The sequence below is a fragment of the Ignatzschineria sp. PL_is040 genome, assembly GCF_055813795.1.
Map to the genome: position 1 here is coordinate 1 of NZ_JBVPGU010000006.1, position 57,671 is coordinate 57,671.

The 57,671-nt window shown below is 42.5% G+C and carries 45 protein-coding genes, 2 tRNA genes and 2 riboswitches; of the genes, 22 read left to right on the top strand and 25 right to left on the bottom strand.

The features are described from left to right. The first annotated feature begins 83 nt into the window (after positions 1-83). Positions 84-221: a hypothetical protein gene (locus AC0SAP_RS07685; protein ID WP_473383752.1), complete on the top strand. Its 138-nt coding sequence runs from the start codon at positions 84-86 to the stop codon at positions 219-221. A gap of 838 nt (positions 222-1,059) precedes the next feature. Here the strand turns inward: AC0SAP_RS07685 and nfo are convergent. The 5 genes from nfo to hemN all read right to left on the bottom strand — a co-directional run bounded on the left by nfo (position 1,060) and on the right by hemN (position 7,035). Next, positions 1,060-1,905, bottom strand: a complete 846-nt coding sequence (gene nfo / locus AC0SAP_RS07690; protein ID WP_473383753.1) for a deoxyribonuclease IV — start codon at positions 1,903-1,905, stop codon at positions 1,060-1,062. Positions 1,906-1,983: 78 nt separating this feature from the next. Continuing rightward, entirely contained in the window at positions 1,984-2,493 is a 510-nt protein-coding gene (locus AC0SAP_RS07695; RefSeq protein WP_473383754.1) for a GNAT family N-acetyltransferase, read from the bottom strand. A 134-nt stretch (positions 2,494-2,627) separates the two neighbouring features. Beyond that, complete coding sequence (locus tag AC0SAP_RS07700) at positions 2,628-4,316, bottom strand: cation acetate symporter (protein ID WP_473383756.1); 1,689 nt, start codon at positions 4,314-4,316, stop codon at positions 2,628-2,630. Beyond that, positions 4,300-4,656 (bottom strand): DUF485 domain-containing protein, encoded by a 357-nt coding sequence (locus tag AC0SAP_RS07705; protein ID WP_473383757.1) that lies wholly within the window; start codon positions 4,654-4,656, stop codon positions 4,300-4,302. Before AC0SAP_RS07705 ends, AC0SAP_RS07700 begins: the two co-directional genes overlap by 17 nt. Positions 4,657-5,658: 1,002 nt before the next feature. Continuing rightward, on the bottom strand, positions 5,659-7,035 hold the full coding sequence (gene hemN, locus AC0SAP_RS07710) for an oxygen-independent coproporphyrinogen III oxidase (RefSeq protein ID WP_473383758.1): 1,377 nt from the start codon (positions 7,033-7,035) through the stop codon (positions 5,659-5,661). A gap of 276 nt (positions 7,036-7,311) precedes the next feature. Here hemN and pyk point away from each other — a divergent pair, with 276 nt between their 5' ends. The 7 genes from pyk (at position 7,312) to AC0SAP_RS07745 (ending at position 16,294) form a co-directional block, all read left to right on the top strand. Beyond that, positions 7,312-8,751 (top strand): pyruvate kinase, encoded by a 1,440-nt coding sequence (gene pyk, locus AC0SAP_RS07715; protein ID WP_473383760.1) that lies wholly within the window; start codon positions 7,312-7,314, stop codon positions 8,749-8,751. An 80-nt stretch (positions 8,752-8,831) separates the two neighbouring features. Beyond that, positions 8,832-8,921 (top strand) — tRNA-Ser (locus tag AC0SAP_RS07720). Between the two features lie 295 nt (positions 8,922-9,216). After that, positions 9,217-9,306: transfer RNA gene (locus tag AC0SAP_RS07725), tRNA-Ser, on the top strand. A gap of 169 nt (positions 9,307-9,475) precedes the next feature. Continuing rightward, on the top strand, positions 9,476-11,074 hold the full coding sequence (locus tag AC0SAP_RS07730; RefSeq protein WP_473383761.1) for a type I restriction-modification system subunit M: 1,599 nt from the start codon (positions 9,476-9,478) through the stop codon (positions 11,072-11,074). Between the two features lies 1 nt (position 11,075). Then, positions 11,076-12,275, top strand: a complete 1,200-nt coding sequence (locus tag AC0SAP_RS07735; RefSeq protein ID WP_473383762.1) for a restriction endonuclease subunit S — start codon at positions 11,076-11,078, stop codon at positions 12,273-12,275. Between the two features lie 9 nt (positions 12,276-12,284). Next, complete coding sequence (locus AC0SAP_RS07740; protein WP_473383763.1) at positions 12,285-13,205, top strand: hypothetical protein; 921 nt, start codon at positions 12,285-12,287, stop codon at positions 13,203-13,205. Between the two features lie 17 nt (positions 13,206-13,222). Further along, a complete protein-coding gene (locus AC0SAP_RS07745; protein ID WP_473383765.1) occupies positions 13,223-16,294 on the top strand; it encodes a type I restriction endonuclease subunit R in 3,072 nt (1,023 codons plus the stop codon). A 386-nt stretch (positions 16,295-16,680) separates the two neighbouring features. Here AC0SAP_RS07745 and AC0SAP_RS07750 read toward each other — a convergent pair whose 3' ends face one another. The 3 genes from AC0SAP_RS07750 to AC0SAP_RS07760 all read right to left on the bottom strand — a co-directional run bounded on the left by AC0SAP_RS07750 (position 16,681) and on the right by AC0SAP_RS07760 (position 19,285). Further along, positions 16,681-18,156 (bottom strand): SulP family inorganic anion transporter, encoded by a 1,476-nt coding sequence (locus AC0SAP_RS07750; RefSeq protein ID WP_473383766.1) that lies wholly within the window; start codon positions 18,154-18,156, stop codon positions 16,681-16,683. Positions 18,157-18,431: 275 nt separating this feature from the next. After that, the gene (locus AC0SAP_RS07755) at positions 18,432-18,530 is read right to left on the bottom strand and encodes an integrase core domain-containing protein (RefSeq protein ID WP_353623233.1); all 99 of its coding nucleotides are present in this window, start codon (positions 18,528-18,530) and stop codon (positions 18,432-18,434) included. A 98-nt stretch (positions 18,531-18,628) separates the two neighbouring features. Further along, on the bottom strand, positions 18,629-19,285 hold the full coding sequence (locus AC0SAP_RS07760) for an IS1595 family transposase (RefSeq protein WP_473383768.1): 657 nt from the start codon (positions 19,283-19,285) through the stop codon (positions 18,629-18,631). A gap of 146 nt (positions 19,286-19,431) precedes the next feature. On the opposite strand from AC0SAP_RS07760, the gene AC0SAP_RS07765 reads away from it, so the two are divergent. Next, positions 19,432-20,079: a MarC family NAAT transporter gene (locus AC0SAP_RS07765; protein ID WP_473383770.1), complete on the top strand. Its 648-nt coding sequence runs from the start codon at positions 19,432-19,434 to the stop codon at positions 20,077-20,079. 140 nt (positions 20,080-20,219) lie between these two features. Here AC0SAP_RS07765 and cysK read toward each other — a convergent pair whose 3' ends face one another. Continuing rightward, positions 20,220-21,155, bottom strand: coding sequence for a cysteine synthase A (gene cysK, locus AC0SAP_RS07770; RefSeq protein WP_473383771.1), 936 nt, complete (start codon positions 21,153-21,155; stop codon positions 20,220-20,222). Positions 21,156-21,338: 183 nt separating this feature from the next. Here cysK and AC0SAP_RS07775 point away from each other — a divergent pair, with 183 nt between their 5' ends. After that, positions 21,339-21,779: an RrF2 family transcriptional regulator gene (locus AC0SAP_RS07775; protein WP_094568346.1), complete on the top strand. Its 441-nt coding sequence runs from the start codon at positions 21,339-21,341 to the stop codon at positions 21,777-21,779. A 74-nt stretch (positions 21,780-21,853) separates the two neighbouring features. Here the strand turns inward: AC0SAP_RS07775 and AC0SAP_RS07780 are convergent, their stop codons facing one another. Next, positions 21,854-23,017 (bottom strand): glutathionylspermidine synthase family protein, encoded by a 1,164-nt coding sequence (locus tag AC0SAP_RS07780; protein WP_473383772.1) that lies wholly within the window; start codon positions 23,015-23,017, stop codon positions 21,854-21,856. Positions 23,018-23,019: 2 nt separating this feature from the next. Continuing rightward, a complete protein-coding gene (locus AC0SAP_RS07785) occupies positions 23,020-23,673 on the bottom strand; it encodes a DUF1190 domain-containing protein (RefSeq protein WP_473383773.1) in 654 nt (217 codons plus the stop codon). A gap of 497 nt (positions 23,674-24,170) precedes the next feature. On the opposite strand from AC0SAP_RS07785, the gene AC0SAP_RS07790 reads away from it, so the two are divergent. Beyond that, positions 24,171-24,353: a hypothetical protein gene (locus AC0SAP_RS07790; protein ID WP_473383774.1), complete on the top strand. Its 183-nt coding sequence runs from the start codon at positions 24,171-24,173 to the stop codon at positions 24,351-24,353. A gap of 554 nt (positions 24,354-24,907) precedes the next feature. Beyond that, on the top strand, positions 24,908-25,528 hold the full coding sequence (gene trhA, locus AC0SAP_RS07795) for a PAQR family membrane homeostasis protein TrhA (protein WP_473383775.1): 621 nt from the start codon (positions 24,908-24,910) through the stop codon (positions 25,526-25,528). Positions 25,529-25,650: 122 nt separating this feature from the next. On the opposite strand, the gene AC0SAP_RS07800 is transcribed toward trhA, so the two are convergent. Beyond that, entirely contained in the window at positions 25,651-26,553 is a 903-nt protein-coding gene (locus AC0SAP_RS07800) for a MetQ/NlpA family ABC transporter substrate-binding protein (protein ID WP_473383776.1), read from the bottom strand. A 247-nt stretch (positions 26,554-26,800) separates the two neighbouring features. After that, a complete protein-coding gene (locus AC0SAP_RS07805; protein ID WP_473383777.1) occupies positions 26,801-27,814 on the bottom strand; it encodes an isopenicillin N synthase family dioxygenase in 1,014 nt (337 codons plus the stop codon). Positions 27,815-28,282: 468 nt separating this feature from the next. Here AC0SAP_RS07805 and AC0SAP_RS07810 point away from each other — a divergent pair, with 468 nt between their 5' ends. Then, positions 28,283-29,446: an alpha-hydroxy acid oxidase gene (locus tag AC0SAP_RS07810; RefSeq protein WP_473383778.1), complete on the top strand. Its 1,164-nt coding sequence runs from the start codon at positions 28,283-28,285 to the stop codon at positions 29,444-29,446. 56 nt (positions 29,447-29,502) lie between these two features. Here AC0SAP_RS07810 and metF read toward each other — a convergent pair whose 3' ends face one another. Next, on the bottom strand, positions 29,503-30,402 hold the full coding sequence (metF, locus tag AC0SAP_RS07815; protein ID WP_473383779.1) for a methylenetetrahydrofolate reductase: 900 nt from the start codon (positions 30,400-30,402) through the stop codon (positions 29,503-29,505). A gap of 126 nt (positions 30,403-30,528) precedes the next feature. Beyond that, positions 30,529-30,638, bottom strand: a riboswitch (SAM riboswitch). Positions 30,639-30,832: 194 nt separating this feature from the next. Next, a riboswitch (SAM riboswitch) is annotated at positions 30,833-30,930 on the top strand. 86 nt (positions 30,931-31,016) lie between these two features. On the opposite strand from metF, the gene AC0SAP_RS07820 reads away from it, so the two are divergent. The 3 genes from AC0SAP_RS07820 to proP all read left to right on the top strand — a co-directional run bounded on the left by AC0SAP_RS07820 (position 31,017) and on the right by proP (position 37,658). Continuing rightward, positions 31,017-31,526 (top strand): hypothetical protein, encoded by a 510-nt coding sequence (locus AC0SAP_RS07820; RefSeq protein WP_109236769.1) that lies wholly within the window; start codon positions 31,017-31,019, stop codon positions 31,524-31,526. 338 nt (positions 31,527-31,864) lie between these two features. Continuing rightward, on the top strand, positions 31,865-35,533 hold the full coding sequence (gene metH, locus AC0SAP_RS07825) for a methionine synthase (RefSeq protein WP_473383780.1): 3,669 nt from the start codon (positions 31,865-31,867) through the stop codon (positions 35,531-35,533). A gap of 640 nt (positions 35,534-36,173) precedes the next feature. Beyond that, on the top strand, positions 36,174-37,658 hold the full coding sequence (gene proP / locus AC0SAP_RS07830; RefSeq protein WP_473383781.1) for a glycine betaine/L-proline transporter ProP: 1,485 nt from the start codon (positions 36,174-36,176) through the stop codon (positions 37,656-37,658). A 6-nt stretch (positions 37,659-37,664) separates the two neighbouring features. Here proP and AC0SAP_RS07835 read toward each other — a convergent pair whose 3' ends face one another. The 5 genes from AC0SAP_RS07835 to AC0SAP_RS07855 form a co-directional block, all read right to left on the bottom strand. Next, positions 37,665-39,251, bottom strand: coding sequence for a phospholipase D family protein (locus AC0SAP_RS07835; protein ID WP_473383782.1), 1,587 nt, complete (start codon positions 39,249-39,251; stop codon positions 37,665-37,667). 163 nt (positions 39,252-39,414) lie between these two features. Then, on the bottom strand, positions 39,415-40,821 hold the full coding sequence (gene mgtE / locus AC0SAP_RS07840; RefSeq protein WP_473383783.1) for a magnesium transporter: 1,407 nt from the start codon (positions 40,819-40,821) through the stop codon (positions 39,415-39,417). Positions 40,822-41,084: 263 nt separating this feature from the next. Beyond that, positions 41,085-41,309 carry a hypothetical protein gene (locus tag AC0SAP_RS07845; RefSeq protein WP_473383784.1) on the bottom strand — a complete coding sequence of 75 codons (225 nt, stop codon included), beginning with the start codon at positions 41,307-41,309 and terminating at the stop codon, positions 41,085-41,087. Between the two features lie 2 nt (positions 41,310-41,311). Continuing rightward, positions 41,312-41,530, bottom strand: coding sequence for a hypothetical protein (locus AC0SAP_RS07850; protein ID WP_473383785.1), 219 nt, complete (start codon positions 41,528-41,530; stop codon positions 41,312-41,314). 210 nt (positions 41,531-41,740) lie between these two features. Beyond that, positions 41,741-42,337: a nitroreductase family protein gene (locus AC0SAP_RS07855; RefSeq protein ID WP_109236763.1), complete on the bottom strand. Its 597-nt coding sequence runs from the start codon at positions 42,335-42,337 to the stop codon at positions 41,741-41,743. Between the two features lie 282 nt (positions 42,338-42,619). Here AC0SAP_RS07855 and AC0SAP_RS07860 point away from each other — a divergent pair, with 282 nt between their 5' ends. From AC0SAP_RS07860 to AC0SAP_RS07870, 3 genes are all read left to right on the top strand, one after another. Beyond that, positions 42,620-43,519, top strand: a complete 900-nt coding sequence (locus AC0SAP_RS07860) for a LysR family transcriptional regulator (protein WP_473383786.1) — start codon at positions 42,620-42,622, stop codon at positions 43,517-43,519. Positions 43,520-43,628: 109 nt separating this feature from the next. After that, a complete protein-coding gene (locus AC0SAP_RS07865; RefSeq protein ID WP_473383787.1) occupies positions 43,629-44,129 on the top strand; it encodes a CopY/TcrY family copper transport repressor in 501 nt (166 codons plus the stop codon). Positions 44,130-44,236: 107 nt separating this feature from the next. Continuing rightward, on the top strand, positions 44,237-46,513 hold the full coding sequence (locus tag AC0SAP_RS07870) for a heavy metal translocating P-type ATPase (RefSeq protein ID WP_473383823.1): 2,277 nt from the start codon (positions 44,237-44,239) through the stop codon (positions 46,511-46,513). Between the two features lie 36 nt (positions 46,514-46,549). On the opposite strand, the gene AC0SAP_RS07875 is transcribed toward AC0SAP_RS07870, so the two are convergent. From AC0SAP_RS07875 to AC0SAP_RS07885, 3 genes are all read right to left on the bottom strand, one after another. Further along, positions 46,550-46,693 (bottom strand): hypothetical protein, encoded by a 144-nt coding sequence (locus AC0SAP_RS07875; RefSeq protein WP_473383788.1) that lies wholly within the window; start codon positions 46,691-46,693, stop codon positions 46,550-46,552. A gap of 168 nt (positions 46,694-46,861) precedes the next feature. After that, positions 46,862-48,220 (bottom strand): sodium-dependent transporter, encoded by a 1,359-nt coding sequence (locus AC0SAP_RS07880; protein ID WP_286483123.1) that lies wholly within the window; start codon positions 48,218-48,220, stop codon positions 46,862-46,864. A 282-nt stretch (positions 48,221-48,502) separates the two neighbouring features. Beyond that, on the bottom strand, positions 48,503-50,023 hold the full coding sequence (locus AC0SAP_RS07885; protein ID WP_094568328.1) for a succinate CoA transferase: 1,521 nt from the start codon (positions 50,021-50,023) through the stop codon (positions 48,503-48,505). Positions 50,024-51,256: 1,233 nt separating this feature from the next. On the opposite strand from AC0SAP_RS07885, the gene rlmKL reads away from it, so the two are divergent. Both rlmKL and AC0SAP_RS07895 read left to right on the top strand, forming a co-directional pair. After that, positions 51,257-53,446 carry a bifunctional 23S rRNA (guanine(2069)-N(7))-methyltransferase RlmK/23S rRNA (guanine(2445)-N(2))-methyltransferase RlmL gene (rlmKL, locus tag AC0SAP_RS07890; protein ID WP_473383789.1) on the top strand — a complete coding sequence of 730 codons (2,190 nt, stop codon included), beginning with the start codon at positions 51,257-51,259 and terminating at the stop codon, positions 53,444-53,446. 138 nt (positions 53,447-53,584) lie between these two features. Then, positions 53,585-53,920: an H-NS histone family protein gene (locus AC0SAP_RS07895; protein WP_094568326.1), complete on the top strand. Its 336-nt coding sequence runs from the start codon at positions 53,585-53,587 to the stop codon at positions 53,918-53,920. Between the two features lie 115 nt (positions 53,921-54,035). Here AC0SAP_RS07895 and AC0SAP_RS07900 read toward each other — a convergent pair whose 3' ends face one another. The 3 genes from AC0SAP_RS07900 to ubiA form a co-directional block, all read right to left on the bottom strand. Next, positions 54,036-54,893 carry a 4'-phosphopantetheinyl transferase family protein gene (locus AC0SAP_RS07900; protein WP_473383790.1) on the bottom strand — a complete coding sequence of 286 codons (858 nt, stop codon included), beginning with the start codon at positions 54,891-54,893 and terminating at the stop codon, positions 54,036-54,038. 4 nt (positions 54,894-54,897) lie between these two features. Further along, on the bottom strand, positions 54,898-55,482 hold the full coding sequence (locus AC0SAP_RS07905; RefSeq protein ID WP_473383791.1) for a cob(I)yrinic acid a,c-diamide adenosyltransferase: 585 nt from the start codon (positions 55,480-55,482) through the stop codon (positions 54,898-54,900). 98 nt (positions 55,483-55,580) lie between these two features. Further along, positions 55,581-56,453 carry a 4-hydroxybenzoate octaprenyltransferase gene (ubiA, locus tag AC0SAP_RS07910; RefSeq protein WP_473383792.1) on the bottom strand — a complete coding sequence of 291 codons (873 nt, stop codon included), beginning with the start codon at positions 56,451-56,453 and terminating at the stop codon, positions 55,581-55,583. Positions 56,454-56,629: 176 nt separating this feature from the next. Between ubiA and AC0SAP_RS07915 the strand changes: the two genes are divergently transcribed. After that, positions 56,630-57,604, top strand: a complete 975-nt coding sequence (locus AC0SAP_RS07915; RefSeq protein ID WP_473383793.1) for a peptidoglycan-binding domain-containing protein — start codon at positions 56,630-56,632, stop codon at positions 57,602-57,604. Positions 57,605-57,671: the final 67 nt, after the last annotated feature.

Here is a 57,671-nt window from a genome sequence, read left to right on the forward strand (position 1 = left end):
TAGTGTGGGAGATCCCATGTGAGAGTAGGTCAACCCCAGGGCTTCATTAAGAGCTCCTAGCTAATTAGCTAGGAGCTTTTTCTTTGTCTGGATTTTTTATTCTTAAGAAAGTTCGTGGAGCTGCGGGAACCGACTATATCGCTCTTTTTGCCGGTGCATGCCCGCTGGCCGGCATCTTTGATGCCTCTTGCCGGCACGTGATTTCTGGAAGAACGCGATAGTGAGGACCGGCAACGCAACAGCCTCTGTTGTTTCAATGAATCATTTTTATGATTCTTAAGAAGGTTCAGGAGCTGCGGGAACTGACTATTTCGTTCTTTTAACCGGTGCATGCCCGCAGTTTGGTAACTTCGATGTCCATTGCCGGCATGATATTGATGGAAAAATGGGATGGTGAGTTCCGGCACCTCATCAGCCTCTGTTTGTTTCAGGGTTTGAATCTATAAGAGGGCTTGTTGAGCGGCGGGAGCCGACTATATCGCTCTTTTTGCCGGTGCATGCCCGCCAATCGGCATCTATGATGCCGGGGTGATTTCATTCTTATTACTAGTGCATGCCCGCAGTTTGGGCATTTTCAATGCCTTTTGCCGGCACGCAGTATCTGGAAGAACGCGATAGTAAGACCCGGCAACGCAACAGCCTCTATTGTTTCAATGAATCATTTTGATGATTCTTAAGAGGATTCGTGGAGTGGCGGGAACCCACTACTTCATTCTTATTACTAGTGCATGCCCGCAGTTTGGGCATTTTTAATGCCCCTTGCCGGCACGTGATTTCTGGAAGAACGCGATAGTGAGGACCGGCAACGCAACAGCCTCTGTTGTTTCAATGAATCATTTTGATGATTCTTAAGAAGATCTGTGGATCGGCGGGAGCCGACTGTATCGCTCTTTTTACCGGTGCATGCCCGCCGGTCGGTATCTTTGATGCCCTTCGATGAGTGACTTGCTTTGTGTAGGTAGTAAAAAAACCTACATGGAAATGATCCGATGTAGGCTTTGAAGTGAATGCATTATAGTTAACGAATTTTATTGAGAGACTTTTTCGTAGCACTTTGATCTATTTTTCCAATGATCTTAACCATGCAATCTCTTCTTTCCAGATCGCCGGCTCGATGGTTTCTAAAATGAGTGGCATATTACGAAAGCGATCATCTTGCATGATATAGCGGAAAGGGGTTTCTCCTATCTCTCCTTGGCCTAAACTATGATGTCGGTCAACACGGCTTGCAAAGGCTCCTTTTGAATCATTGAGGTGGAGTGCTCTTAGATAATCGAAACCAATAATTTTATCAAACTGAGTAAAGGTCTCATCACATCCTTCTTCAGTACGAAGCTCATAGCCTGCGGCAAAGGCATGGCATGTATCGATACAGACGCCGACTCGACTCTTATCCTCGACATCTTCAATAATTTGAGCAATATGTTCAAAATCAAAACCTAGATTAGTCCCTTGGCCTGCTGTATTTTCAATAACAGCTGTGACCCCTTTTGTCTGATCAAGAACAATATTGATCGATTCAGCAATGGTCGCTAAACATTCTTTTTCACTCATCTTATTAAGGTGACTGCCAGGATGAAAGTTGATGAGCTCAATTCCTAATTGTTCACAACGTTGGAATTCATCTAAGAGAGCATTTCGTGATTTTTCAAGTTGCTCTGGATCATGGTGCCCCGGATTAATCAGGTAACTCGCATGGGGCAATATATGTTTAGGTGAGTAGTGGTAGACTTCTAGAAAACGTTTATAGTTGTCGATATCCCCTTTTTTTAGTGGGGGACCTTCCCAGCGGCGATTATTTTTTGTAAAAAGGGCAAAAGCATTTGCACCAATTTCATGAGCGTTTTTGACGCTATTTTGAACGCCTCCGGCAGCACTGACATGTGCTCCAATATAATATGTCATACTTAATCCTCTTCTAAAAATTCTTCTCTATTGTACGAAAAAATGAGCCGAAAAGGGGTATTTGCCCGATTTAATTCCTCAATCTCTGGGATTATAGGTAATGATCAGTTCCGGTTCTTTAGTTTCAGTATCTATCTCCTCTTTTTGGATTAAAAAACCATGGTGAAGATAGAATTGAACGGCATCACTATTTCTCTTATAGACTCGTGCTTCTAGAGGAGAGAATCGATTTTTGGCATCTTCAAGTAGGGTTGAACCAATGCCTCGATGTTGCATTTTAGGCTCAACAAATAGAGCCGCTAATCGATGTTGATAGTAGGCATAAAACCCGACAATTTCACGTTCAATAATCGCCATATAGGTATCTGCAGCAGGGAGATAAATATTGCAGACATCCTTCGCTTTAGAGCGCCAGTAAGATTCTGGAATAAAGTGATGAGCTTCAATAGAGGCATCTAACCAAATCTGAATAAGAGAGTGGAAATCTTCAGGGCGACTTAAGGGGCGAATCAGAATAGAGTTAGGATCGATCCGGTTCATCTCTGTAGGCTCGATTATGTCGGCGGTCGGTTTTGTATCTGTAGACATCAGTCCTCTTCCTGTTGTTTATAAATGAGATAAAAAAAAGCACCTCTTTCGAAGTGCTTCTATGAGAGTCGAGTAAGATCGAACGAATTCTATTTTACTCGCAAGATGACTCTTTTACTAGAGAGTTCTTATTGTTATGACTTCTTATTAAAGTCAGGATGGTTAACTTGACGATACTGTTGAATCGCTTCAGCAATACCTTCTCCCCCTACTTGTGAACGTACATATTGGGTACTAAATACTGCTCTTTCTGCTTTTGCTTCTGCTGAATTGTCATTGAGCGATACAATCATTGTGACAATAAATGCAATAGGAATAGAGAAGAGTGCAGGGTTGTTGTAAGGGATAATTCCATCGCCATTCCCTAAGACTTTACCCCAAACCTCAGGACCTAAGATAATGATAATCACTGCAGATGCTAAACCTGCCGCACCACCAATAACTGCACCACGTGTTGAGAGTTTTTTCCAGTACATTGAGAGGAAGAGGAGAGGGAAGTTTGCTGAAGCTCCGATTGAGAATGCAAGCCCTACGACGAAAGCAACGTTTTGGTTCTCAAAGAGGATCCCTAATAAGATTGCGATAATACCTAATGCAATCGTGGTATAGCGAGAGATCTTCAACTCAGTCTTCATCACAGGCTTCCCTTTCATGATTACATTAGCATAGATATCATGGCTAATAGCTGATGCGCCTGATAAGGTCAATCCCGCAACAACTGCAACTAAGGTTGCGAAGGTTACTGCGGACATAAAGCCTAAGAAGAGGTTACCACCAACAGCATGTGAAAGATGAATTGCTGCCATGTTATTGCCACCAATTAATGAGTCACCGCTCATATACTCCGGCACACCCATAACATAGACGATTGCACCAAAACCGATGATGAACATTAAGAGATAGAAGTAACCGATAAAGGTTGTCGCATAGAGAACTGATTTACGTGCTTCTTTTGCATCTTTAACAGTGAAGAAACGCATTAAGATGTGAGGAAGACCGGCAGTACCAAACATAAGACCAATTCCTAATGAGATCGCATCAATAGGGTTAGGGAATTGAAGACCGGGTTTCATAATATTGATACCATTGGGGCTCTTTTCAACAGCATGTTTAAAGAGTGTACCAAGATCAAAACCAGACCAGTAGAGTACAACAGCAGACATCACCGTTGCACCGAAGAGAATTAATACCGCTTTGATCATCTGTACCCAAGTGGTTGCGAGCATTCCTCCAAAGAGAACATACATCACCATCAAGACCCCAACGATCATTACCGCAAAGCCATAGCTTAAACCGAAGAGTAATTCGATCAATTTACCGGCACCTACCATCTGCGCAATGAGGTAGAGCAGAACGATTGCCATAGTTGAGAAAGCGGCAAGAATACGGATAGGGCGTTGTTTAAGGCGATATGCCGTCACATCAGCAAAGGTAAAGCGACCTAAGTTACGGAATCTCTCAGCCATAAGGAAGAGAATAACCGGCCATCCGATAAAGAATCCAAAAGAATAGATTAACCCATCATATCCCGAGGTAAATACCATCGCGGAAATTCCTAAGAAGGATGCAGATGAGAGATAATCCCCTGCTATAGCTAAACCATTTTGGAATCCTGAAAGGCCACCGCCGGCAGTATAGAAGTCGGAAGCTGACTTTGTCTTATTAGCTGCCCAGAAAGTGATCCAGAGCGTTGCAATAACAAAGACAAAGAACATAATGATTGCTGTCCAATTCTTCTCGCCTGCTTGTTGTGCAAAAGCACTGCTGAGAAGCGGCGATAATAGAATCGCGCTAGCTGTTAATGATCTATTTAAGCGTTTCATCTGCCGCCTCCTTAATTAAGTTTTCAGTCAGTGGATCATAGACTTTATTGGTACGGCTGGTATAGAGCCCCGTTAAAATCGTTGTCCAGATAATCAGGAAGAAACCTGCTAGAATTCCCCATGTGGTTACAGAATTTTTGGAGATAGGCATTCCTACAAAGTTAGGTGCAAATGCAACGGCAAGCATCAATAGGATATAGAGTCCTAGAGTGAGTGCCAGTAGCGTTAAACTAAAGGTCTGTTTTCTTCTGACTACGTCATAGAATTTAGGATTTTTACTAATCGCGATGGTCATTGCATCATAATCGCGTTGCGTATTATCCTGATTTGAATTGGACATAATATCCTCCTCGTATTGTAGATAGTGATGGTATTAAAAACGGTTACTTCAAATTGTTAATTTAATTTAATTTAATTTAATTTATTTCAACTCAACTCAACTCAACTCAGTTCAATCTAGTTTTGTTGTATTGATTGTTTATCGCTGTTCTGATTGATATTTTTATCCGCATTGCTCTGTTTGTAATCGATTTTCTCTGCGATGAATTCAATACTCCATGATCCATTAAAGGCGAGATATTAGATCATCGACCTAATCTCAGCCATCTATTATTTGAAATCTGTAAAGGAACATTCGGTTACAACTTTTAGGGGAAGATCATTCATGTGATCGCTCCTCCTCTTCTTCGCTGCTACTTCCTCTTTTCTTCTCTTGCTAAGGGTTTTTATAATCAAGTTTTAATCCTTAACTAGCTTTTAATAAGTTTTTAATAAACTTTGATCTAGTGTCTTAACCTAGATTTTTCATTAAATCTTTTTTTGATTTTAAAAAGGTTTCAGTAGCTGCTGATCACTCTTTGCGAACGTTTCTTATTTTGCCTCATTCAATCTCTCTATTGAGAAAGTGAGGGGGAGATATCGATTCGATGGAGTCTCCTTTCTCAGTTGCAAATTGTGATCTTACTCTGTGTCACTCTTACCGTTCTACTCTATGAGAATCCCTCTTATTGCAAGCGTCTGGTTATCAGATTTAGCATAGCGATGGGGAAGATCTTTCCGATAATTAATAATTACTTAGATCGATCTACCCAATCGCCTGCTAACACCTATATACTGTCTCCTGCCTGTGCTGCTCCGTCCTTTTTGGATCTCTATGCGCACATTTGTTCTCCTAGGGTGGATGAGTTAAAGCTATCACAGCTTTTTTTTTATAGCAACTCAGAAATAAAAATCGGGCACTAACTCCTCAATTAGAGAGAAGTTAATGCCCGATACAATATTATTTAACTTACTGATTTTTCTGTGATTTATCTTTTGTCGATCTTCGGTTTAGGTTTATATTTTAGATAACGCGTGAGAAGCGATTATCATTTTTACGTAGATAAGCATCAAAAACCATTCCGATGTTACGGATTAAGAGACGACCAGCATCCTGTACATAGTAGCGATCATTATCGATAATAATGAGCCCATCATCCTGCATTGCATTGAGTTCAGGAAGATCATCTTTGAAGTATTCTCGTGCATCAATACCTAAATCTTCACTCACTTTATCGAGATCCAATTTAAGGTTACACATAATCTCTGTAATCACATGGCGGCGAATCATATCATCTTGCGTCAGTTTTACTCCACGCATAATGGGAAGCTCACCACGATCGATCATCGCTTCATATTGCGGCATAATTTTGGCATTTTGCGCATAGATATCGCCAATTTGAGAGATCGAAGAGATACCCATTCCAACAAGATCACAATCTGAATGGGTACTGTAACCTTGGAAGTTACGGTAGAGTAACCCCTCTTTTTGGGCAATGGCTAATTGATCTGTCGGTTTGGCAAAGTGATCCATACCGATATAGACATATCCTGCATCCGTTAAGCGCTCAATCACCTGTTTTAAGATGAGTAATTTCTCTTGAGGGGATGGCATATCTTCAGGATTCATCTGCTTTTGTGTCTTAAAGAGATGGGGCATATGTGCGTAGTTGAAGACAGAGAGCCGATCAGGTGAAAGTTCAATCACCTCTTCGAGTGTCCGATTGAAACTATCGACCGTTTGGAAAGGAAGGCCATAGATGAGATCGAGAGAGATTGAATTAAAACCTGACTCGCGTGCGGCGGTTAAAGTTTCTATCGTAATCTCTTTCGGTTGAATACGGTTGACCGCGACCTGAACCTTCTCATCAAAATCTTGTACTCCCATACTTAAGCGATTAAAACCGATAGAGCGCAAGAAGCGAACGGTATCCGCATCTGCTTCACGTGGGTCGACCTCTATGGAGATCTCAGCTTCATCGTCAGAGAGGAGATTAAACTCTTCTCTGGTCTTCTCCATCAATGAACGCATCTCATCGTGAGAGAGGAATGTCGGTGTACCACCGCCCCAATGGAGTTGTTTTACGGGTGCACGATTACTAAAGAGCTCTCCTTGCATCTCCATCTCCTTAAAGAGACGATCGAGATAGGGTTGTGAGCGCTTACGATTATTGGTGATAATCTTATTACATCCGCAGTAGAAACAGATTGTTGCACAAAAGGGGATATGGAAGTAGAGAGAGAGCGGATTTTTTCTAGCATTAGATTCAGCTGCCGCCTGTTGATACTCTTTGCTCCCAAACTCTTCGGTAAATTGAACCGCAGTAGGGTAAGAGGTGTAGCGAGGACCCGCTTTATCGTATTTCGCGATGAGGGCTTCATTAAATATTTTATTTGTCATAATGCTCTATATTCTCTAATGATAAGCTTCTGCTCGAAGATTTATGAAGGGTGAAGATCTCATTAAAATAGCCTGATGATCTTGCTCACCCAGTATTTAGTGATGTTTTTATGGCTTTTAACTCATAATTTTAGCTTCATTATAACGTAAAGGAACGGATGATGATGCTTTTCTCCCGATTTCTTGAGCGAAGTGATCTAATTAGCGGTATACTTTTATTAGGGAGTCTCTCCCTGTATCAATCTGTTTTTTATGGTCATAAGAGGAGTCATTAAGATGCGCCGTACCAAAATTGTAGCTACATTAGGTCCTGCAACGGATAAACCTGGAGTTCTTGAGGGAATTATTAAAGCAGGGGTTAACATTGTTCGTCTCAACTTCTCTCATGGTGAGCATGAAGAACATAAGGCACGAGCCGAAGCGGTACGAGAAATCGCTGATAAATTAGGTGTTCGTGTGGGGATCTTATCGGACCTTCAAGGGCCTAAAATTCGTATTGAGAATTTTGTTGAAGGGAAGGTTGAGCTCGAAGAGGGGCAGGTCTTTGTACTCGATACCCAATTAGATGAAGATGCCGGCAATAATGAGCGTGTTGGTATCGCTTATAAAGAGTTGGTTAATGATGTGAAGATTGGCGATACTCTCCTATTAGATGATGGCAATATTATTGTAGATGTAACAGGCGTTACAGAGACAGAGATTCAGACTAAAGTAGTTGTTGCCGGACCTCTTTCAAATCGAAAAGGGGTTAACTTAAAAGGGGGCGGACTCTCTGCTGCAGCATTAACTGAGAAAGATAAAGAAGATCTCATTTGTGCCGCAGGTTTTAATACAGATTTTATCGCTGTCTCTTTCCCTAAAACTGCCGCTGATATCTTAGAGGCGCGTGAGCTGTTAAAAGCCGCAAACTCTAAAGCAGGTATTGTTGCAAAGATTGAGCGAACAGAAGCATTAGAGAATATTGATGAGATCATTGAAGCCTCTGATGCCATTATGATTGCGCGTGGAGATCTTGGTGTTGAGATCGGAGATGCGAAACTCGTTGGGGTTCAGAAACGTTTTATTAAACGTGCGCGTCAGCTTGATAAGGCAGTGATTACAGCAACACAGATGATGGAATCGATGATTGAACATCAATCGCCGACTCGAGCAGAAGTAATGGACGTTGCCAACTCCGTGCTTGATGGAACAGATGCCGTTATGCTCTCTGCAGAAACAGCTGTTGGGAAATATCCCGTTAGAACAGTTCGGGCGATGTCAGAGATCTGTCGAGGCGCAGAGAGTGAAGTTGAGTATGCACAAGGTTTGCAGGGTGGGTACTCATTAAGAGAAGAACCTTTTAAGTTTGAGCGTACTGATGAAGCGATTGCAATGTCTTCAATCGTTTTAGCCAATCACTTCGATATTAAAGCGGTTGCATGTTTAACGGAGACAGGGACTACGGCACTCTTGATGAGTCGCATTACGACGGATCTACCGATTTATGGTATTACCCGTAATCAAGATACCTGTGGACGTTTGACGATTTGCCGTGGTGTAACCCCAATATTCTATGATTTTAAACCTTCTCCCGATGATGAGATTCAACGTCAAGTGGTGAACGTCTTAAAAGCAGAAAATGCGGTGGAATCAGGGGATCGTATCTTAGTCACCTTCGGTTCTTTCAATTTCCAACAAGGTGGTACAAACTGTCTTCGTATTGTGACGATTGATTAATTAGCGGTCAAAAAAGTAGTGAGAATGAAAAATAGGTTGCGAAGTCATAACTTTTCATTATAATATTCATTCTTACCTATGGAGGTGTGGCCGAGTGGTTGAAGGCACCGGTCTTGAAAACCGGCAACGGGTTAAACCGTTCGTGAGTTCGAATCCCACCACCTCCGCCATATTAGAAACCCTTAGCAGATGCTAAGGGTTTTTTATATCTGCAATAAATTACTTAATGAGATCATATCTAATGGGGCACCGACGGGACCACCGACATTAAAACCTACGCGACTTGATGCAGAATGTGTCTTGTTATTACTTCGCGATAAATTATAAAAAGTTTCTCTATAAGTTTCTCTAGGATAGAGAAGTCAAATAGTTAATGAAGGAGAGATAAAGTTTTATGTAGATATTTATGCAAGAAAACAGTTGCAGAGTTTTAACTTTTCATTATAATAGCACTCTTACATAAATGGAGGCGTGGCCGAGTGGTTGAAGGCACCGGTCTTGAAAACCGGCAACGGGTTAAACCGTTCGTGAGTTCGAATCCCACCGCCTCCGCCAGATATGTCAAAAACCCTTGTTTAACTCTTTGAGTTGCAAGGGTTTTTTGTTGTCTTTTGAAAGTTGAGTGAAGAGTCTATCCCTCTGATTAATGACGCGCTTTGAGCCATTTTTCTTCGATTCTGCTATGATCTAATAATTAAATTCCCAAATTATTGGATCGTATACTATGTCAGAACAAAATTCTAAATCGCTTTATAGTGCACTCTGGGCGTGTGCCGATATTTTACGCTCGAAAATGGATGCAAATGAGTATAAGAATTATCTTTTAGGGATTATTTTTTATAAATATCTTTCTGATAATTTACTCAATTATGCCGTTGAGCTCTTAGAAGAGACGGCAGAAAACCTAACACAGGCGCAGGAGATCTACACAAGTGCTTACCATGATCCTGAATTAAAAGAAGATCTTATCTCGGCGCTTTATGACCAGTTCTCGTATGTTTTAAAGCCGGAATTAACATTCACTAAGCTGATCGAAGATGTTCATACGAATCAATTTCAGTTAGAGGATTTAGCACAAGGATTTAGGGATATTGAGCAATCTAATACGGCATTTAATAATCTCTTTGAAGATATAGATCTCTATGCTCGAAAATTAGGATCATCTCCGCAGAAGCAGAATGAAACAATCTCCAATGTGATGAAGGGGCTTGCCGGCATTAACTTAGGAGCGCATGATGGCGATGTTTTAGGGGATGCTTATGAGTATCTTATAGGGCAGTTTGCCTCCGATTCTGGTAAGAATGCCGGGGAGTTCTATACGCCACAACCTGTTTCAAGTCTGATGACAAAGATTGTTCTCCAAGGGAAGGAGAAGCAGAAAGGTTTTACTGTTTATGACCCAACGATGGGATCGGGCTCCTTGATGTTGAATGTTAAAAAAGAGACGGAGGAACCCGAAACAATCCGCTATTTTGGGCAAGAGATTAATACCTCAACCTACAACTTAGCACGTATGAATATGATGCTTCATAATGTGCCGATTGCGAATCAAAACCTCAACAATGGCGATACCTTATCAGATGATTGGCCGGTAGATGAGCCGACAAACTTTGATGCCGTCTTAATGAACCCACCTTACTCAGCAAAATGGAGTGCGGCAAAGGGGTTTTTAGATGATCCTCGCTTTATGGATTATGGTGTTTTAGCACCCAAATCACGGGCGGATTTTGCCTTTCTTTTGCATGGTTTCTATCACTTGAAATCTTCCGGCACAATGGCGATTGTCTTGCCGCATGGTGTTCTGTTCCGTGGTGGTGCAGAAGCGAAGATTCGCCAAACGCTATTAGAAAATGGCCATATCTATGCCGTGATTGGTTTGCCGGCGAATATCTTTTTTAATACCTCCATTCCCACAACGATTATTATCCTTAAAAAAGATTATACCAAGCGGGATGTACTCTTTATTGATGCCTCAAACGAGTTTGAAAAAGTGCGCACGCAAAATATTCTCACTGCCGAACATATCAACACGATTTTACAAACCTATGTGGAGCGTAAAACGATTGATAAATATAGTTATGTGGCAAGTTTTGAGGAGATTGTCGAAAATGAGTTCAACCTCAATATCCCGCGATATGTGGATACTTTTGAGCCGGAGCCGGAGATTCCACTTGCCGATATCTCCGCCGATCTTTTAGCCATCAATAGCGAACTGCAAAGCGCCGAGCAAGAACTCTTGGCCATGCTCGATGAGCTAACCGGCACAACTGCCGAAGCCGAAACCGAGCTGACCGCCTTTAAAGCAGCACTAAAAGGGGAATAAGATGGCGAAGGATAAAATGAATATTCCTCAAATTCGGTTTAAAGGATTTGAGGGTGAGTGGCAAAATTCAAAGTTGCATGATTTAGTGACTTCTATATCTGGTAATGATGGACGAAAAAATTTACCTGTATTGACCATATCTGCTGGGCAAGGGTGGATGGATCAAAAAGATAGGTTTTCTCAGGTGATAGCAGGAAAGGAGTTAAAAAATTATACTCTCTTGAGAAAAGAGGAGCTTTCTTATAACAAAGGAAATTCTAAATTAGCCAAGTATGGTGTCGTATTTTCTTTAAAAAATTATGAAGAAGCATTAGTTCCACGGGTTTATCATAGTTTTAAGGTTAAAAAAAATGTTAGTAGTTTATATATAGAATATCTTTTTGCTACGAAGAAAACAGATCAGGAGTTAGGTAAATTAATAACTTCAGGCGCAAGAATGGATGGGCTGTTAAATATCAGTAATACTGCATTTATGGGAATAAATATTTATAGTCCTTCTTACAAAGAACAAACCCAAATCGGTGAATTTTTCCAAAAGATCGATCAGGTGATTGAGCTACAACAAAAGGCACTCGATACGGCGCGCGCTTATAAACAATCGATGTTGCAAAAGATGTTTCCACAAAAAGGGGAAAAAGTTCCGCGTGTGCGCTTTGCCGGATTTAGCGGAGATTGGGAGGAGAAATATTTAGGAGATATAGCCAAAGTCACAATGGGACAATCACCAGATAGTGTGAATTATACTGATAATCCTTCAGATTATATATTAGTACAGGGTAATGCTGATCTACAAAATGGAAAAGTTGTTCCAAGAATTTATACTACTCAGTTAACGAAAAGGGCAGATAAAGGGGACATAATTTTAACTGTAAGAGCACCAGTAGGGGCTCTTGCTCTCACTGATTATGATGTTGTTTTAGGGCGAGGAGTTGCGGGAATTAATGGTAATAGTTTTATTTATTATTCATTAGAGTTTGCAAATATTTTAAAGTCTTGGGAGAAATTTAGTAGTGGGTCAACCTTTGATTCTATCAACTCATCGGATGTAAAAGGATTCGAATTATTGGTACCTAATAAAGAAGAACAAACTGCCATCGGCAATTTCTTTCAAAAGCTCGACCAAAAGATCGAACAGCAAGCGCAGAAACTCGTCACTTATCAACAGCTGAAAAAAGCAATGCTTCAGCGCATGTTTGTATAAAGGGGCGAAATGGATATCTATAAAATCAGTGCTTCTCATTTAGAGGCGATTAAAGAGCAGCCCTTTCAGCTTGAAAAAGAGATGCAGCAACTCTTTGAAACTCATTTATCCCTGCTGACCGGCTTAACATTGGTGAAATCAGAATTTCCGCTCAAGCAATTTCGTTTCGATACCTTAGCATTTGATCATGAGAAACAAGCATTTGTGGTGATTGAGTATAAGCGCGATAAAAATCAGAGCGTTGTGGATCAGGGCGTTTCCTACCTCAATGCTTTGCTGGAGTATCGGGATAGCTTAATTGTTGAATATAACGAGCAAAATCTTGGGAAAACGCTAAAGCGCAGTGATGTGGATTGGAGCCAGAGCCGGATTCTTTTTGTTGCCAATGCTTTTACCGATTATCAAAAAAATGCCACCAATTTTAAGAATTTAGGCATCGAACTGATTGAGTTTAAGCGTTATAAAAATGATCTATTAACCGTAAATTTTGTCGAGCGTTCTAAAAGTGCGCCGGCATTGCCACAATCTACGGCACCCCAAAAAGGTGAAAATGCGCCTTTAGCCAATATCACCAAAGAGATTGTTGTGTACGATGAGGATACTTTTTACCAAAGAGGTTCGGAAAAAACTATTGAGCTTTATGAGAGGTTTAAACAGGCCATTTTAAATCTCGATAATGAACTGCAATTGGTTTATACCAAGTTTTATGCGGCATTTAAAAAAGATAAAGGCAATATTGTGGATATTGAGATTCAAAAGAGAGCATTAAAACTCTATATCAATGCAGTTTGGGGAACATTAGATGAGCCTAAGCATATTTTCCGTGATGTGAGTCATATCGGTCATTATGGAAATGGAGATTATGAAATTATTCTGAAAAATACCGAGCAGTTGGAATATATCTTGAGTGTGATTAAGCAGCGGTTATAAAAGAGGATGGATAAAAAGTGAAGCGATTTACCAGTGAAAGAGAGATAGAAGATCGATTAATTGCGCAGTTGATATCTGGCGAATCACAATGGACTTATCGGTCGGATTTAACAGACGAGGCTTCGCTTTGGGAAAATTTCCGAAAGATATTACAGCAGAATAATCTCGCAATATTAGATGGGAATTTTCTAACTGAAAGTGAGTTTAACCAAGTTAAAAATCAGCTACAGTTTGCCAATTTTTTTGATGCGGCAAAATGGCTTGCCGGTGAGAATGGTATCGCAAAAGTTGAGGTAAGAAGAGAGGATGCCTCTCTAGGAACGATTCGGTTAAATGTTATCTATCGAGATCATGTTGCCGGCGGTAAGACGGTTTATGAAGTGGTCAATCAATTTGGTGCGGATAAAAAATCCGAGATTGAGCGTAATCGTATCTTTGATGTAACCCTCTTAATTAATGGTTTGCCGATGATTCATATCGAATTGAAAAATCGACAATATCCTTTTATGGATGGTTTTCGGCAGATTAAAAAGTATCTTAAAGAGGGGCATTTTACCGGCATCTACTCCACTTTACAGATGTTTGTCGTAAGTAATGCTTCAGAAACCCGCTATATTGCCGCTGCTCAGTTTGAAAAACTTAATTCAAAATTTTTGAGTAAATGGGTCACTGCGCAGAATAAACCGGTCAATGATTATATTCAATTTGCTGAGGATGTTCTCTCGATTCCGGCAGCACATCGTATGGTGATGCAATATTCAGTAACGGATAAGGATAGAGAGGCTTTAATTTTATTAAGACCTTATCAAATTCATGCCATTGAAGCCGTTAAAAGAGCCTCTTTTCAACAAAAGTCAGGCTATGTCTGGCACACCACAGGATCAGGTAAGACCTTAACATCGTATAAAGTCGCCTGTAATCTGCTCCATATCCCGGTGATTGACAAGACAATTTTTATCGTAGATAGAGTCGATTTAGATCAGCAAACGACAAGTTCATTTACCTCCTATGCCGAGTATGATCCTGTATCAATCGATGATACTGCGAATGTGAATGATCTTATTCAGAAGCTTGCAAGTGATGATCGTACTGTGGTTGTGACAACGATTCAAAAGCTCAATCATTTGATGCGTAGAATGGATCAAAGTACCGATAATCCTGAAGTCGGTGAACGGACTAAAAAGCGGTATGCGAAGATTAAAGCACAACGTTTAGCATTTATTGTTGATGAATGCCATCGTGCGGTAACGCCAGAGAAGAAGCGAGAGCTAGAGAGCTATTTTCACCACTCTCTTTGGTATGGCTTTACAGGAACACCTATTTTTAAAGAGAATCAGCGAGCCTCGTTAGGAAACCTCCCAAGAACAACTGAAGAACTCTATGGTGAACGATTGCATGCTTACACGGTAAAAGAGGCGATTAATGATGGTGCCGTACTTGGGTTTCAGGTGGAGTATAAACACACCTTTGATGATGTTGAACAGCGGCGGATTATTGAGCAACTTTACCCTGATAAAGATTATGAAGCTTTAGGTGAAATCGAGCGTGAGAAATTGATCCCAAGAGAAGCGTATGAAACAAAAGAACATTATTTAGGCGTTATCGATTTTATCGTGAATCAGTCTCGTGAGAAGCTAGGTTTTACGACAGAAGGAGGAGTTGGGCGAGCTTATGGTGCCATACTCACTGTTCCAAGTATTGCGATTGCACAGACTTATTATGATCTGCTTAAAAGCGTTATTGCCGGCAATGAAGATATTAAAGTGAGTTCTCGGGTTCGCCAAATATTGCCGGATTTCCCCAAAGTCGCTATTACTTATTCGATCTCCGAGAATGAAGAGAGCTCTATTGAAAATCAGGAGAAGATGAAAGAAGCCTTGCAAGATTATAACAAGTGCTACAACACAAACTTCACCTTAGAGACGATTAGAGCCTATAACCAAAATGTAAATGCTAGATTGGCTAGGAAGCAGACGCGCTACCAGAAAAGAAGCGAGCAGATCGATCTTATTATTGTGGTTGATCGCCTTCTGACAGGATTTGATGCCCCTTGTATTTCAACTCTTTTTATTGATCGTCCTCCGATGAAACCTCACGATATTATCCAAGCGTTTTCACGAACGAATCGGCTCTTTGATAAGAATAAGCGGTATGGACAAATTGTAACCTTTCAAACGCCTAAATATTTTAAACAGAAGGTGAATGAAGCGCTTTTTCTCTACTCTAATGGTGGGGAGAACTATGTTTTAGCGCCGATATGGGAGGAGGCAAAGCAAGTTTTGATAGAAGCGATTGAGATGCTTCGTTTAATTGCTAGAACGCCAGAAGAGATTGCCTCTTTGAACTTGGAGGAGAAGCGAGATTTTGCTCGGGCATTCCAGAAGCTCGATAGCTCTTTGAATTCAGCGATGGTCTATTTTGATTTCAAACCTGAAATGATGGGGAGCCTTTTTCCTATCAGTTTTAAAGAGATTGAGGAGTATCACGGCGTCTATGTCAATGTGTTAGAAGAGCTTCGAGAGAATCGTGAAACAGATGAAGAAGTAGAGCCTCTCGATATTGAATACGACTTACAAACCTATCGGATAGAAGAGATCGATTATCACTATATTATGGCGCTTATCCAGAAATTTATTCCAAAAGAGGATGCACCAGAAAGAGAGCATGCTGAAGCGATATCGGATCATGAAATTGATGATTATGTGGAAACATTGAGAGAGGAGAATCCACAGCTTGCCAATATTATGTCGCACTTATGGGGTGAGATTAAGACAATGCCGGCAGAGTTCCGAGGTAAGCGGGTTCAAGATCTTGTTTCTCAAAAGATCGATGAAAAAACGGATCTATTAGTTGAAGATTTCGCGAAAAAGTGGGCACTCAATCCCAATGATTTGAGATATATGGTGGCAAGCTTTGATCCCGACCTAGAAAAACAGCCGGGTGAAGAAGCTTTAAAAAACAGTGCTAACTTCGAGCAATATAAAGCCCAAACAGAAAATCCCGTCAGTAAACTCCGCTACTGGCGAACAGTGAAAGAGGCTTATACCAAGATGATTACAGAAGATCTATTGCCGTTGAGGGTGGGGTAGGTATTTTTGACCACTCTGCAAAAGCTGTTGCGGGCGCGCTCTAGCTGATCTTTATCACTACGCATATAGCCCTGATTAATCTGCGCTCGATACTGAAAATGAGATGATGCTCATTAATGTCACACCAATTGGCATGCAAGGTAGAGAAGAAGTGAACGATCTTGCCTTTACTGAAAACAATATCCGCACTGCTGCGATTATCTTTGATGTTGTTGCACTACCCGTTGAACCCCGATGATTCAACTTGCCCAAAGCCTTAATAAAGCGAGTATTCGTGGTGCAGATGTCGCTGTTATTCAAGCTTGAGAACAGTTTGTGCTTTACACTGGCGTTCGTCCATCTTTAGAACTCGTCAGGGAAGCATCCGCTTTTGCGAGAAGCCGAGCTTAGTTCTCAGTAAAAATCGTCAGATCGTGCGTTGTATGAGATGCTATCAACTTCGCACTCTCTGGATTAAGCCCTATCACCTTAACCGTTGCGCCTGAGTGAATAAATCGCATAATCACCTTATCGAGAGTGATAATCGCAGTCATATCCCAAAAATGAGCATTTCGCACATCGATAATCACCTCTTTGACCAACTCATTAAAATTAAACGCGTTAATAAATTTCTCTGCTGAACTGAAAAAAACTTCTCCGTTAATGATATAAGTTCTGCACCCATTTTCTAACGTTGTATTAGCCCCAATATTCAAAACCTTTTCAACTTTATAGGCAAAGAAGATCATTGAGAGAATCACCCCAATAATCACACCATAAGCAAGGTTATGAGTATAGACAACAACGGCAACTGTCAATAACATCACAACATTGGTAAAAATGGGCATTTTAGGAATCTGAATAATGGAGCGCCAACTAAAAGTCCCTATCGAAACCATAATCATGACTGCAACTAAAGCTGCCATTGGAATAATGCGGATAAGATCGGTTAAGAAGAGAATCATCAAAAGAAGATAAATACCTGCCGCAAATGTCGAAAGACGTGATGAACCACCAGATTTGATATTGATAATCGATTGACCAATCATCCCACAACCTGCCATTCCACCAAAGAATCCTGTCACCATATTGGCAATGCCCTGCCCTTTACATTCACGGTTTTTATTACTCGCCGTCCCCGTTAGCTCATCGACAATGGCACCTGTCATCATCGACTCTAATAAGCCCACAATCGTTAAGGAGATAGCATAGGGCAAAATAATCATTAATGTCTCTAGATTAAATGGCACATTCGGAATTAAAAGTGAAGGTAACGTATTTGACAATTGCCCCATATCTCCCACGGTACGAAGATCTAAGCCCAATATGAACACAATAATGGTTAGAATAATGATGCAAATGAGTGGTGATGGTAGGATTCGCCCAATCACAGGAATATATGGGAAAAGATAGATAATTCCTAAACCACACCCCACTAAAAGATAAACATACCAATTCACATTGGTCAGCTCAGGCAATTGCGCCATAAAGATCAGTATTGCAAGCGCATTCACAAATCCCGTCACCACAGAATTAGGCACAAATCGCATTAATGAGCCAAGTTTTAAGTAACCTGCTATTAATTGAAAAAAGCCTGTCAAAATAGTTGCCGCAAAAAGATACTCAAGTCCATGCTCTTTAACAAGCGTCACCATCAGCAGCGCCATGGCACCAGTTGCTGCGGAGATCATCCCAGGCCGTCCACCGGCAAAAGCAATCACAATTAACATCGTGATTGAAGTGAAAATTCCAATCTGAGGATCAACTCCCGCAATAATCGAGAAGGCAATCGCCTCTGGAATAAGCGCAAGTGCTACCACTAAGCCTGAAAGAAGATCTCCTCGAACATTCGAAAACCATTGATTTCTAATCGCTGTAGACATGATTAAACCTTTTTTGAATTCACAGAAAAACATGATGAATATTCTATTCATCATAAAAACCGATCAATATCGGATTAAAGTAGAGTGCTATTCAATCAAGGTGGAGTAATCATTATAAATATTCAAAGTGGTTTCATTAAAGTTGGCTAATGATAACAATTTTTTTCATAAGCTACTACAATCAAAAAGAAAATACCCATAAATGAGCATTTCCTATATGTGCAATTCGTAAGCTTACCGTCAAGCGCACAGTTCATAACTAGAGACTTTTTCGGTTAATTGTTTTTAAATTCACTGGGAGGTAAATTTCCCAGTGATTCATGAGGTCTTTCTTCGTTATAACTTAACATCCAAGCCCAACTATGAATGTTCAACAGACCCTAGTTAGTTTTGTAAGTTCTCATTCTTTAGGTGTAAGAAAAGGGAGCATTGTTTACACTTCCTGTTTAAAATAAGGGGTTGTCCGAGTTAACTAACCCATCAACGCTCTAATAAGGCGTTTTAACTGCTTTAGCTGGTTTTGATAACCACTGTTGTTAAAACGCCACTCACATCCCTTTAAATATAACTCAAAATGGTCTTTGGGAATGCCATTAAATTTTCTCATATGTCTCTTAGCTTGATTCCAGAAATTTTCAACTCCATTAGTGTGATTATGAGATTCTGCAAACAATTCACTATGGTTTATTCGATAGTGTTTAAATTCACTCACATCCAGCGCATTGTAGCTTTTAAATGAATCACTATAAACGATGCTATCAGGGATAACTTTTTTCTCAATAATAGGAATTAATGTTTCAGATTTAGCATTAGGAATAATCTTTGCATAGACCATTCCTCCGCGTTTTAGTAGACCAAAAACAGGTGTTTTACCTCCAGCACCACGACCTCTTTTGCCTTTACGAGAACCTCCGAAATAAGATTCATCAACTTCAATTTTTCCTTCGAAAAGCGTGCTTTCAAATTGCTTTTGATGCTCATAAATAATCAAACGTAAGCGATGAAAATAGTATGCTGAAGTATTCTTATTAACTTGTACCAATTCAGAGGCACATCTTGCCGTTGTACCTGCAACAAAATGTTCAATTAAACGATCTTGTTTATACTGGCTTAATCTACTTTTTCTCATACCTAAATAATACCTTAAAATGCATTATCTAGGACAGCCCCTAACTTTTTCTTTTCTTCAGGAGCGAGATGGTATCCTTGAGGCAGATTAAAGCGCGTTAGATCAAATTTTCTGATCGATTTTTTTAAAGAGTATGAAGGAGTTATATGATTGAGTTGATCAAAGTGGTCTCTATCGGAGTGATGATGCTACTCCCTTTAGCCAATCCCCTCACCGCTATTGCGATGTATCTTGGGTTATCGAGTCGAATGTCGATTGAAGAGCGGAAGAAGACCGCTTCTCAGAGTGCTTTCTATACTTTAGTGATTCTTCTGACTACTTGGTATCTTGGGCACTTTATTATGAGTGTGTTTGGAATTTCGATCCCCGGCTTGCAGATTGCCGGCGGTATGATTGTTGCTTTTATCGGCTTTATGATGCTTTTCCCTCCGGCAAAGCAGGGAGATGAGACGGTAGAGTCGGCAGGTAAGAGTAGTAGTATCAGTTTTGTTCCATTAGCGATGCCGGCAACGGCAGGACCCGGCACCATTGCCTTAGTGATTAGTACCGGCTCCACCTTCCATACTAGTAGCCATATTTCTGAGTTTGTCTATCTAATTGCGCCCCCGATTGTGTGTTTCTTGATCGCGATGCTCCTCTGGATCGGCCTTCGTAGTGCATCGACCATTATGCGCGTATTAGGGGAGAAAGGGATTGAGGCGATCTCGCGACTGATGGGCTTCCTTCTTGTCTGTATGGGTGTGCAATTTGTGATTAATGGTATTTTGGCGATTATTCATCAATATCAGGGGTAGGATTGAGGATATCAAACTTCCTCTGCTATGCTCCCATTTTTCTACTTGCGAAAATAAAAAAAGCCTAGTCATCTGACTAGGCGAAAGTAAGTAGGTATTTAAAGGAGGAATAAAATACCGTCATTCTAATATGGGGATGATTATTCCTTTTCAAAGAGCGGTGTTGAAAGATATTTTTCACCGCTATCGGGAAGAATCACTACAATCTTTTTACCCTCATTTCCTGGGCGATTTGCGACTTCTACCGCTGCTTTAATAGCGGCACTTGCTGAAATTCCGATCAATAGCCCTTCTGTCGCGGCGACCTCTTTTGCTAATTCAAAAGCACCGCTATCGGTGATAGTGATCACTTCATCATAGATTGCGGTATCGAGTGTTTCGGGGATAAAGCCGGCACCAATACCTTGGATTTTATGAGGACCTGCTTCCCCTTTAGAGAGGACAGGAGAAGATTCTGGCTCTACGGCAATCACTTGAATCGCAGGATTCTGCTTTTTAAGATAGCGCCCAAGACCGGTGATTGTTCCGCCCGTGCCGATGCCGGCAATGACAATATCGACCTGACCATCGGTATCGTTCCAAATTTCAGGACCGGTTGTCTCTTCGTGAACTTGTGGATTTGCTGGGTTGACAAATTGCCCTAAGATGACGCCGCCCTCAATCTCTTCTGCAAGCTCATCTGCTTTGGCAATGGCGCCCTTCATTCCTTTAACACCTTCTGTTAATACCAACTCAGCACCGTAAGCTTTTAGAAGATTGCGACGCTCAATACTCATTGTTTCCGGCATTGTTAAGATGATACGATACCCTTTAGCGGCGGCAACAGAAGCGAGTCCAATGCCGGTATTTCCGCTGGTGGGTTCAATAATCACCGATCCCGGTTTCAAGATACCTGCTTTTTCTGCGGTGTCGATCATAGCATAAGCGATACGATCTTTAACGCTTCCGGCAGGATTGAGATACTCTAGTTTTCCAATGAGTGGCGTTTTAATACCTTTCGATTTTGAAAAACGATTGAGTGCTAAAAGGGGGGTATGGCCGATAAGATCGGTTAAACTTTCATAAATTTTTGTCATCTTCTCTTCTCCTTGAGACAATCAATGGTTGCTTATAAGGTGCTTGTAGATGCAGATTGCGCTTATAAAAGAAAACCGCTATTGACGAATGATAAGCATACCATTATTATATGTTTACTCTATATAGTGTAGAGTATCAGGATCTGGAAATAGTTGTCAATTAATATTCACTGAGGAGTTTCTATGAAGTTATCCGCAAAATCTCGTTATGCATTAGCATCGCTTGTGAAGATGGCATTAGTCCATGAGTCTCAGCCTGTCACTACAGTTTTAGAGATTGCCGAAGATTTAGAGATTTCTAAAATCTATTTAGAGAGAATCTTCTCAGAACTGCGTCGGGGAGAAGTTGTCGGTTCGATCAAAGGGGCTCAAGGGGGATATTATCTCATGCGAGCACCTAAAGAGATTACGCTCTATGACATTTTAAGTAGTGTTGAGCCGGCACTCTTTACGGAAAATGATGCCACGGTGGAAGAGACCGCCCACAATATTGAGCGTGCTCTGCTTGAACAGGTCTATCGCCCTATGAGTGAAGGATTGATGAAGATTTTAACCAATATTAAGTTGTCCGACATTGCTTTAGAAGCACAAGAGGAAGAGGGCAACTATATGTATTATCTCTAACTTTCTTAGAGGTTATTTATAAAAAAATGCGCCCGGTAAGGCGCATTTCTCTTTTAATGATTCTTTCAAATTGATTAGCCAATAATCGCATGGGGATAGAAGCGTGAAAGATCTTGGGTAATCCGAGAGTGATCTTCACGAATATTGAGTCCACAAGCGGTATCACCAACGATCCAACTTCCTACGACAACATGATTGCCATCAAAAACGGGCAGCGGCTCATAGGCTTGAATAATGGAGCCTTCGATGCCGTAAGGGCCATCTGCACTCTCTAGGATTTTACCATCGGTGATGATCTCAACATTTGCCCCTTCTCGAGAGAAGAGTGGTTTCTTCACATAATCAGTGAGTATTTTTGCTTTAGGATCATCGGCAAAATAGGTGGGCAGAAGATATTGATGGTTAGGAAACATCTCCCATAAGAGGGGGAGAAGCGCTTTGTTAGAGAGAATCGCTTTCCAACCTGGCTCTAGCCATAAGGTCTTATTCATATCGAGATAGCTCGCAAAATCTTCCCCTAACATAAATTCCCAAGGATAGAGCTTAAAGATCGCTTTGATCGGATCATCATCGAGATCGGTATATTCCAATTCGCTATTGATGCCAATCTCTTCAATATAGAGAAACTGAGTCGCTAAACCGGCTTCTTGTGCACAATCTTCCAGATACTCTACCGTCCCTCGATCTTCATCTGAATCTTGACAGCAGCTAAAGTGAAGTAACTCCACTTGATGATAGGCGCGTAACTCTGAAAAGCGAGAGATCAACTGCTCTTGAATACTATTGAATTGATCGGCGATCATCGGCAGGTTTTTCGCTTCAATCTGCTCTTCTAGCCAGAGCCATTGGAAGAAGGCGCTCTCATAGAGAGAAGTGGGGGTATCCGCATTATATTCTAAGAGCTTAAGGCGTCCGGCACCATCGTAGGCAAAGTCAAAACGACCATAGAGTGATGGGGCTTTCTGCTCCCAAGAATCTCGAATAAAGCGCCAGCTTTGAGGCGGAATCTGAAATCTTTCCAGCAGTTTTTCGCTCTTAATCACTCTCTCAACCGCTTGAAGCGCCATCTGGTGAAGCTCTTCTGTGGCCGATTCAATCAGTTCAATCTCTTTAAGGCCAAATTGATAGTAGAAATCTTCACACCAGTAGCGCTCGCCATACATAGTATGGAAGTTAAAGCCATACTCTTCAGCTTGTTGTTGCCAATGGGGGCGTTCGGTAATAGGGATGCGTTTCATCGCTAGCCACCTACACTACGACGAGTATTGCTTCCCGAAGCCGATTTTGCCGGCGCCATATTCTGTTTAGAGACCATCTGGCCAAAACCACCACGGCGCAGTGTCTGTCCTGCTTTTCCGGGTCTTAAATCTGTCGGATTGACTTTAAACTTTGTTCCTGGTTTGACATTGCCAAAGTTTTTGCCACTAGAATCGAAGAATTGCCCTTTATTCGGACCTGCTTGAGGCGAGTAGAGGGGCTTATGGGCATTAAATCCACCCATCATTTTACCAAAGAGGAAGCCTGCCATAAGGGGCATCCAGAAGCTTCCGCTCGATTGTGCGCTATTCTGTTCTTGATTGAGTGGTGCAACTTGACAACCTGCTTCCCCAAATTCAGCAATACAATCCTCTCTTGTCGCAAAGCGAGGTGCGGTATCGAGCGCTTCTTGTTGTGCTTGTGCAAAGGTTGTTTCACAGAGCGATTTTGCATCGGGATTGTAACGCACACACTCTTCAACGTTGCGATACATGGAGACCTCTTCCTGCTGTGCGTTACTATCATTACATGCAGCAAGGAAGAGCGTAGAGGCGACAATGACTGCAAGTGGTTTGAGGCGAAGTGATCGCTTTTTACGGAATCGATCAAGATTAACGGTTGTAGTACGTTTACGCATTTTTGCTCCTAAAATCTAGTTGTTGAGATAACTCAATGATTGAATATCTATCTGCTGAATATCTATTCAACTTTTTATGTATACCGTTTCTATTTTACCCAATTTTAGAGGGAATAACTCGATATATAGCGATTTTTCATAATAATGGGAATCAAAATGTGTAATTGTCTGATCATCATTGTGATAACTTCTTCGGCATCATTGATGCCGACCTGCGGGCATGCAGTGGTGAAAAGCGCGCGATAGTCGATTTCTGTGGCTTTGCTGATGATCTTATTTATTGAAACATATTGAAACAAAAAAGCTGAACGATTGCCGGATCTTACTATCGCGTATTTCCACATATCTCGCGCCGGCAAGTGGCGATTTTCAATCGCCAGCAATTATGGATAGTTCAATGATATTAATCTCGGCATTGAGAATGCCGATCTGCGGGCATGTAGAGGTGAAAAGCGTGCGATAGTCGATTCCAGTGGCTTTGCTGATGATCTTATTTATTGAAACATATTGAAACAAAAAAGCTGAACGATTGCCGGATCTTACTATCGCGTACTTCCACATATCTCGCGCCGGCAAGTGGCGATTTTCAATCGCCAGCAATTATGAATACTTCAATGAGATTAATCTCGGCATTGAGTATGCCGATCTGCGGGCATGTAGAGGTGAAAAGTGTGCGATAGTCGATTCCAGTGGCTTTGCTGATGATCTTATTTATTGAAACATATTGAAACAAAAAAGCTGAACGATTGCCGGATCTTACTATCGCGTATTTCCACATATCTCGCGCCGGCAAGTGGCGATTTTCAATCGCCAGCAATTATGAATACTTCAATGAGATTAATCTCGGCATTGAGAATGCCGACCTGCGGGCATAGAGTGGTGAAAAGAGCGAAATGGTGGGCTCCCGCCTTTCAATGAATCTTCTTAAGAATTGTTGATTGAAAAAATGAGTCGATGAGGTGCCGGATCTTACTATCGCGTATTTCCACATATCTTGCGCCGGCAGGTGGCGATTTTCAATCGCCAGCAATTATGGATACTTCAATGATATTAATCTCGGCATTGAGAATGTCGACCTGCGGGCATAGAGTGGTGAAAAGCGTGCAGTCGTCGATTTCTGTGGCTCTACAGATTTTCTTATTTTGGTTGATAAAGTGGTCCTGAGGAGTGCTACACTAAGCACTGAAGTTGTGCAATGCGTCAACACAGCAATGAGTGTAAGGAGTGATATAAGATGCCTCAAGGTGAAAAATTTAATATCTATAGCCATTTAATTGGGACCTTACTCGCATTAGGAGGGATGTCATTTATTATTGTCTATGCCAGCCTCTATAATGATGCGTGGAAGATTGTAAGTGTCTCGGTCTATGGCGCGGCGCTTGTTTTACTCTATCTCACCTCAACAATCTACCATCTTCTTCAGCCCGGTCCAAGGAAAGATCTCTTTCAGGTATTAGATCACTGTGCGATCTATCTCTTAATTGCAGCGAGTTATACCCCTTATACTTTGGTGACTTTAGGGGGTGGTTGGGGTTGGTCATTATTTGGTGTCTCATGGGGATTAGCGGCGATCGGGATTATTCAGGAGATCTTAATCGGTCGTCGAACACAGATCTTCTCATTAACGATCTATCTTGTGATGGGTTGGTTGATTGTGATTGCGGCAAAACCGCTCTCTATAGCGCTCTCATCTGAGGGGCTCTTCTGGCTAATTGCCGGTGGGGTCGTCTATACACTCGGCGTGATCTTCTTTCTTTTGGATGAAAAGGTTAAACATGCGCATGGCATTTGGCATCTATTTGTCATTGGTGGTAGTGCCTGTCAATACTTTAGTATTCTTTTCTATGTTGAGTAGAAGATATAGATTTCGCGCCGGCAAGAAGCAATCCTCAATTTCCGGAAAATATGATCATCAGCGGGCGATGGATCTCCACCGCTTCGCTGATCTATTTTAAATCCTGTTGAAATCATGTTGTGCTATTGATCACTCTCTTCTTCCCACGCTAAGGGGAGATTATAGCCAGGGAATCGCTCTTGGCTATACGCTTTAAAACCATCAGAATTGATAATCTCCACAATTGCTGTTGCCCAAGGAGCGTTGAGATTCTTCTCATGCACTACGACCCAATTGACAAAATATTTACTCGGCTCAATGGTGAGTGCTTCTGTAAAATGGATGCCGGCATCGAGAGCAAAATTTCCATTGATAATGGCATAATCGAGATCATCACGTGCTCGAGTCATCTGGGCCGCTTCAATCTCTTTAATCTCCAATTGGTAGGGGTTCTTCGTGATATCACGCTTCTCAATACGGAAAGGATCGGCAATATCATCACGGAGTTCAATCCAACCTAAGTTCTCTAAAATCCAGAGCCCACGGGAAAAGTTGGTGACATTGGAGGGAATCCCGACCGTTGCTCCTTTTTCGATCTCATCGAGCGATCTCTTCTTGCCGGCATAGAGACCATAAGGTGCAGTTGGAACTTGAACTAACGGGGCAAGGTGGCCATCGCGAACACGATTAAACTCCTCCATATAGGGGCGATGTTGAAAGATGTTAAGATGGAGTGCACCCTCTTCAACGCTGACATTAGGGATCACAATATCGGTGATCTCGGTGAGTTCTACTTGATAACCCGATTTTTGTAATTCTGGCGCAAGATACTCTCGTACAATATCGGCAAAATCCCCAGGAGAAGTGCCGATTTTAATTCTATTTTCCCCCGCGTGGACCGTTGAGCCATCATCTGAACATGCCGTTAAGAGGAGAGGCGTTGCTAATAGAAGCAGTTGCGCTCCCCGTTTAAGTGAACGCCAAAGGGAAGGCTTTTTATCGCTTGGTGAGAAGGTGGGGGTGAGGAATGGGGTGTTGATTTTCATCTTATTCTCCTAGTAGGTGCCGAAAAGGAGATTCGCTTAGCTGTTCTGCCCGCAAGCTTTTCTAAATCGGCATTCTGTTGTTGTGGATCGTTAATTGTTAATTGTTATTGTGTGGTTGAATGATTGTGTTATGTCATAGTTATTAGGATAAGTGCTCTGTTAGTTGTTATTGGTAGTTACCAGTTACCAGTTACCAGTTACCGATAACCATAACTATTGATCACAATTTCTCTCTCTATCGACTCACCTACTCATCAATTGAGATATCTGCATAGAAGCGCGCGGCAACATCAGGATGGGAGCGTAAACGTCCCTTTAAGAAGTTTTTGCCAATCTGTGTAAAGAGCGGGTTCTTAGGATCTTGGGTGATTGAAAAACTTTTTCCCTGTAGCGCTTTCGGTAATGTTAAAAGTGGCACGGTGGCATCGAGCTGTGAGGTTAAAAAGTAGGCGATAGAGTAGCGATCTTGCCCAATAGGGGAGGGAAGTACGCGATGAAGCGTCGCTTTAAGATATCCTTGTGAGGCGATCTCAAGGAGTTCACCAATATTGACAACAAAGGTTCCCTCGATCGGCTCTGCTAAGACCCACTCATCATCTTTTAAGACCTCTAATCCCGCTTGATCCTCCTGTTGAACAAAGGTGATATAGCCAGAATCTTTATGAGGTCCGACCCCTTGCTCGCCATCGACGCCGGGATAGTGGATCGCTTTGGAGAGAACAGAGGGTTTATGCGCGTAGGTGGGTGCGAAGATCTCCTCATCCTGCCCTAAGGCTAAAGCAAAAGCGGTTAGCATCGACTTTGCTAATTCTGTCTGACGCTCTTGAAGTTCAATAAAGGTGGGGCGCAACTCCGGAAGCGAGTCGGGCCACTGATTAGGGCCTTGAAGGCGAAGCCAAGGTTGATCATGAGGGATCTGATCGAGGGGAATCGCTTCATACTCCGGCATAAAATCGAACTGTTCACGGCTATCGGGCTTCTCTCGTGTAATCTCATCATGAATATTGGTGTAGCCCCGAAAGTGAGGTGAATTCGACATATGGATCGCTAACTTCTCCTCTAATGGTAGCGCAAAAAATTCTTTCGCTAATCTTTGCGCCTTTTCGATCAATGATTGGGGGATATTATGATTTTTAAGGTAGAAGAAGCCGATCTCATGTGCGGCATAGCGGAGCGATTCTAGGAAAGCTTCTCGCTCATCGCCTCCTGCAAGAAATTGATGATAATCGAGGATGGGAAGTTGAGGATTCTCTGATGACATACATTTTCTCCTTGTGATGATTGTCAGGTTTGTCAGGTTCTAATCGTCTTGATCGATTAGATTCCATTGCAGTTGTTCAATTGCGATCTGATCTGCCTGCTCTCCACAAGGTATCTTAGGGGGAGAATCTCTTTTTGAGAGGGACGCTTTAGCTGGTTATGCCCGCAAGCTGTTATCAAATCGGCATTACATATATGTATAGACTACATTGATAAAAAGTGCAAATAATTTTGTAAGTAGAGTGGTAAATAGAGCAGTAAGTAGGGGTACAGATAGGATTGCAAATAGGGCTATAGAGAGGGTTATTGATAAAAATCGTCATGAATCATCGTCATAAATCATCGTAATAAATCATTGTCACTCTTTCTGGTGAGCAGTATAGTGTTTTGAGGCTATTTGGACTCAAGCGGAGTCCTTTTTAATTCAGATTATTAATTTAGATTATGTTATGAGGTTCAATTTTTAAGTATGACAACGATTACCAATGTCGAAGATCTTCGTCTGCTCGCCAAACGTCGTGTACCCAAAATGTTTTATGATTATGTCGACTCAGGTTCTTGGACCGAATCCACCTATCGTGCGAATGAATCTGACTTTCAGAAGATTAAATTGGTACAGAAAGTGGCGCGAAATATGGAGAATCGATCGTTAGAGCGGAGAGTCCTTGGTATTCCGATGTCGATGCCGCTCGCTATTGCTCCTACCGGACTTGTGGGCATGGTCCATCCCGATGGGGAGATTCTTGCAGCACGAGCCGCTTCGCGATTTGGTATTCGTTATACCTTATCAACAATGAGTATCGCCTCCTTAGAAGATATTAAAAATGAGGTGGGGGAGCCATTTTGGTTTCAGCTCTACGTGATGCGTGATCGTGGTTTTATGCAGCGCCTTATCGATCGCGCGAAAAGCGCCGGGTGTGATGCTTTAGTGATTACCCTCGATCTGCAGATGATCGGTCAGCGTCATAAAGATCTTAAAAATGGTCTTTCGGTGCCACCAAAACCGACACTTCGAAACTGGTTAAATCTCCTCACTAAACAGCGTTGGTGCTGGAATATGTTGAAGACAAAACGGCGTCAATTTGGCAATATTGTCGGGCATGTGGATGGGATCGATGATCCAAGTTCTCTTGCTTCTTGGACTAATCAGCAATTTGACCCAACCCTCAATTGGGATGATATCGCCTGGATCAAAGAGATGTGGGGTGGCAAAATTATCCTAAAAGGGATCTTAGATGCTGAAGATGCCAAGATGGCGCATCAAGTGGGTGCCGATGCCATTGTTGTAAGTAATCATGGCGGGCGCCAGCTAGATGGTGCGCTCTCTTCCATTGCGGTTCTCCCTTCTATTGTTGAAGCGCTTGCCGGCACTTCTACCGAGATTATTCTCGATAGTGGTATTCGTTCTGGGCAAGATCTCCTCAAAGCAGTTGCATTAGGAGCCAATGCCGGAATGATTGGTCGCGCTTATCTCTATGGTCTAGGCGCTATGGGGGAAGCTGGGGTCACAAAGGCATTGGAGCTGATCCGCAATGAGTTTGAGACCAGTATGGCTTTTTGTGGCGAGACCGATGTTGCGCATGTGGGACGCCATATCCTTGTTCCTTCCACAATTCCTGATCCGTTTCGTTAAACCTATGCGCTCCCTCTTTTAATGTTTCACATGGAACCACAATTGATGATTGCCACTTAAACTTCTTTCACGAGCTGTGGTTCAGGGCGCAATCCTAAGGTATGGCAGATTGCATAGGTTAGCTCAGAGCGATTGAGCGTATAGAAGTGGAAGTCTTGAATCCCCTCTTTTCGGAGAACTCTCACCATATCGATGGCGATACTTGCCCCCACAAGGTTTCGAGTGGTGGGATCATTCTCTAAGCCTTCATAGCGTTTATGAAGCCAGGAGGGGATTTTAACATTGAGTGGGCCGGCGAACTTCACAAGAGAATCGTAATTGGAGACAGGAAGAATCCCAGGGACAATCTCCGTCTCAATCCCGACAGCAACGCAACGATCACGAAATCGAAGAAAGGCATCGATATCGAAGAAGAATTGGGTGATCGCCAAATTGGCGCCGGCATCGATCTTTCGTTTGAGGTGAAGAAGGTCTGCCTGGGCATTTTTAGCTTCGGGATGAATCTCAGGGTAGGCGGCGACAGAGATCTCAAAATCGTGTCGTTTTTTTAGAAGCCTCACTAAGTGATCGGCATAGATCCCCGGATTTTCAGCACCTTTAGGGAGATCGCCCCGAAGTGCCAATATATGGCGAATGCCAAGATCCCAGTAGTTATCGGCAATCTGGTGAAGCTCCTCTTCGGAGGTATCCACACAGGTGAGATGGGGAACGGCGGTGAGATCAGTTTTATGGACAATATCTTCAATGACACGGTGCGTTCGATCCCGCGTTGATGCATTCGCACCGTAAGTGACGGAGACAAATTGGGGTTTTAAGACTTTAAGGCGCTCAATGGAGTTCCAAAGGGTGGTGACCATCTGTTCGCTATTGGGGGGAAAGAACTCAAAAGAGACATTAACATCATTTTGTAGTTCAGAAAGGCTCTGGTTTAATAGCTCAACATATTGTGCACTCATCTATTTATCCTCTGTCGATTAATGGTTATTGGGGAATTGAAATTGGGGTTATTGAATGGTCTTTCCATTTTCGAACTGGCATAAAAAAAGCCAGCACTCGTTCTCATCAAGTGTTGGCATTACGCAAACTTATCTTTCGATCACTATCCCTAGATAGGTCGAAGGAATTGGCACCTTAATTTTCATCAGGTTGCCGGGCATCACAGGGCCTTTCCCTCCGCCGCTCTTGATAAGATCGTGGTATTGAAAGCGGGTTGCTCTCTCTACCATCTCTTTTCACTATAGAGGAGTTGTTACGTAAAAAGCAAATTTTTTACTCTCTTTTGAGTCGATTATTTTTTAGATTGAAGTGTTTATAGCGCCTTCAGATCTTTAAATTGCACTTTTATTTTGCTATTTCTAAATTTTGAGTGATATAGTGAAAGGGTAGTTCTTATTAAGAGAGATGGAGGGAATTGGCCCAATGAAGTCTCAGCACCAATCTTTTTGTGCTAAGTCCAACAGATCGATGAGTCTGGCAGATAAGAAGCATTAATCAGTTAATGATGCTCTTCTTGTTACCCAGGAAGAGCTTTTTTTATACCAGAAGTCTCAGGACAACAAAGGGAGTCACTATGATGAAAAAAGGTCTATTAACCGTAGCACTTTCCGCACTTTTTTTAGCAGGCTGTCAAACAGCAGGGAGTTCTATTGAGTTAGAAGAGGTTGTTGCAACACCGCAGTTAGAGGCAGCAATTAAAAATTTCACCAATGAGACCGCACCAAGTTATGCCGTCGCTTATGCTGATCTTAACCAAGATGGGATCGATGATGGTTTAGTACTTCTTGAAGGGGAGGAGTGGTGTGGAACCGGTGGCTGTACACTGTTAGTTTTTGAAGGTTTAGCAGATGGTAATTATAAATTAGCATCAAAATCGACAGTTGCGAATGCGCCGATCTATGTCTTAGAAGCACGTTCAAATGGTTGGTCTGATCTCTCCGTTTATAGCAAAGGGAAAGGGCAAGTGGTGATGAAGTGGGGAGGATCAAATTATCCCTCTAATCCTTCACTGCAGCCCACATTAATTATCGATAGTAAGGCAGTGAAACCTGCTATCTCAGGAAAGATCGATATTCCTGATTAATGTGTCATCGTTGATCAATCTTTTAGGATGCTTGATCTGTTGCGCTCTAGAAGGTGATCTTGTATAGGCTGATCTTAATAAAGAAGTGCTAGTGGCAGATTTGATCTGTGATTAGCGCTTTTTTATGGCCGATTCTATTTTTCTCTATCCTCCTCTCTCTCTATTTAGAACGATTATGAACGACGATAAGCGATTACCAAGATGGTGATGAGAGCGACACTTTTTTAAAGTGCGCTACAAGTTAAGTTCGTCGCATAAATGAGTAACACTCACTGAGTTAACCACTATTGATGATGGCAGCAATTGCGTCTGCCGGTAGAGAGAGGAGTATCTATTTTATGGCTATCGAAGAGCAACTTCAGAGTATCGCCCAGAAACGCATCCTGATTTTAGATGGAGCAATGGGGACGATGATCCAGAAGCGACAATTGGAGGAGGCTGACTTTCGTGGTGAGCGTTTTAAGGATTGGCCCCAAGATCTTAAGGGGAATAATGATCTTTTAGTCTTAACGCAACCTGATATTATTTTGGCGATTCATGAGGCCTATCTTGCGGCGGGAGCTGATCTTATTGAGACCAATACCTTCAATGCTACTCAAATGTCGATGGCCGATTATGGGATGGAGCCTTATGTTTATGAGATCAATTATGAGGCGGCGCAATTAGCTAAGCGTGCGTGTCAGCGTTATAGCACAACAGAAAAGCCCCGATTTGTGGTGGGGGTTTTAGGCCCTACTAGTAAGACGGCCTCGATCTCCCCTGATGTGAATGACCCTGGCTTTAGAAATACCTCTTTTGATCAATTAGTTGAAGGGTATTTGGAAGCTATATCTGGCTTGGTAGCCGGCGGTGCCGATATCTTAATGGTCGAGACTATCTTCGATACGCTCAATGCGAAAGCAGCGCTTTTTGCGATCGAGACCTTTTTTGAAGAGAAAGAGATTCGTTTACCGGTGATGATCTCCGGCACTATTACAGATGCTTCAGGGCGGACGCTTTCAGGGCAGACGACCGAAGCTTTCTACAACTCGTTACGCCATGTTCGCCCCTTTTCGATCGGTCTTAATTGTGCGTTAGGACCTGATCTTCTGCGAAACTATGTCGCAGAACTCTCCCATATTTCCGAATTTTATCTCTCTGCTCATGCTAATGCCGGCCTTCCCAATGCTTTTGGGGAGTATGATCTTGGCTCTGAGGAGATGGCGCAAGAGATGGGAGAGTGGGCAGAGTCAGGCTTTCTCAATATCGTCGGGGGCTGCTGTGGAACAACACCGGAACATATTGCGAAAATTGCTGAGAAGGTCGCATCGATCGCTCCTCGTATTCCGGAGGAGAAGGTAAAATCATTGCGCCTTTCAGGCTTAGAGGCGTGTAACTTAACGATTGGTGAATCGCTCTTTGCTAATGTGGGAGAGCGAACCAATATTACCGGCTCTCTCCGTTTTAAGCGGCTGATTAAAGAGAAGAACTATGCCGAAGCCTTGGAAGTAGCGCGTGATCAAGTGGAAAATGGTGCGCAGATTATCGATATCAATATGGATGAGGGAATGCTCGATTCGAAAGCGGAGATGGTCACCTTCCTCAATCTTATTGCTTCAGAACCCGATATCTCTAAAGTGCCCATTATGATCGACTCCTCAAAGTGGGAGATCTTAGAAGCGGGGCTTAAGTGCATTCAAGGGAAAGGGATCGTCAACTCAATCTCGATGAAAGAGGGAGTTGCGCAATTTATTGCGCAGGCAAAACTGGCGAAAAAATATGGCGCTGCCATTGTGGTGATGGCATTTGATGAGGCCGGGCAGGCAGATAATTTAGAACGTCGGATTGAGATCTGCTCAAAAGCGTATGATATTTTGGTCAATGAGGTCAACTTTCCGGCGGAGGATATTATCTTCGACCCCAATGTCTTTGCGATTGCAACGGGCATTTCAGAACATAATCGTTATGGGTTAGATTTTTTGGAAGCGACGGAATGGATTCGGAAAAATCTCCCCTATGTCCATATCTCAGGGGGGATCTCTAATGTCTCCTTCTCTTTTAGAGGGAACAATCTAGTACGTGAGGCGATTCATGCAGTCTTTCTCTATCATGCAATTGCGCGAGGATTATCGATGGGGATTGTCAATGCTGGTCAGCTTGCGATCTATGAGGATATTCCCGAAGAGTTACGAGAAGGGATTGAAGATGTGCTATTTGATCGAGATCCTGAAGCGAGCGAACGCCTTTTAGAGCTAGCACAGAAATATCAAGGGGAGGGAGCAACTCGTAAAGAGGAGAATCTCGAATGGCGAGCGCTTCCTGTTGCTGAACGATTAACCTATGCCTTAGTCAATGGCGTTGATAGCTATATTGAAGAGGATACTGAACTTGCGCGGCAAAGCTATTCACGGCCGATTGAGGTGATTGAAGGCCCCTTAATGACCGGTATGAATGTGGTGGGAGATCTTTTTGGTGAAGGAAAGATGTTTCTGCCCCAAGTGGTCAAATCAGCGCGAGTGATGAAGCGTGCGGTAGCTTACTTGATCCCCTTTATTGAGGAGGAGAAGAGAAAGTTTGGCGATACAAGTCAGTCAAATGGCAAGATTTTGATGGCGACAGTAAAGGGTGATGTTCACGATATTGGGAAGAATATTGTTGGTGTTGTATTGCAATGTAATAACTTTGAGGTGATCGATATGGGGGTGATGGTCCCCACGCCGGCAATTATTGAGAAGGCGCTCGAAGAGCAGGTGGATGTGATCGGTCTTTCCGGTTTAATCACGCCATCACTTGAAGAGATGGTCGGCTTTGCCAAAGAGATGGAGCGCCGAGGTCTCGATATTCCTATTATGATTGGTGGTGCGACCACATCACTTGCTCATACAGCGGTTCGTATCGCCCCACAATATCGGCATACCGTTGTTCATGTTCGTGATGCTTCTCGCTCTGTAGGGGTCGCACAATCTCTGATTAGCCCGGAGCTGCGCGATCAATTTATGCAGGATGTGAAAGAGGATTATGCAAAGCGCCGTACAGCGTACCTCGAAAGACAGCGCGATATTAAGCTGATCCCCTTTCAAGAGGCGGTTAATAACCGTTTAAAATTAAGATTTGATCATATTGTAAAACCGGAGAAGATGGGGATTCATGAGTTTGAAGTACCGCTCGAAGATCTTGTGGCAACGATCGATTGGACCCCCTTTTTCGCTTCTTGGCAGTTGCGTGGGAAGTTCCCAAAATTATTAGAAGATGAAATTATTGGGGAAGAGGCGACAAAAGTCTATCAAGATGCACAAAAGATGTTGGCAAAAATTCTTGAGGAGAAGTGGTTAACAGCGAAAGCTGTTGTCGGACTATTTCCTGCAAAAAATGCAGGTGAAAGTACCATTTTATTTACAGATGATACTCGTACAGAAGAACTTGCACGTTTGCATCATCTGCGTCAACAGACAGAGCGACCCAATGAGATGCCGAATCGCTCTCTTGCTGATTTTATCGGTGAAGAGGATTATATCGGCGCATTTGCCTGTACGGCAGGTATCGGAATTGAGCCCTATATTGAGGCATTTGAAGCTGATCATGATGATTATAGTGCGATTATGCTCAAAGCGCTTGCCGATCGTCTTGCCGAAAGCTTAGCGGAGTATCTCCATAAACGGGTGCGTAAAGAGTATTGGGGGTATGCCAAGGATGAAATGCTTGATAATGAGGCTCTGATTCGAGAAGAGTATCGCGGCATTCGCCCGGCGCCGGGATATCCCGCCTGTCCAGAACATACGGAGAAAGCAACACTCTGGCGTCTTCTCAATCCTGATCAGCGTATCGGTCTCGCAATTACTGATAGTTTTGCTATGTATCCACAAGCGGCAGTTTCCGGCTGGTACTTTGCTCATCCCGAAGCACACTACTTTGGGGTGGGGAAAATGGGTCGTGATCAGGTTGAAGATTATGCTACGCGCAAAGGTTGGGATCTTAAAGAAGCAGAAAAATGGCTCGCGCCCAATTTAGGATATGAACCGGAGGAGTAGTGAAAGTTTTTACATGAGAAGAGAGATAAAAAAGGGATAGAATATTGAGTGATATGATAATGATCTCTTGATGGGAAACCGCATTTATTGCGGTTTTTTGTCATTTTAGCTCACTTTTTTCCGATTTTTTCCCCAACTTTTTCATTGAAAAGATCCATTATTTTGTCTAAATATTACGCATTTAGAACTATTAACATTTCAGGGCATCATTAAAAGTGATTAACTTTGGCATAAATAGGAGTTTTTCTCATTTATCCATCACAAAAAGTGATCAATCAGGGTGGAAGGTATAGCGCTAGCTCTATTTGAGGTATTGAAAAAGGGCATTTTCCTGCTTTAAAAGAGGAGATACATACAGTAATGAGATTTTATATCTAATTAATATTTTTAATGAGATGCGATCTTTATAGAGAAAATATTAATTACAAATAGAAATCGAGCCTCGCTATTCTATTTTCAGATTAAGATTTTCAATTTTTTAAACTTTTTTGAATCTTATTGAATAATATCAGAGGCTTTTTAGGGTTTGCGACTGATATTTCCAACAGATAGGTATTTGAATGAACTTCCCTAATGAGGAGTAATACCTTAGAAGCAATTCGTGAGTTCATTATGGAATATCTACCTAATAAGGAGATTTATGACAAACACGAAAAAACACCAACCGATGGAGTTGAGTGATATTACGATCGTGAAGAACGATCAATTTACCAAGGCAATTACCGCCGCGGCATTAGGTAATGCCATTGAGTGGTTCGATTTTGGGGTCTATGGCTTTTTGGCTTATGTCTTAGGGAAAGTCTTCTTTCCAGATGCCTCCCCTGGCGTACAGTTAGTTGCATCATTGGCCACCTTCTCGGTTCCCTTTTTAGTCAGACCGATTGGCGGCGTCTTCTTCGGCGTTCTAGGGGATAAGTTTGGGCGGAAGAAGATTCTTGCTGTGACGATTATTATCATGTCGGTCAGTACCTTTGCGATCGGTCTGATTCCTTCCTATGCCACAATCGGCATCTGGGCGCCGATCCTACTCTTAATTGCAAAGTTAGCACAGGGCTTCTCTGTTGGCGGAGAGTATACGGGTGCCGCGATCTATGTTGCGGAATATGCTCCTGATAGCCGCCGAGGATTTTTGAGTAGCTGGCTCGATTTTGGTTCGATCTCAGGATTTGTCTTAGGTGCCGGTGTTGTTGTTCTTATTACCACCCTTTTAGGGGATGCGCGTTTTGAAGAGTGGGGCTGGAGAATTCCCTTCTTTATTGCCGGACCTTTAGGTATTTTAGGAATGTATCTGCGCCATGCGCTCGATGAGACGCCGACATATCTAAAGCATAGCGAAAGCATTGAGGCAAAGCCGGTGGAGAAGGAGTCGCTCTTAACGGTTCTTCGTAATAATACTAAGAGTATTCTCTTGAGTGTCGGGATCGTTATTTTGACTAACGTGACCTACTATATGTTACTCACCTATATGCCGAGTTATCTCTCATTTAGTTTGGGCTATAGCGCTGACCATGGTGTCTTAATCATTATTGCTATTATGATCGGGATTCTCTTTGTCCAACCTATTGTTGGTCTATTGAGTGACCGTTTTGGTCGAAAAGTCTTTATTAAAATCGGTAGTGTCGGGATGTTGATTGGGGCGATTCCCGCCTTTTATCTTATCAATACCGGTAATGTGGGGTTAATCTTTTTAGGTTTAGTCTTCCTTGCATTAATGTTGAGTTGTTTTACCGGGGTGATGGCCTCTATTTTGCCGGCGATTTTCCCTACAAAGGTTCGCTATAGTGCGATGGCAACGGCGTTTAATATCTCTGTTTTAGTGGCAGGATTTACACCGACTTTAACCGCTTGGCTGATCGAATTGACCAATAATCTCTATGTGCCGGCATTTTATCTAATGGCGACAGCTTTTATTGGGATTATTTTGACCTTCAATATGAAAGAGACGGCGAATCGCCCATTACGTGGGGAGACACCGATTGCCTCTGACCGTAGCGAAGCGAGAGAGATTCTGCAAGCACATTATGATCGCATCGAGAGTCGCATCGAGAGCATTGATGAGGAGATTGCGCGCCTTCAGAAGCGTCGTGAGCGATTGATCGACCAACATCCGGAGATTGATGGCTAGTGATAGCTAGAGAAGCCACTCAATAGGGAGCCAAGTTAAAAATCGGATCATCGCTCGCTCTAAGATCGATGTATTTGGCTCGACATCATAAGTTTTGAGTAATCTCTCTTGATTATCAAATAGCTGCCATTTTAATTGATCATCTTCTAAGATCACTTTGTAAGAGCGTTCTAATAGATGATGCTTAATGCGGTCGGTCATATCTTTAGCGAGATGGGGGTTTAAGATCGCAAGCCCCATCTCGGTATTGATTTTTGCTGATCGAGGATCGAGATTTAATGAGCCGACAAATAGGCGATCGTTATCAACAACAAATGTTTTAGCGTGCAAACTGGAACCGGAACTTCCCACAAGCCCCTTATCTTTGAGATGAGGGGTTTTATCATGTGATTTTTTAAGTTCATAGATATTGATGCCTGCCTCAATAAGCGCTTTGCGATAATTAATATATCCTGAATGGACAAAGGCGACATCGGTGGCTTCATAGGAGTTTGTTAATACCGATATCTGGATACCTTGCTCTGCAAGATCTTTTAAGAAAGCAGTACCTACCTTTGTCGGTACAAAATAGGGTGAGACTAAAAAGAGCTCTTTTTGGGCGTCGCCAATCGCGTTATAGAGTGGCTTGTAAAAATCATTTTGACTCCAGACACCGAGTGCTTTACTAGGAGGATCGGAGATCAGAATCGCTTCTGACCATTGCCAATCGATATTGTGATGATAGAGCTTTTCTAATAATTTAGATCGAGTCAATGCGGTTTGATAAGTCTCAACATCAGCACGATATTTGACTTTGCGAAGTTTTTCAAAAGCAGCGATATGATCCGATCCATACTCTTTTGTCACGATCTGTTTAGCAGGATAGGAGAGCTCGCTATTCCAATAGCGATCAAAGTCGTGAGAGAGTTGTGGCACAATATTGCCGATCGCCATCACATCTAGGTCAACAAAGAGAGTACCATTACCGGCAGCAAAGTATTCATCCCCAATATTGCGTCCCCCTGTAATGGCTGTTACTCCATCGACGATAAGGAGCTTATTATGCATGCGATGATTTAAACGCTTTAAATCTGTTAGATATCCTAAAAAGCGAAATTTGCGATTAGTAAAGGGATTGAAGAGGCGCACTTCGATATTGGGGTGATAATTTAAAACCGCGATAAGGTCATCAAGACCTCGAGTATTATTATCATCGAGTAGTAACCGGACACGAACACCGCGTTCAGCTGCATTATAGAGGTCGTAGAGCAGCATGGTTCCCGATGTATCGGGGCGCCAAATATAGTATTGTAGATCGATCGACTCTTGAGCTAAGTTGAGAAGTACAGAGCGAGCAACGAAAGCATCAAGAGGATCAGAGAGCTCTAATATCCCTGTTAAGTTGGGATCTTCCGGATACTCTTTTTGTAACATCTGTACGAGCTTATTCTCCTCATTGATAGGCAGAGCGCTGCTTTTTACCTGTTTGAGTTCTGGTAATGGCTTTATTGCATATGTGGCAAAAAGAGCAAGGAGAATGATAGTAATGATAAGGCTCATAAATAGGGACTTGATGATCTTTGCAGGGAATATTTTTTGTATCTTATTAGCCATAAGTGCATGTAATCGCTTAAATTTCCAAAGAAAACCCCAAAGCTATTGATCCACTTATCAAATTAGTTTTATTGAATCAATCTGCTTTGGGGCGATTAATAGAAGATCTTCTATTGAAGAATCTCTATTGAAGAGACTCTAATGGATACGCTATCTTTCTGATCTAACCCACCACAGCGGCCGCTTCAACTAATAGATCACTTAAGAACCAATAAGCAAATCCGAAATAGATCACAACGCCTAAGAAATCCATAATAGAGGTGAGCATCGGGGAGCTGAGGGTTGCCGGGTCAACATTGAAGCGCTTTGCGATAAAGGGCAGCATAATGCCGAAAAGACCACCCATAAAGGTGACGGTAATCATCGAGAAGCCAACCACCATGAGAACATTGATGCTAATTTCACTCTTAAAGAAGAAGGCGAGCACCACTTCTACAAGCGCCACCATAACACCTAGCGCAAGAGCAACGGGGATCTCTTTTTTAATAATAAACCAGATATCTTTCCATTTAAGATGAATATCACCTAATGCCATCGAGCGAATCACCAATGTGGCCGATTGGCTCCCCGTATTTCCGCCCATATCGACGATCGGAGCGAGGAATGCGGCTAAAATAATCACCTCAGAGAGAATCTCTTCTTGCCGTGCGACAAAGGTACTAGTAAAGACGCCAAAGATGGTTAAGATCACTAACCAGAAGCCTCTTACACGGAACATACGCCAGAAACTGGAGTATTGGTAATCGAGCTCAGGCCCTGTCATTGCCACGTTACCCCCGAGCTTTGCAAAGGCGCCGGCTGCTGTTTCGCGTAATTTTTCCATCGCATCTTCGATCGTGACAATACCGATGAGATGCCCGTTATTATCGGTAACAGGAAGTGCCGGGAGATCATAACGCTCAATCAGTGCGATTGCCACTTGGCTATTTTCTGATGCCTTTGCCTGAATCACATCGGTATCCATAATATCGCGGATAAGGTCGCTATCTTTAGAGAGAAGGATATCTTGTAGTGATACAACACCGATCAGATGGCGATATTCATCGGTAATATAGATTTGTGAAAGAGCCTCTTTAGTCTTTGCATCTTGGCGGACTTTATGCCAAATATCAGAGACCGTGCCATCTGCTGTCACGCTAACATAATCTGCAGAAGCAATAGAACCGATACTCTCTTCAGGATAGGAGGAGAGCGTAATAATCGCTTCACGCTCCTCTTTTGAGAGTGTGGGCATTAAGATATCTCGCTGCTCTTTACTCAATGTGAGATAGAGTGTCACCTGCTCATCTGATAGGAGTCGGTTGAGGAGTGTTTGGAGAGTCTCAATATTAAGATGAGGGATAATTTTAACCTTCTCCTCCTCTTCAAAGTGAGGATAGAGCTCAGTTAACTTCTCTGCCGGTAATTTTTCAAGAAGCGGGATAATCGATTCAGTGGGGAAGAGTTCTAAGGCATCCGCCATATCGATAGGTTGGCTTGTGTCGACCAACTCTTCGAAGGCTTGATATCTATTATCTTCAATAATCGGTTGTAGAATTTGATACAGATTGTTGCTCTCATAAGTAACCATAAATAATCACTTTCCTTGAAATGGGTGTGAATAACATTGCTTAAAGCAGCGAAATCTCAAGTTTGATGGCTCTATTATCAAACCTTTTCCTATTTTATCATTGATTTGGCGCTTTTTAGGATTTTCTTAAATGTTGTTTTGGCCTGTAGATTAAGACAGTCGATACTGGCGATAGGGATTATTATTTGCCGGAGTGAAGTATGAGGACGTACGCGATAGTGAGGACCGGCAATGCATCAGCTTTTGGGGTTTCAGGAGATAAGTCAGTTTGTAGGGCGGCGGGAGGGAACGCTTGCACTCTTATTACGATGGCATGCCCGCGGGTCGGCATTTTCAATGCCCATTGTCGGCACGAAATCTGGGGAAGTACGTGATAGTAAGGACCGGCAATGCATCAGCTTTTGGGGTTTCAGGAGATAAGTCGTTTGTAGGGCGGCGGGAGGGAACGCTTGCACTCTTATTACAATGGCATGCCCGCGGGTCGGCATTTTCAATGCCCATTGTCGGCACGAAATCTGGGGAAGTACGTGATAGTGAGGACCGGCAATGCATCAGCTTTTGGGGTTTCAGGAGATAAGTCGTTTGTAGAGCGGCGGGAGGGAACACTTGCACTCTTATTACGATGGCATGCCCGCAGGTCGGCGTTTTTAATGCCCATTGCCGGCACGAAATCTGGGGAAGTACGTGATAGTGAGGACCGGCAATGCATCAGCCTGTGGGTATTTAAAACATCTCTATTATTAAGGGATAATATTAGCGCTGTAGATTAGCGATGTAGCGTTAATCATGGAACACAAAAATGGAGCACAAAAAAAGGAGGGAATTCCTCCTTTTGAGATAATCTCGAATTATGTCGATCTTCTGCTTGAGTGAATAAGTGATTAACCGATCAACACTTATGAACCCTTGTTGATGGATATTAACCAAAGACCTTAAAACGTGCAGCAGTATCGATATAGGCTTTAGGATCTGCCTCTGTTTCGATTGAACCAAATGGCATCTGCGCTTTTAATGCCCATTTTTCAGGAAGATTCCACTCTGCTTTAACGGCAGCTTCAATCAACTCATTGTAGTGTTGTAGAGAGGCGCCGATATTGACCTCTGCCAGTGCGAGCCAAACAGCATATGCGGTAATACCGTGTGCTTGCTCTGACCATTTCGGGAAGTTAGCGGCATAAGCAGAGAATTGCTCTTGCAGATCTTCCACAACTTGCTGATCTTCAAAGTAGAGAATTGTACCTGCTCCGGCCGCAAAGCTCTTAATCTTCGCCTCTGTAGCTGCGAAATTATCTGCAGGAACAATGGCTTTTAAGGCCTCTAAAGTGATATTCCATAATCTTTGATGCGCATCATGATGCAAGACAACAACGCGAGAACTTTGGGAATTGAAAGCAGAGGGCGTATCTTTCGTAACTTTTTCAATTAATTGATTGATCTCTTCTTTTGACTGAGGAAGTTTATTTCCAAGATGGTAAATTGTCCGGCGTTTTTCCACTAGTGAGGTAAAGTTTTGCATAGATTTAATTCCTTCTATCGATTTTTAATTTTGTTTCGTAATGACGCTAACCTATAAGACTTTGCGCCAAGAGCACAGAGTCGCCTCTCAGATTGAGACTACTCTCTTAAGATTCCCCTTCATCATAGGGATTAATCTCATCTTTGACTATAGATGAGAAGAAAATCTTTAATGCCTAAGCGGCACAAATAGCGCTAAAATAGTTTGATGAAGAGGGGATGCTCAGTGCTATTTTGAAGTACTTATAGCATCGTGAATGGGAGCAAGTTGCGAGGATAGGTGATGACTCTACTCCACAATATGGATTTTAATGATCTACAAATTTTTTGTAAGGCGGCAGAGAGCCGTAATTTTACCGATGCCTCTATTGCGATTGGTGTCACACCTTCTGCGGTGAGTAAGGCGGTCTCTCGCTTAGAGAAAAAGTTGAATATTAAACTTTTTCAACGCTCAACTCGATCAATGCGCTTAACTGAAGAGGGAAAGAGTTACTACCTTGTCTGCAAAGAGGCGATTGAAAATATTCGTGATATTGAAAGGCAGATCAGTAGTAGTGGTGATCTCCATGGTATTTTACGCATCAGTATGCCCGATAGTTACGGCATTAAGAAGTTTCTGCCGGCAATGACCCCTTTTTTAGAGGCGCATCATGAGAGTATCCAGCTTGAGGTTTCACTGAGTAACTCTTACGTTAACTTTACCAAAGATGAGTTTGATCTTGCTATTCGTATTGGTGAACTTAAAGGGGATCGTTTGGTGGCGAAAGAACTTCATCAAGCACAATTGAAGTTGGTGGCATCTCCCGCCTATTTAGAGCGCTATGGTGAACCTCAATCATTAGAAGAGCTCCATCAAGCGCAGACGATCGCACTGCGATTTCCCCATACCGGGCAACTACTACCCTGGGAATTTGGCACTGATTCTACACCTTTTCATTTTTCGCCGGCAATGGTGCATTCTAATTCTCTAGGGGCTTTTGAGACAGTATTAAATGGTTTTGGCATGATGCAATTTTTCGATTATGCCGTCGATAGCGAGATTGAAGCGGGGCGTATTATTGAGCTCTTTCCAGAGCATCGACCCAAACCGAAATCAGTGCATCTTGTCTATCCCGAGAGCCGTTATCTGCCGGCAACTGTTCGCTCTTTAATGCAATATCTGCAGATGAAATTCTCTCACTAAAACGCTATAGACAATTGAGGGGAGAAATTTTATAATTTCAGCTATTGATGACTACACTTGTGGTCATGATAAGTAGAATGAGAATTGCAAGAGAGGAGTGAAGAGATCGATGGAATCGATAGCGCGCCGTAAGATGATTGAGATCACCCCATCGGAGTGGGAAGTGATGCGAGTTTTATGGGCGAATGGTGCGGTGGGTAGCCGTGAAGTGATCGCTGTTTTAACGAAAAAGAGAGGGTGGAAACCCACCACGATCAAGACATTGTTGGCACGACTTGTGGCAAAAGAGGCGGTGATTACAGAGCAGATGGGCAACCGCTATCTCTATCAGCCCAATATTGAAGAGGAAGAGGCTTGGGACCATGCTGCGGCAATGCTCTTTAGCTTTGTCTGTGCGCGTGATCGAGCGGAGAAGATTGCTCGATTATTACAGGCACAAGCATTAGCAAAAGAGGATATTCCGTTGCTAAAAGAGGCGCTTACCATCGCCGAGAAGCAGGTGATCGATCAGATCCCTTGTGATTGTTTTGTTGGGCAGTGTAGTTGTCATAAAAAGGTAAAAAGAGTCTGTTCAAACAGCTATTCGAGCCAAAAAGAGGGAGCGCAGTGATGAGTGAAAAAGAGAATCTATTGAACAAAATGGTCACAAAAGAGGCCGCAAAAGAGGCGATAACAGAGGGTTCTAAGCGTGCTTTTCTGCATCTTGTGATTACGGGAATGACCTGTGCTAATTGTTCAGGACGTATCGAGCGTGTCTTAGGACGTAAGCAGGGGATCTATCGAGCAAATGTTAATCTGGCGAGTAAACGTGGGCTTTTTGAATATAATCCTGCTCAAATTACCTCTGAGGCGATTATTGCACAGATCGAGAAGACAGGGTTTGGTGCAATGCTCGATGATAAGGCGCATCAGGCAGAGTTGCAGGTAGCAGAAGCAAAGGCGGCTAATCGCATGCGTTGGGAGCTGGTGATCAGTGCCCTCTTCAGTGCGCCGATGTTGTTAGGCATGATGGCGATGATGTTAGGGAGTGAGGCGAGTTGGGTCCACTTTGTTCATCTGCCTTGGGTACAGCTCCTTTTAACGACGCCGATTCAATTCGGGATTGGTGCAAGGTTTTATCGGGCAGCATGGGCTTCTCTACGAGCAAAAGCGCCGAGTATGGATCTACTTGTGGCAATGGGAACAACCGCTGCCTATCTCTATAGTCTCTATAATGGTTTTTTAGGCGGTGATCCGACACATCTCTACTTTGAAAGTAGCGCCGTCATTATCACACTCATTCTCCTGGGGAAATATTTTGAGGAGCGTGCTAAAAATAGGACGGGCGCTGCGATTCGCTCCTTGATGTCTTTACAAGCAGAGACAGCATTGCGGATTGAACGGTCGCAAACGGGAGAGTCGGGGCAAATTGGACAAATGGGACAAATGGGACAGCACTATATCGAGGTGCCGATCGATGCTGTTGTTGAAGGGGATGATCTACTCGTTCATCCCGGGAAGAGTATTCCTGTTGATGGCGTTGTTTTATCCGGCTACTCGACAGTGGATGAGAGCATGTTAACGGGGGAGAGTCTTCCTGTGGATAAAGGGGAGAATGATCTGCTCTATAGCGGTACGCTCAATCAGAGTGGCGCCTTAGTGATGAGAGCTTTAAAGCGAGCAGAGGAGAGTACACTCTCTAAGATTATTACGCTTGTGAATGAGGCTCAGGGAAGTAAAGCGCCGATTCAGCAACTAGCGGATCGTGTTTCAGCGATCTTTGTGCCGGCAGTGATTCTTATCGCCTTTACAACGCTTTTAGTCACTCGTCTGGTTTTAGGCGAATGGAGTGATGCTATTATGCATAGTGTTGCGGTTTTAGTAATCGCTTGCCCTTGTGCTTTAGGATTAGCGACGCCGACAGCGATTATGGTAGGAACCGGTGTGGGTGCGCGGCAAGGGATTTTAATTAAAAATGGGGAAGCGCTCGAAAGAGTTGCTAAAAGTAGTACGATTGTGCTTGATAAGACTGGAACGATTACAGCGGGCGCACCAGAGGTAAAACATTTTGCAGTCAATTCTCAATTGATTGTGTCAGAAGTGCAAAGGAGTGAGATCCTTCGTTATTTAGTGGCGTTAGAGTCCCATTCCGAGCATCCTTTAGCAAAGGCGATTGTTGCTTATGGGGCAGGACAAGAGCAGGAGTTATCACTATCAAGCAGCTCGAAGAGCGCCCCCTTTCAGGTTGAGGATTTTCAAGCTTTAGTCGGAGCGGGGTTAATGGGGATTATTGCAGAAGAGCGCTATTTTGTCGGTTCTCCCCGTTTAATGGTAGAACGTCATATCGATTTAACGCCCTTTGCCTCACTGATTGACCGGCATGAATCGCGGGGAGAGACTGTTGTTTTAATGAGCCGGGAGCAGGATCTTATTGCACTTGTTGCTATTGCTGATCCCGTGAAAGAGAGCTCGGCGGGTGCTATTGCGGCCTTAAAGGCAAGGGGCATCAAAGTCTTGATGTTAACGGGCGACAATCAACGTACAGCAGAGAAGATTGGCGAAGAGGTAGGACTTTGCCCTGATGAGATCAGAGCGGAGCTCAAGCCGGAGGATAAGGCGAAGATTGTGGCAGATCTTCAGACGGCAGGAGAGTCTGTGGCTATGGTGGGTGATGGCATGAATGATGCGCCGGCCCTTGCGCTTGCTGATACCGGAATTGCGATGGGAACCGGAACGGATATTGCGATGGAGTCGAGCGATGTCACCATTATGAATGGCGATCTTGCCTCTTTACCAAAGGTGATTAAGCTTTCGGAGATGACGATGCGTAAGATTCGGCAAAATCTCTTCTGGGCCTTTATCTACAATGTGATCGGAATTCCTTTTGCCGCTCTGGGTTTTTTAAGCCCTATTTTAGCGGGAGGCGCGATGGCATTTAGTTCTGTGAGTGTTTTATTAAATTCACTCAGCCTCAATCGTCTGAACTTAGATCGTCTGGGGGCAGATAAAAAGTAAAATCCTGCAATTTATCAGTTGTTATTGTTGAAGAAGTTAAGCAATAAGAGGGTTAGTGGGACTGCGGGAGCCGAAGATTTCATTCTTTTCATTACTGCATGCCCGCAGATCGGTATTGTCAATGCCTATTGCCGGCACGTCATTTTTGGAAGTATGTGGTAGTGAGGTCCGGCAACTCAACAGCCTTTTTTGTTTTAGAATGACTCATCGTTAAGGTAACGATACTTGGATACTTGCTAGCATGTATCAAAATAAAATCCCGCAACTTAACAACTCCTCCCATTTAGTTCAATGGATAGGGAGGCTGCTATGTTGCGGGAAATTTGTGGTGCTTTAATGCCGCGCTATCTATGCAAATGAGAAGGCGAAGATTAAGAGAATCAATGCCGGGATTACAAATTTGATGTGATAGAAGAGAATCGGCGCAATTTTCTGATTAATCGTTCCTTCATTGGTCAGCTCTTTGAGTGCAACTTCACGCTTTAAGACAAAGCCGATAAAGAGCGCAGAGAGAAGGCTGGTGGTGATAAAGAGAATATTGGCACTAATATAGTCAAAGGCATCAAAGATATTCATACCGAAGATGCGAACATTACTCCAGCTACTCTCGGCTAAGATACTCGGAATATTTCCAAAGATAAAGATCACCGCAAGTGTAATAAAGGTCGCCATTGCACGCTTCATCTTAAATTTCTCGATCAGGGTTGTAATGGTCACTTCATAGATGGTCAATGAGGTGGTCAATGCTGCAAGGAGAAGAAGTAGGAAGAAGAGAGTTGCAAAGAAGGCACCAAAAGGAATTGTTGAGAAGACTGCCGGTAACGCTTGAAAGACTAGTGAAGGGCCGGAAGTAGGCTCAATACCTGCTGAAAAGAGCGCTGGGAAGATAATAAAACCGATCGCAAGAGGGATCAGCGTATTGATAATGCCGGCACTGATACTAATCCCGACAAGGTCCTCTTTCTTGTTGAGGTAGGAGGAGAGCGTGACCATCACGCCAAAGCCGATACTTAACGCAAAGAAGACCTGACCTAATGCCAGCAGAATCACTTGGGAGTTGATCTTGCTAAAGTCGGGAATGATATAGAATTTAACCCCTTCTAATGCACCAGGAAGAAAGAGGGCGCGAACCATCAGTGCTAATACTAAGATCAAGAAGATCGGCATTACCCAACGGATTACGCGCTCAATACCATCGATTACCCCTTTTACTAAGATATAGTAGTTGACTGCTACAAAGATAAAGGTGTAGAGCGTCATCTTCCAAGGACTATTGGTGGATGTTTCAAAGAAATTTTTTGCCTCTTCTGCACTTAATGGTGTTGAGAGATCGATCTCTCCGAGCGAAATACCGCCGATATAGCTCATCACCCAACCACCGAGGACCATGTAGTAGGCTAAGATCCCAAATGCGCCTAAAATCGCAATAATCCCTACGGCTTTCCACCATTTTGAGATCGGGCGATCTAATCCTTTACCACTAAAGGAGTCGACGACGTTGGTATGGAGTCTACGACCAATAAGATGTTCTGCAACTAGCATCGGAACACCTAGGATTAACATTGCAATAAAGAAGACAAAGAGATAAGCACCTCCCCCATTTTCACCAACAAGATAAGGGAAGCGCCATGTGGCACCAAAGCCGATCGTCGCACCTGCGACGGTAGAGATATAGATTAGTTTATTGCTCCAATTTTCGCGAGCCATAACTCCTCCTCAAAAGATTTATTAGTTTTTATGTAACAGGCATTATTATTAACATAGATTCTATCTTGATGTGAGATTGATTAATAACCAGTTGTTTTATAGATGATACATTTGGGGATAATTGGTTGACGGATTGCCGGCACGATATTGAATATCGGCAATAAAAAAGAGCAGATCAATGATTTGTGCTATTGATCTGCTCTATTGTGTAACTGAGATCTCTATAAATAGTTATAAGAGATCTCTATTGATAGATGATGTTGAGTATCCCTTGAGAAGAGATTATTTCTCATCAAGCAACATTGTCCCTTTTTCAGCAAGGTTGATATGCCATGAGAAAGCCTCATCGAGAAGGTGTGGTGTGTTGCCCCCACGTTTTGCTTTTGCATCTTCAAAGTATTTACGAGCTTGTGCTTTATATTTAGGATGCATACAGTTTTCGATAATTTTTTCTGCTGCATCGGTTGGGCAAAGACCACGAATATCTGCATATCCTTGCTCTGTTACAATCACATCTACTTCATGGTTTGTATGGTCAACGTGTGTGACAAATGGAACGATTGTTGAGATATTGCCATCTTTTGCTGTCGATTGTGTAACGAAGATCGTGATGCGCGCATTACGTGCAAAGTCTGCCGAACCGCCGATACCATTCATCACATGAGTACCGCTGACATGGGTAGAGTTAACGTTACCGTAGATATCAACCTCTAATGCTGTATTAAAGGCAATAACACCAAGACGACGAATCACTTCAGGATGGTTTGTGATCTCTTGCGGACGGAAGAGGATCTTATCTTTATATTTCTCAAGATCAGATGCTAAGTTATCCACACGTTTCTTCGAGAGTGAGAATGCGGTTGCAATTGCAAAATCAACAACGCCGGCATCGATAAGATCGAAGATTCCATCTTGTAATACTTCAGATGCAACAACTAAGTTTTTGAAGCGATCTGATTTGGCCATACCACTTAAAACCGCATTGGCAACGGAGCCAACACCTGATTGAAGGGGTGCTAAGTTAGGACCTAAACGACCCTCTTCAACCTCTTTGGCTAAGAAGTCTAATAAGTTATCTGCAATCGCTTGTGTCTCTTCATTAGGTTCAAAGAGGGGTGATGGGATATCAGGACGATCTGAGAGGATCACACCACGAACTTTTGCTGGATCAACTTTAATACCGATAGTGCCGATACGCTTACTAAGATCATCATAGACAGGAATCGCTTCACGATTGTCACCTTGATCTTTAGGAACATAGATATCATGAATCCCTTCATAACTATCTGGGGTACTGGTATTGAGTTCGATAATGACATGATCTGCTTTCTCTACAAAGATTGGAGAGTTACCCACTGATCCTGTTGGAATAATAAGGCCATCTTCTGTAATGGCCGCTGCTTCAATTACGGCATAATCAACTTTTCCAAGATTGCCTTGGCGAAGTGTCTCTGCTGTGTGGGAGAGATGTTGGTCAATATATTTCATCTCACCACTGTTGATCTTTTTGCGCATAACAGGGTTCGCTTGATAAGGAAGGCGAAGATTGATGATATCTGCTTCAGCCATCGCTTGGTCAGCATCTGGACCTAATGATGCACCAGTGAAAATATTGACTTTAAACTTCTCATTTTTGCCTCTCTCTGAGAGCGCTTTAGGGAAGACTTTGGGTTCACCAAATAGGGTAAAGCCACTCATCCCGATGGTCATACCATCTTCGATCCAAGATGCGGCTTCTTCTGCTGAGACGATCTTGTCGAGAAACGCCTCATGGCGAATTTTTTTGCTTAAATCTGTACTCATAGTTGTGATCCTCTTTGAATTATATTTATCTATATTTATCTTTTTTCTTAAAGTGCTTGTCATTACTAGAAGATCCCTCTATGTTGAAGGGTATTTATCCTCTTGGTAACGTTATTTTTGTTCCCACTAATATAGACAGATAACCGCCAATAGTTCAAGTGATAAAGTTGCCGTGTGTCAAAGGAATGGTTATCAAATATTAGGCTCTATCGTTGCTGATTCATTGAGATTTGATCGTTCTTTATATCGATAAAAAGAGGTTATAAAGGCGTGATTTTTGTTTTTATATCAGATTGATTTAGTTAATTATATACCTATAATTCCGCTCTCTTTTGTTAATATGTATCATTTCTATTTAGGTTTATAGTATACTCTTCTGTTTTATAAGATATCTATAGATAAATCGGTCGAAATAAGCGCATATATTTAAGCATATATATGACAATAAAATGTCGACATATATAGGATATTGAGTAAATATCGAATATTGAAGAATATCAATAGAGGGTGATAAAACAGCATCATTTATTGAGTATATATTGAGTATTTATGGAATGCTTATTGAATATTTTGGGCGTTATATTAAATTATAGGGCGCTGTTATTGAGCGATTAACATATTGAGTTATGGTCTATTTTTGGGAGCTTTTATTAAAAATGCTGTCGACAATGCACTATTAAATAGACAAGTTTTTCTATTGTCGATTAAAATCTATGAACGCATTATTGATAAGTCCCCTCTAATTGATAGTAAATAGCGGTTATCAGTATCCAATACTGAGTTATGAAACGTTGCTATTTTAATATTTTTCAATATTTTCAGCCGGAATTACTCAGCATCTATGTCAGATATTAGCGTATCAGATATTAGCGCAATAGATCAGAAAAATGGATCAGAAAAATGGATCAGATCGGAAAAGCAGGTTGGTAAAGAAGATCGACCTATTGATCTGTTCTTAACTCACTCTCTGATCGATTCAATCAATAGGTTTATATGAATGGGTTTATATAGATCGCTAGATCGCGAAAAGTAAGATAATAGATATTAGAAGAAGAGATAGAGCAGGATCGTAGTAAGAGAATCAATAAGAGAAAATTAGAGATCTGTGATAGAGATCTCAGCAGTAAATAGTAGTAAATAGCGGTAGTTAGCGTAGTTGAATAAGCGCTCCATTAGTAGAGTGATTTAGATAGCAATATTTAAAATAGCGAAGAGAGAGAAAGTAGACAAAGTATGGCCAAATTTTATGTAACCTGTGCTCAAGGGTTAGCCCCCTATGTGAAGGAGGAGTTAGTCGCATTGGGGATCGATGCAGTTGAAGCGGGAACCGGTGTTGAGTTTCAGGGTGAGATAAAAGATGCATATAATGCATGCTTATGGACACGCTGTGGATCACGTCTTCTTCTAGAGTTAAAATCGGGGCGATTTGAATCGCTCGACCAGCTTCATAAAGAGCTGACACTCTTTCCTTGGTCAACCCATATGCGTGAGACTGATACTTTTGCAACCAAAGTGACTGCACGTCGAGCCGGCAATATTCATACCCATTTTGCGGCACTTCGTGTTAAAGATGCTATTGTCGATTATTTTAATGATCTGATGGGGTGTCGTCCGAATGTTGACCTTGATAATCCCGATCTCCGTTTCTATCTCCATATTTTTGAAAATCGTTATACGCTCTATCTTGACTTTAGTGGTGAACCGCTTCATAAGCGTGGCTTTAGAAGTGAACAGGGCGCGGCCCCTATTAAAGAGAATTTAGCAGCCGCGCTTCTCTATCGTTCTAAATGGCCAGAAAAAGCAGCAGAGGATCAAGATTTTATCGATCCGCTTTGTGGTGCCGGAACAATTTTGATTGAAGCGGCCTTGATGGCGAGAGATATTGCACCAGGGCTCTATCGCACTCACTTTGGATTTATGGGCTGGCGCCTTTTTAAACCGGCGGAGTGGGAAGCGGTATTACAAAACGCAAAAGCGAGAGCCGTGGCGGGTAAGGCGCGTTATCAAGGGCGACTGATCGGTATTGAGCGGAGCTCTATGATGATCGGTATTACTAAAGCTAATGCAGATCGTGCAGGCGTATTGCCTAATATGACATTTAAACAGATGAGCTTTCAGGAGTATCAACGTGATGCAGATCTGAAAACGGGTTTAATTGTCACCAATCCGCCCTATGGCGAGCGTCTTGGAGAGAAGAGTCTCTTGATGGAGACTTACCGTGATTTAGGTGATTTTCTCCGACAATATTCAGGATTCAGTGCTGGAGTTATCACATCTGACCCTGAGCTTGGACGAGTGATGGGCATTAAAGCGGAGCGAATCAATAAATTTTGGAATGGTCCACTTAACTGTGTCTATCTCCAATTTCAGATTGATGAGCGCTACTTTGTTAATCGAGAGAAAGCAGATCATAATGAGCAGCGCCTTGAACGGGAAGCACTCTTTGAAGAGGGGGGAGAATCCTTCTTTAATCGCCTGATGAAGAATTATCGACATCTCTCTCGCTGGGCAGAGCGAGAGGGGATAGAAGCTTATCGACTCTATGATGCCGATATTCCAGAATTTAATGTTGCGGTCGATCTCTATAAAGATCAGGTTGTTATCTATGAATATGAAGCACCACCTACGATTAAGAGAGAGATTGCTGAATCACGATTTATGAAGGTGGTTCAAATTACGCCTTTAGTTCTTGATCATATTGCCGTGGATAAGATCCATATTAAGCGTCGTCAAGTTCAGAAAGGGCGACAGCAGTATGAGCGTTACGGGGAAGAGGGGCATCTTTTTGAGGTTAGAGAGAAGGAAGCGCGACTTCTAGTCAATTTGACTGACTATTTAGATACAGGATTATTCTTAGATCACCGAGAGGTGCGATTTAAGATTGGAAGAGAGGCGAAGCGGAAACGTTTCTTAAATCTCTTCTGCTATACCGGAAGTGCAACGGTTCATGCGGCAAATGGGGGAGCTTCGGAGACACTCTCTGTGGATCTCTCTCGAACCTATCTAAGTTGGGCAGATAAAAATCTCGCATTAAATGGACATTTTGCCGGACATGAATTGGTGCAAGCGGATGTGCTTGAATGGTTGAGATCGGAAGTGGAGACCTTGCGAAAAAAACCATTAATGGCACGAAATAAGGATAAGTTTGATCTTATCTTTATGGACCCGCCGACATTCTCTAATTCGAAGAGAATGGAGGGGGTATTAGATATTCAACGAGATCATACGCAATTGATTACTGATGCGATGAGGCTATTAGTAAGCGATGGTGAGTTGCTGTTTTCAACAAACTTGCGAGGGTTCCGTCTAGATCCTCAACTTAATGAATTGTTTGAAATCGTTGATATCTCAAGAGCAACATTGCCTTTAGATTTTAAGAAAAGGCCAAAGATACGACAATGTTTTATAATTAAACATAAATAGAGTTTAGTGATTATTTAATAATATAAATAAAGCGGCATATAAATGTAGTATATAATCTTAATCAGGTGGCTATTTTTTATATGTTAAAAATTGAAAGCATAACTTAAATAGTCATTATTATTGAATGGAGAAAAAGTGATGAAAGATATAGATTTAAATTTAAATGGATTAACAATTGATAAAATGGAGCACCTTATTACTGAGTTAAGTCAAGAGATTGAGACCCGTCGCGCAGCAGAAGCTGAGCAAGTTCGTAAAGAGATTGAGAAATTACTCGATCATTCAGGCCTCTCTTTTCATGATGTATTCAAAGATAAAGTAGGCCGTAAAGGTCGTAAAGTTCCGATGAAATATGGTAATCCAGATAATCCAGAACAGCTCTGGAGTGGTCGCGGTAAAATGCCTCTCTGGATGAAAGAGAAAGTTGAAGCGGGCGCGAAAAAAGAAGACTTTTTATTACCAGAGTTTCGTTAATCATTATGATTAATGGATGCGTTTAATGGATCAGTTTAATGGATCAGTTTAAAGCGCAGACTGAGTATTATGGTCTATATAGTCTTATAGTTTTATAGCGGTTTAGAAAAAATATTCAAAATGGGATCTCATGATTGTTGATATGTTGTTTGGGCATATCTGACAATGTTAGATCCCATTTTATTTGCGCAGAAGAAAAAGTTGCCCCATTCGATGTAACTTGCAATGCAGTAATTTTAAGATGATCTGCGCTATTTTCCGGAAGATAGAGGGCGATAGAGTGGGCTTGTTGATTAAAGGAGGTTGTGCCGGCATAGAGCTTTCCTCCTCTAAGATCACCGTAGAGCGCCTGCTGTAGGGGGTTGATCTCTAAGGATTTTAACCCCTGTAAGCCGCGACCATCTGCTTTGAGATAAGCTTCTTTTGTGGACCAGAGGAGAAAGAATCGTCTCTGCGCTTCACTATTGAGTGAGAGAGAAAGTGGGGCAGGATTACCCGTTGATGATTTGAGCGATTGCTCTCTATCCTCTAAAATCCATGCCCTTTCAAGCGGGGTAAAGGTTCTCTCAAGTAAGCCGGAGAAGCTTCTTCGTGGTTGAATTCTCTCTAGATCGATACCGATAGAGATCATTGGCGCTACCGAGCTCGATGATGTTGTTGCTGATAGGGGAAAAATAATAACGGCAACCGCATCTTCTGTATGTGTAAGATTAAAGAGGTAAGGCGCTGAGATAAAGCTCGGTTTTTGGTGCTGATTGTAACTCAATTCGGGAAGAGCGGTGATCCCGGGATCGTAGTATTGTTGCAGCACTGAAAGCAGTAGCGCCCGACTCATTAGATGGGTGTAGCGCCGTTTCTCCCCTAAATGTGGCAGGAGAAACTGCGGATATTGCTGCTTAGCCCATGTTATCGTGACAGTGTTGATCGCCATTAGGGCAATGATCGCGCCACTTTCTTTGTGATTGATTAGCAAGGTATTAATCTTCCACAAGTGTTTTCTGCCAAAAAATCTCTGCACTCCTCTCCTCTTTAGCGATCATTCTTGCGGTGACAAAGAAGTAGTCGGAGAGGCGATTGAGATATTTTAAGGAGTGAGGGTTAAGAGGATCGTGACTATTGAGCTCCCATAAAGCACGTTCAACTTTACGACTGATGGCACGAATATAGTGTGTTTTTGCAACGGTTGGGGTCCCGCCTGGAAGGATAAACTCCTTAAGAGGGGGCAACTGCTCATTGTAATCGGTCAGCCACTCTTCCAATTGTGTGACCGCTTTTTCTCTAATCAACTCTGTTCCCGGCATCGAGAGTTCACCGCCGAGATTAAAGAGCTGATGTTGCACGGTTGACCACTCTTTGATGATCTGTCTTAAAAGAGGGGTATCATCCTCTTTAATGACCTCATTGAGATCAGCGATACCAATGCCGATGAGTGAGTTGAGTTCATCGATTAAACCAATGGTTTCAATGCGAGGATGATACTTTTCAAGGCGGATATTGCCGGCAATACCTGTTGTTCCACTATCGCCTGTTTTGGTGACAATTTTCGATAAGCGATTACCCATAATTAATTCTCCTATTGATTTGTTCATCGTTCATGATGATAGTTTAATCCTTTTTTCATCTTAAACTCTACTGATATCCCCATCGATATTAATCGTTACTAAGGCAGATAGTTGAGGAAAATCCCGATAAAGAGTGTTAAGCCGACCCAGTTATTATGAATAAAAGCTTTAAAGCAGAGAAGACGATCATGATCTTTAATCAGTTTAATCTGATAATAGAACAGGCCGATGACAATGATAATCGATAGGAGAAAATAGGGCGTTAGATTCTCGATTGCGCTGATGGTAAAGAGTAGAAGTGTCATAGCTGTTTGTAGCGCAATAATGATGTAGTAATCTTTCTTCCCGAGCCAAGATTCAAAGAGAAGAGCAGAGGATTTAATATTGATCGACTTATCATCTTCCCGGTCGCTCATTGCATACTCTGTATCGTAGATTAAGGTCCAGAGGATATTGGTGAAGAAGAGAAGATAGGCCGTCAGGGGAAGTGATCCTTGAATCTCCATAAATGCCATCGGAATACCAAATGCAAAGGCGACACCAAGGTGCGCTTGCGGCAGAGAGTGAAAGCGCTTCATAAAGGGGTAAGAGAGCGCAATCAGCAGTGCTGGAACCGATAATAAAATGGTCTTAAAGGAGAGGAAAAGCGCCAATATTGCCGCGATCACAATAAGGAGAAGAAGGAGAGATACCGCCTCTTTGGTGGTGACTTTACCGGAAGTGAGTGGGCGATCCTTCGTGCGTTCGACAAATTTATCAATATCACGATCGGCAATATCATTGATAACACAACCGGCAGAGCGCATGATAAAGACTCCTAACATAAAGATAATAAGCACTTTTGCAGAGGGTAACCCTTCACTGGCAATCCAAATCCCCCATAAGGTGGGCCACATCAATAGGTAGCTACCGATCGGCTTTTCTACCCGCATTAACTGAAGATAGTAGGGAATGTTTTGGATCTTTAACATAGGGAAACTCTCTCTTATTGGGTTCATATGGGTGATATTGATGAATCTCCTTAGTATAGTGCTTTCAGCGGTGATTTTCAGCCTTACTTATCACGCGGATCAATCGGCTTGATCGTAGTTTTAAGGTGAATATGGTAGAGTATTTGCACTATTTCCCTTTTTGAGAGAGTCGATAAATGATTGATACTGCACATATTACGATCGCACCATCTTTAAGATCATTCACCTTTAGTGCGGCAACTTTAGCGCGCCTATCTGAGAGTTGCGCTTACCCCCTTTCGGGTGAAAAGGTGCTCTTTGGTATTCGTGCCGGAAAGTTAGTGGATGCGCAATATGGCAGGTGGCTGCCGGAAGTGACACTCATTGAAAATGAGTTAGATGGGGAGTCTCTTCGCTGTCTACTTGGGATTTGGAATAGAGTAACAGGAGAGATTGCTCTCTTTCCGGCATCAACGATTCCTCACCGGAGATGGCAAGAGAAGCAGATTGCATCCCCAGATAAACAGATCGCAAACTGTTTAGGAAGTGGTGCTTATCACTATATTGTCGGAGCGCATGAGCCGAGTCATCGTCCTTTTGAAGAGGGGGCTTTTCGTCTGAGCCGTTCTCAGCCTGTATTGGCATGGCGCTTCTATCAGCCTGATCATCAATATCGTCTTAGTCGCGGGGTGGCAACGTTATCGGTGGTGAATGATCATATTCATAGTGCACAGAGTGAGTTAAGACCCGATGGGATCTCATTCTCTTCAGCGGGATGTCAGGTGATCGAGGGAGATCATCGTCCGCCGGCAATGCCGACAGGTTGGTATCAACAATTTCGTATCTATGCCGGACAGTCAGCAATGCCGTCACCTTTAGAGATTGGATTATCTTTCCGCTATCTTTTGACACATGTTCGCCACTTAGAAGCGATTGCTCAAGGAGATTGTTCTCTTCGATTATTACAAGGTTCTGTCGGAATGCCGGTACGACAGCTACAAGAAGCATTGATGCAGTTAGATTTTTTAGAGGAAGCAGATATCGATAAGGGAATCTTTAACGGTGCGACTGCAAAAGCGCTCTACCATTATCAAAAAGAGAATGGATTGCGTGCAGATGGCATTGCGACAGAAGCAGATCTAAAAAAGCTGGGTATTAAGCCCTGTTTTTAAGAAGCAGGCTAGACTTAAATAGATTCATAAATAGATCCATAAATAGATCGTGTTATCGGGGAAATTT

Excerpts from the sequence above, each read along its gene's own strand:
- AC0SAP_RS07865 (WP_473383787.1), top strand. The coding sequence starts at position 43,629 with ATGGAATCGATAGCGCGCCGTAAGATGATTGAGATCACCCCATCGGAG.
- ubiA (WP_473383792.1), bottom strand. The coding sequence starts at position 56,453 with ATGTTAAAGATCCAAAACATTCCCTACTATCTTCAGTTAATGCGGGTA.
- AC0SAP_RS07750 (WP_473383766.1), bottom strand. The coding sequence starts at position 18,156 with ATGTCTACAGCGATTAGAAATCAATGGTTTTCGAATGTTCGAGGAGAT.
- AC0SAP_RS07735 (WP_473383762.1), top strand. The coding sequence starts at position 11,076 with ATGGCGAAGGATAAAATGAATATTCCTCAAATTCGGTTTAAAGGATTT.
- AC0SAP_RS07855 (WP_109236763.1), bottom strand. The coding sequence starts at position 42,337 with ATGCAAAACTTTACCTCACTAGTGGAAAAACGCCGGACAATTTACCAT.
- rlmKL (WP_473383789.1), top strand. The coding sequence starts at position 51,257 with ATGGCCAAATTTTATGTAACCTGTGCTCAAGGGTTAGCCCCCTATGTG.
- AC0SAP_RS07805 (WP_473383777.1), bottom strand. The coding sequence starts at position 27,814 with ATGTCATCAGAGAATCCTCAACTTCCCATCCTCGATTATCATCAATTT.
- AC0SAP_RS07730 (WP_473383761.1), top strand. The coding sequence starts at position 9,476 with ATGTCAGAACAAAATTCTAAATCGCTTTATAGTGCACTCTGGGCGTGT.
- AC0SAP_RS07700 (WP_473383756.1), bottom strand. The coding sequence starts at position 4,316 with ATGAAACGCTTAAATAGATCATTAACAGCTAGCGCGATTCTATTATCG.
- AC0SAP_RS07760 (WP_473383768.1), bottom strand. The coding sequence starts at position 19,285 with ATGAGAAAAAGTAGATTAAGCCAGTATAAACAAGATCGTTTAATTGAA.
- AC0SAP_RS07765 (WP_473383770.1), top strand. The coding sequence starts at position 19,432 with ATGATTGAGTTGATCAAAGTGGTCTCTATCGGAGTGATGATGCTACTC.
- AC0SAP_RS07820 (WP_109236769.1), top strand. The coding sequence starts at position 31,017 with ATGATGAAAAAAGGTCTATTAACCGTAGCACTTTCCGCACTTTTTTTA.
- AC0SAP_RS07705 (WP_473383757.1), bottom strand. The coding sequence starts at position 4,656 with ATGTCCAATTCAAATCAGGATAATACGCAACGCGATTATGATGCAATG.
- AC0SAP_RS07810 (WP_473383778.1), top strand. The coding sequence starts at position 28,283 with ATGACAACGATTACCAATGTCGAAGATCTTCGTCTGCTCGCCAAACGT.
- AC0SAP_RS07850 (WP_473383785.1), bottom strand. The coding sequence starts at position 41,530 with ATGCATTGCCGGTCCTCACTATCACGTACTTCCCCAGATTTCGTGCCG.
- AC0SAP_RS07695 (WP_473383754.1), bottom strand. The coding sequence starts at position 2,493 with ATGTCTACAGATACAAAACCGACCGCCGACATAATCGAGCCTACAGAG.
- proP (WP_473383781.1), top strand. The coding sequence starts at position 36,174 with ATGACAAACACGAAAAAACACCAACCGATGGAGTTGAGTGATATTACG.
- hemN (WP_473383758.1), bottom strand. The coding sequence starts at position 7,035 with ATGACAAATAAAATATTTAATGAAGCCCTCATCGCGAAATACGATAAA.
- trhA (WP_473383775.1), top strand. The coding sequence starts at position 24,908 with ATGCCTCAAGGTGAAAAATTTAATATCTATAGCCATTTAATTGGGACC.
- AC0SAP_RS07835 (WP_473383782.1), bottom strand. The coding sequence starts at position 39,251 with ATGGCTAATAAGATACAAAAAATATTCCCTGCAAAGATCATCAAGTCC.
- AC0SAP_RS07905 (WP_473383791.1), bottom strand. The coding sequence starts at position 55,482 with ATGGGTAATCGCTTATCGAAAATTGTCACCAAAACAGGCGATAGTGGA.
- AC0SAP_RS07880 (WP_286483123.1), bottom strand. The coding sequence starts at position 48,220 with ATGGCTCGCGAAAATTGGAGCAATAAACTAATCTATATCTCTACCGTC.
- AC0SAP_RS07740 (WP_473383763.1), top strand. The coding sequence starts at position 12,285 with ATGGATATCTATAAAATCAGTGCTTCTCATTTAGAGGCGATTAAAGAG.
- AC0SAP_RS07845 (WP_473383784.1), bottom strand. The coding sequence starts at position 41,309 with ATGCCGACCCGCGGGCATGCCATTGTAATAAGAGTGCAAGCGTTCCCT.
- metH (WP_473383780.1), top strand. The coding sequence starts at position 31,865 with ATGGCTATCGAAGAGCAACTTCAGAGTATCGCCCAGAAACGCATCCTG.
- AC0SAP_RS07775 (WP_094568346.1), top strand. The coding sequence starts at position 21,339 with ATGAAGTTATCCGCAAAATCTCGTTATGCATTAGCATCGCTTGTGAAG.
- metF (WP_473383779.1), bottom strand. The coding sequence starts at position 30,402 with ATGAGTGCACAATATGTTGAGCTATTAAACCAGAGCCTTTCTGAACTA.
- AC0SAP_RS07895 (WP_094568326.1), top strand. The coding sequence starts at position 53,585 with ATGAAAGATATAGATTTAAATTTAAATGGATTAACAATTGATAAAATG.
- pyk (WP_473383760.1), top strand. The coding sequence starts at position 7,312 with ATGCGCCGTACCAAAATTGTAGCTACATTAGGTCCTGCAACGGATAAA.
- AC0SAP_RS07885 (WP_094568328.1), bottom strand. The coding sequence starts at position 50,023 with ATGAGTACAGATTTAAGCAAAAAAATTCGCCATGAGGCGTTTCTCGAC.
- AC0SAP_RS07780 (WP_473383772.1), bottom strand. The coding sequence starts at position 23,017 with ATGAAACGCATCCCTATTACCGAACGCCCCCATTGGCAACAACAAGCT.
- AC0SAP_RS07915 (WP_473383793.1), top strand. The coding sequence starts at position 56,630 with ATGATTGATACTGCACATATTACGATCGCACCATCTTTAAGATCATTC.
- mgtE (WP_473383783.1), bottom strand. The coding sequence starts at position 40,821 with ATGGTTACTTATGAGAGCAACAATCTGTATCAAATTCTACAACCGATT.
- cysK (WP_473383771.1), bottom strand. The coding sequence starts at position 21,155 with ATGACAAAAATTTATGAAAGTTTAACCGATCTTATCGGCCATACCCCC.
- AC0SAP_RS07860 (WP_473383786.1), top strand. The coding sequence starts at position 42,620 with ATGACTCTACTCCACAATATGGATTTTAATGATCTACAAATTTTTTGT.
- AC0SAP_RS07800 (WP_473383776.1), bottom strand. The coding sequence starts at position 26,553 with ATGAAAATCAACACCCCATTCCTCACCCCCACCTTCTCACCAAGCGAT.
- AC0SAP_RS07870 (WP_473383823.1), top strand. The coding sequence starts at position 44,237 with ATGACCTGTGCTAATTGTTCAGGACGTATCGAGCGTGTCTTAGGACGT.
- AC0SAP_RS07785 (WP_473383773.1), bottom strand. The coding sequence starts at position 23,673 with ATGCGTAAACGTACTACAACCGTTAATCTTGATCGATTCCGTAAAAAG.
- nfo (WP_473383753.1), bottom strand. The coding sequence starts at position 1,905 with ATGACATATTATATTGGAGCACATGTCAGTGCTGCCGGAGGCGTTCAA.